The following is a 41617-nucleotide window of genomic DNA, read 5'->3' on the forward strand; positions in this document are numbered from 1 at the left end:
GATACGCGAACCGTATGTCCGGTGGTGTGAGAGGGATAAAGTAGGGTAGAATGATTTCCTACTTTACCCTACTCGATTAGGCTACTACCTTTTGGCTAAAAAGTGTTTACTCGTTTGCTACCAGCTTGCCCTTGGTGCTGTGCCAGCGGTAATCAGTATTTTTTACTCCACCCAAGGCAAATGACTGAGGCTGAACAGTTAAAAAATTTTGTTGTCGATTAACCACTTGTTTGCCCAAGTCTGTCAATTGTAACTGTTCATTTTCTTGCCAAAGCGCCCCCATTCGTTGCATAGAATCATAGTATTGCAAATCGCCAAAACCCAAGTGAGGAGTACTTTCGCGAAGCATGCGTCCTACCCACCGATGTTTGTTTGGCAAAGAGTGGGGTTGGATCATTTCCAGCATTTGTCGTTCTATAAGGTTAAGCCCGCTTTGCTGGTCAGGGAAAAGTTGCTGAAAGTAACCAAAAGCAGTTTTTAGGTAAGGAAAACCTGCCGGAGTGTGGTGTTGAATCAAGTCAACCAAGGCAAGCAGGTCTTGTCCGCAATAAGCCGCCCATACCTTATCGGCAAATGCAATATTTGCTTCACTCAGTTTTTTTCTTTGGGCAAACAAAGGTGCAAAATGTTCAGGTGCAAGCTGCCCCAATCCCCTGAAATCTTCTACAGCAGGGTGGGCATCAATGCATACCAAATAAATGCGATCTAACCCAAGTTGTTGTTGATAAAGCCAACTCAAAACAGCCATCAAGTTTACTTGGCAAAACCAGTCAAACTCAAACCAAAGAGTAATTTCCTGATAATCAGAAGCCGCTTTTAGTTGATTGAGTTCTTGTATTACCAGCTTCTGATAACTATCTGTAGGTATGGGCTCACGCAAGGGTAAATGATTATACTGTTGTGTGAAGAACTCTTGGCGAATAGTATAAAACTCAGGAGTGGCTACCTCATAAGTGGTAGGACCACAGGCAAGCGCTTCGTTCCAGACAAGGCGGTTACCTGGCAAAGTAAAGTGATGGGCAGTACCCTCACCATTGAGTATATGTAGTATTTTCATGGATTGTATGGTTTATATAAAAAGCTTTAAACATACTCTAATTTACATCACATAGTGTTTGGGACAAAACATAACCTGTTTCTTTTGTGGCTTGAGGTATTTTTCTTTTCTTGAATAAGGGAAACCTTCACAAAGCTACTGGCAATGAGACTACTTGAAAGAGTCGTAGCATAGTTAACACAACCAATGTTTTAACATCGTGTATAGGATGCAATACTTAAGAATATTTAAATAAAACAGGCAACTTTACTAATGAGCATAAGAACTAAAACAATCTGCCTAATCGTCGGGCTAACGTGTATGCAGTTTTCAGTATTGGCGCAAAACAGGCTTAAGGTGATTATACCCACCGCCGCACAAGAAACAGATTATATATGGCGAACCATTCGTGATATAACCTTCTTTGAGCAGCATAAGTACCAACTAAGCCTGCCTAAAGGTAGTTTAATAGAAGCATTGAAGAAGAAAGCCAGGGCTCAACAGTTGTCTGATGAAGATTATGTTGCCTTAAAAAAGTTTGTAACAGATAAAGTGTACCAAAAAGCTGATTATCAAAAAGGGTATCAATTGATTAAACAAAATGAAGCCTTGCTTAATCGTTTGATCAAACAGCTAAGTAAAAATGCCCCCAAACGCTGGAAGTTTAAAATGTTTGATACCTACCAAGTCACGCTTACGCTTTATGGTTCAGGGGGAAGCTATGACCCTGATCAAGGATCTATTATTATTTTTGCTACTCGTGATGGAAAATTCAAACAATACAAAAATCCGGCAAACACCATTATTCACGAAATTATCCATATAGGGATAGAGCATTCCATTATCCGAAAGCATAAAGTCTCTCATGGGTTAAAAGAGCGCATTGTAGATACTTTTGTACTGCTCAATTTTAAGAAATACCTGCCTGAATACTATGTTCAGAATATGGGTGATAAGCGTTTAGATACTTACCTGAGGCATAAAAAAGATTTAGATAATTTAGAATATATTGTGAAAAAAGTGCAGCAAAAAAAGTGAAGCAGTCTTTAATATCAGCCGGGACTGACACGTTTTAGATGCATTCGTGTATGTTACATAGTTTTGTTTGTTGAGGTCGTGGTTAAGCAACCATACATACAATAATTTAACATCATAGGGGGATATATGCCAAGAAAAAAGCTGTATTTTTGCCCTAAAGTTAAATAACCCAAAACAAACTAAAATTATGTGCAAACAAATGAAGCTATATGTATTTGTAATCTCTATGACATTGTTATGGGGATGCCAGCAACAACCTGCCAATGAAATAAACCCTCAAAACAATCAAAAGCTCATAGAAGTATCGCCGATAGCACATTTAAGTTTTGCTAAAGAACCTACCCAGGCTGAACTGAATAAGGCGCTTGCGAAAATTGATGAGGCATATTTGAATAAAAGGGCGTTAAGAGCTCTTCCGGTAGGGGGGGGCACGCCTACGTTGGGAGAAAAAAAGGTAATCTTAAAGTCAAAAACTGGCGGACGCAAACACGCCAAAACAGATGATCGGGTAGAGTGTACAGCCTATTACAATAGCTATACGGTACGTTTTAATATGAACAACCTTGATAAGGACGACCGCGAAATGAATGCTATAGATTACTTTGTGTATGTGTTTCCGGTAGCTGACGGCATACAATGGGACAACTTAAGCCAGTTAGAAATAAGGAATTTTGGTACAGATGGTTGGTATTGCAAATATGTGCAAATTAGAGAGCAAAACTGGAAATACTTCCGTCAAGAGGCTCCTGAAGCAGGTTTTGTAAACGAAAGAACCGAAACATTTATCTATGAAGGTTGGGTACAAACCGATGGTGGACCAGACAGGATTAGCCGTGCTTCTAACAACCCCGAACTTTTACAGTTACGCCCCATTACTGAATAAGCAAAACAGGCAGTTAATGGGCTGCTTGGGTTTTGGTTACAAATGCCAAAATACAAGTCTTTTGCATGTGTTGGTATTTGTAACCTGGTTTTGTCCTTGGTTCAACCAGGAGGAGTATTGGGTATTTTTAAGGTAAAAGCAGAGCCTTGATTTACCGATGATTTTACGTCTATGCTACCATTAAGTTTTTGTAATATTTCTTTGACAATATATAAGCCTAACCCTGCTCCATTAGAGTGAGCACTGGCACGATAAAACATCTTAAAAATATTGTTGAGATGGTCTTGATCTATGCCTTTGCCATTGTCTTGGATAGTAATAATGGCTTGTTGAGGTTGTTGGTCTACTTTAATCAAAATTAAAGGGTTGGCTTGGTGAGGGTTATGGTAACTAATGGCGTTTGACAATAAATTGTTCAACAAGATCAAACAACGACTACGGTCAGAATAAAAAATATGCCTGCCATTGATGGCCAGTTTTTTTTCTATTTTGGAGGCAGCTGGCAAATATTGTAGTTTTTCCAATACCGTTTGTATCAACTCATTAAAATCAATTTGCTCCACATTGGTTTCCATGCGGGCATTCATTGAATAATCAATGATTTCTTCAATAAAATAATCAAGTTTGAGCACACTATTACGCATTTTGTTGAGGTACTCTTGTATGTTCTGTGGAGGTTCATATTCGGCAAGTTGCAACAAACCTAGCAGCGATTTAAGTGGTGCCCGTAAGTCATGCGAGGCACTATAAACGAAACGGTCTAACTCTGCATTGGTTTTTTTGAGTTCTTCATTGATGGCCATTAAACGGTTTTGAGTTCGTTTTTGCACGTCAATATCTACAATTGCTCCATCATAAAATACTTCCCCCTCGCTGTTGCGTGACAAAATACAACTCACCAACCCCCAAAACATTGTTCCATCTTTTTTCTTGAATAAAGCCTCTTCATTTTTGAAAAAACCATTGGACGCTAACTTTTCATTCAATGTATCAATTGTACTTTGTTCGACAAAAAGTGCGCTAATTGGCAAACTGATTACTTCTTTAGCTTGTTTGTACGCAAAAAGCTCAGCAAATGCCTGATTGATGTAAACTACTCCTTTGTGTGGGGTGCTTCGGAAAATAGCCTCATTAATATGCTCATTGATAGAGCGTAAAATTTGTTCATTTTTTCGGGCAAGTGCTTCAGCTGCTTTGTATCGTTCGGCTTCAAGCTTTATTTGTTGATTTGCTTCTGTTAACTCTTTCGAGTTTCGTTGCATCTCATGTTTAATAGCCGTGCGCTCTTTTTCAAAGTTATCATAAGAATCACTAATGGAGGCAAAAAGCTTTTCCAGACCCTTAGGCATTGCTTTGCCTTTCAAAAAGTCTTTAAGTTGCTTTTCCAAAAGCGGGTTATATTGCTTATTCATATGAAGAGATTCTTAGTAGATAGTATGCCTCCCTATGTTTTTGTGTGAGTGCATACAAATATTAAACAGGCAAAATTGATAACTTATTGTTTATAAACGTCATACAGTCATCAACGAGCTTCACTCTTTTTCGTTAATTACCAATAAAGTGTTTCCGTGTGGATACTGACTCTGGCACCAATCTATTTTGGTAGTTACTTCTGTTGGTGTTTTTTCAGGATACTTTACATCAACAAATCCGCAGCTTTTATAAAACGCAGTTAAATGTTTGAAAGCCAAACAATATATGGTGTGTGATGGAGAACGTTGTTCCAATAGAAAATCGACTATTTTGCGGGCAACCCCTTGCTTTCGGTGACTATCTGCCACATACATTCCCCCAAGTTCTTGTATGCCATCCGATATATTAACCAATCTGCCGATGCCTATTTTTTCATCAGACTGTTGTGCAATGGCTATAAATTCGTTGTTGAAATCAGAGTTTACAAAACCCAGTTCGTCATATCGGGCATTAGCCCAAGGTATATCAGTAATAGTGGCTTTTCGAATGATCATGGTGTCTCTAAAGTGTAGTAATATATTAGTTTATCTTTTTATCTCAGGTCATATACCTTTTGGTAAACTTAGGAATGGTGTAAAAATAAATTTCTATAGTAACGCTAAAATATTTTGTTGCTAGACGCGGCAAAAAATTGGCTAATAGCAGCGCTATTCGGCTATTTTTTAACAAAGTATAGCCTCAAAAGATGAGATTAAGAATGTAAATTTATTTTGGTACCATTCCTTAGCTATGTATACTTAGAACTTGTTTAAGGTTTAGCTTCGCTGAGCTTGCCCTAAAGGGCTGCGGTTCTCCAAATGATTCAAAATACATGCTTCGTTGTGTAAATGCTCATTTAGCGCTGCTAAACTCCGCCTTACACGCCTCGCCTGAAAATCAAAAATTAAATTTTTGCTCTCAAAGCATAAACATTAAACAAGTTCTTAAACAAAAATAAATGAATGAAGCATCATAGACAAAATTAATATTTATTTTTCCTGAACTAAACCCTATTTAGTTTCTTCTTTAGGAAAATACAATTTAGGATATTCAAAATACACCAATGAAGCTTCTTTAGCTGTGATTTGTTTCCATTGTGTAGCCACAAAATTAAACTGCACTATCCCTGTAGTAGGCACATTGTCTATGGGGCCAGGCGCAAAGTAGTTGGTTAAATCTGTCAACCCTGGATTGTGCCCCACCAATACCAGTGAAGTTACTTTATCAGACTGCTGTCGGATCAGACGGAGCAGCGTTTGGGCATGTGCTTCATAAATGCGCTGATCAAATTCAACGGCAGTTTCAGGTAGCACTTCTACAAATGCAGCCACTGTCAAGCGGGTTCTTACCGATGGGCTTGATAGTATAAGATGAGGCATTGCCCCTTTTTCTTTAAATTTTTGTGCCATAAAAGGTGCATCTCTTTTCCCTCTTTTGTTGAGAGGACGTTCAAAGTCTGAAAGTGACAAATCTTTCCAGCTTGACTTGGCATGCCTTAGCAATGTCAGTGTTTTCATACGGTCATATCTTTATTAAGTACAATTCTTTTAATATTCCTTAAGTGAAGTTTTTTCGTAAATATAACTATTCTTTCAACAGAATGTATTTTTGCAACTTTCTTTATGATTTCATAACCTTTGAAAAAAAACATCGTACATGTAAATGTGAATTGCATAATTCAAAGTTATTAAAGTGTAACTAAAAGTAAATCAGTGAAATACAAATATATTTTTTATTAATATTTTGTTTTTATACTGTCAAAAAATTAACAAAAAGGTGTTTAGAAATAAAAGCCTTTCATTAAAAATAATAAAGGTGTATTTTGAATTATATAAAGTTGTTAATGCAGGTGTTTTATATTAAATCCATTCTCATAGTCGATTCCCGGCTTTCTTTATAAAACCTCATTTATACAAAGAATTTTTATTGAGTGCTAAATTTTATAGTCTAATTTTTAAAACCATCCAATGGGAGATATCGGGTGGTTTTTTTTATGCGTTGACTTGTGTAACTTTGAACAAAAAGTCAATCTACTTTTTTAACGCATGGACGATTTACTCTTTACCCAACCCGACTGGCAACTTTTTACTAACATCAATACTTTACCCCAACAGGCGGGAGTGTCTAAACACCTGTTACCTCGCCTCATCGCCAAAGAACTCACCGATAATGCCTTGGATGTAGATACACAAGTACGCGTGTTTCATCCCGAAGAAGACAAGCCAGGCACCTTTGTAGTAAAAAATTTGGGTAAAGGTTTTGACGCCTCAGATGAAGAAATTGCGGAGTTTTTTTCTGTCAAACGGCCCCTTACAAGTTCCAAGCGCTTTCGTTTGCCAAGCCGGGGAGCCTTGGGTAATGGGTTGCGAGTGGTTACTGCCACTGTATTTTGTTTGGAGGGTACGCTTACAGTTGCTACTAATGGGCGGGTGTTACAATTGATTCCACAAGACGATGGTACTACATTGCCCAAAAAGATAGGTGAGTTTGCCGATGAGGGTACCGAAATACAAGTAAGCATTCCACACGATTATTTTTATTACGATACTCTAGAATGGGCAGAACTTGCCCTAGCTATCAATCAAGGTGCTCACTATACAGGCAAAACCTGCCCACATTGGTACGACTCCGATAGTTTTTATAATTTATGCCTCTCTACCCCCGCACAGGTTACCATTAGTCAATTTATTCCTTACTTTGAGGGTATTGCCAAAAGCAAGGCAAAAGCAATGATCAATCGATTAGATGATTTAATTATTGCCAAACTAAGTCGCGACGAAAGCGAGCAATTGCTGGGGATATTGTGTGACAACAGTAAGTATATACCAGCAAAAAAGCTGGGAGAAGTAGGAGCAATAGAAGGTTTTATAGGCTATGTAAAAAAAACGAGTGAATTTACCCTAAAAACCACCCGCGGCAAACACCATGCTCAAATTCCGGTGGTGATAGAAGCCTATGCCCGCTTGAACGAAAACAGTGATAAAACGCAGTTTTTTGTCAATCGTACCCCTATTATTGGAGATGTAGACGTTATCTTCAATTCCCGTCGGCTTACTGTATACGGTTGTGGGCTTAATAGCAACATAGACAATCATCGTTTAAAGGCTTCCCCTGAAATATGGCTCAACATCATCACCCCTTATATGCCTATAGTGTCTAATGGCAAAGAACCCGACCTTTCAGTATTAGAAGAAGCCATCGTGCAAACCATCGAAAAGACTGTCCACCAGCTCAGACGCAAACTAGTAGCTCACGATAAAGAAGACACACCAGCCAGTCAAAAAGCCAAGCCACCTTCTCAAAAGAAAGTTGTATTACAAAACCTAACGACTGCCATCGACAAAGCGTCGGGGCAAGGGCAATACCGTTACTCTTTGCGTCAGCTCTACTATGTGTTACGCCCTTTTGTGATGGAAGCTACTGGGCGTGAGCTAAAGTATCAAAATTTTAACACCATTATAACCGACTATGAGTTCGATACGGGAAAAGATTTGCCTGGCGTTTATCGCGATGAGCGAGGTACTTTGCTACATCCACATACCCACGAAGAAATAAGGTTGGGTACTAAAAGTGTGGAGCGTTATCATCGTCCAGTGTTTAATTTCAACAAAATACTATATTCAGAGAAAGAAGGTTTTTTTGAGATTTTAAAAGATGCTGGTTTTTGTGAAAAACACGATTGTGCCTTGCTTACCTCCAAGGGGTTTGCCAGCCGTGCGGCAAGAGATGTGATAGATTTGCTTGCCGAAACCGAAGAAGAATTATTATTTTTCTGCATCCACGATGCCGACATTTCGGGTACACTGATTTATCAGGCATTGCAGGGAGCTACCAAAGCCCGACCCAAACGTAAGGTAAAAATAATTAACCTGGGGCTAGAGCCTTGGCAAGGGTTGGCAATGCAGCTGGAGGTTGAAATGCTAGAGCGATCGTCGAAAAAAACACCTGCCCAATATGTATTAGACTTTGATACCAAAACCGATGTGCCCAAACCATATAAGTTTGAAGGACAAATGATGACCCGTTGGGAAGACTGGCTCAAAGAGTACCGTATTGAACTCAATGCTATGGATACGCCTACTTTTATTCATTGGCTGGATACTGAAGTATCTAAGTATGACAATGGTAAAGTAGTACCTGACGAACCTTATTTGCAGGCAACTGCCGACCAAGATTTACAGGTAACGCTCAGAAGCCGCATTCGTGATGAATTGCTTCAGCAGCTCGACATTGAGCAAATGGTTGCCGAAAGACTGGAAAAAATTTACCCTAAACTTAAAGAAAAAATCAGCCAGACCGACTTGGAAACCCAGGTGCGTCAAAGCCTTGAAAATGCCCCAAAAAATAGTTGGGCGAAGAGTTTTAGTGAGATTATAAGGGGGTTGTTGGAGAAAGGTTAACCTTTTTTTACTGTTTTTTCTCAAAAAAACATTTTCTATCAACTACAGTGTTCCTTGGTCATAAGATAAGCAGAATGAGATCAATAGCATTTGTCATAAGGGCAATCATTCAGCGTTTATCCTTAGTCTTGCTTTATTTATATATAAGCTCACAATTTATTTGTATATTTGCCACAATATTTACCTGAAATATTTCTTTTTAAACCAAACAAAAGATAACTAGCAGGTGTAATAAGAACGAACCCAAAAAATCACTAAAGTACAAGGGTTTGTTTTTCTCAAATTAGCATTACCATTTAAACCAAGAATATTTATGGAATTAATAAACATTTTTGCTTTTTTCAACCTGGGAGGCCCAGAACTAATTTTTATTATGTTGGCGATCCTTTTACTTTTTGGTGCAAAAAAAATCCCTGAATTGGCAAGAGGTTTAGGCAAAGGCATTCGCGAGTTTAAAGATGCCACCAAAGAAGTAAGAGACAATTTGGAAGAAAGTGTAAACATCGAAGAAGAAAAGAAAGCTTCGGCACGCAACAATACAAAAACTCCTGTAAAGTAAGCCTTTATCAAAATTGAAAGAATATAGTTCTTTGAAAGCCATCCAGCAGGAATTGCAGGGTGGCTCTCTTACATGCTCCCAACTGGTTGAACACTATTTAGAAAACATTGACAAAAAAGTAGATTTAAATGCTTTTTTGGAAACCTACAGCAACGAAGCACGGCAACAAGCCCAGGTTGTAGATCAGAAAATTGCCGAAAACCGAGCGGGCAAACTCGCTGGAATGGTAATAGGGATCAAAGATGTGCTTTGTTATCAAAATCACCCTTTACAATGCTCTAGTAAGATTCTCGATGGATTTGAGTCTCAATTTACCGCCACTGCCGTGCAACGTTTGCTCAACGAGGATGTCATTATCATCGGCAGGCAAAATTGTGATGAATTTGCGATGGGATCATCTAACGAAAACTCTGCTTTTGGCGTAGTGCGTAATGCAACTAACCCTGCGCATGTGCCTGGAGGCTCTTCGGGAGGCTCGGCAGTGGCAGTACAAGCCGACATGTGTTTGGTATCTTTGGGTTCTGACACGGGAGGCTCGGTGCGCCAACCTGCGGCTTTTTGTGGGGTAGTAGGGCTTAAACCCAGTTATGGGCGTATTTCACGCTATGGGCTGGCTGCTTATGCCTCTTCGTTTGATTGTATTGGTATTTTTGGAAAAAACATAGCAGATGTGGCATTGGTGCTGGAGGTAATGGCAGGAGCAGATGAGTTTGATACTACTGTGTCAAAAAAATCGGTACCTGAATATTCCAAAGCTTTGTCGTTTGACCGAAAGGCAAAAGTGGCTTATCTCAAAGAAACACTTGAGAGTGAGGGCTTGCACCCAGAGGTAAAACAGGCAACCCAAGCCACGTTAGATTTTCTAAAAACCGAAGGACATACTGTAGAATCGGTTGATTTCCCATTATTAGATTACATTCTGCCTACTTATTATATACTAACAACTGCAGAAGCCAGCTCTAACTTATCACGTTACGATGGGGTTCGGTATGGTTTTCGAAGTACCAGTGCTGAAGATTTACAGCAAATGTATACACAAACTCGCACCGAAGGTTTTGGGGCAGAAGTAAAAAGACGTATCCTATTGGGTACTTATGTGTTAAGTGCCAGTTATTATGATGCTTATTACACACAGGCACAAAAGGTGAGGCGACTTATCAAAGATGCTACAGATAAGTTGTTTGAGCAATATGATTTTATTGTATTGCCTACTACACCCAATACAGCTTTTGAAATAGGCGCACATAACGACAACCTGGTAGAAATGTACTTGGAAGACCTGTTTACTGTACAGGCAAATGTAGTAGGAGTTCCTGCTATATCTATACCCAACGGCAGGGCAACCAACGGTTTGCCTATTGGTTTGCAGGTGATGGCGGCTACATATCAAGAAGATGACTTGTTGTCTTTTTCTCAGTATTTGTTAGAAAGTTAGCAATTTATATTTATGTTTACAGGCGTAAACTACAGAAAACGTGTGTATACCAAGACACAAAAATCTTCAAACGATATTTAAACTCAATTTCACAAAAACTATGTGTTTACGAAAAAAAACCACAAGGTTTCTTCTCAGCTTATGTTTTACGGGCTTATTGGTTTTTAATGCTTCGGCAAAAACAGACACCACTAAAGTCACTAAAGAAGCCGAAAAAGTAAAGGTTGTGGACACTGTTCCTCATTTCCCGCCTAACTATGTACCCCAGTTGCATGTAGATGTGATCAAAGACCGTTTGGTTTGCTTGAATACATCTATTAAGCTTACTTATAGCAAAGAAATTATGCGTTGGGTAAAGTTCTACCTCATTAAGAACCGTGTTACTACCCAAAAACTGCTCGAAAAAAGCACCTTTTATTTCCCTATTTTCGAAGAAGCTCTCAAGCGTCACAACATGCCAGTAGAGCTCAAGTATTTACCTATTGTAGAGTCTGCACTTAGACCTAGAGCAGTGTCGTGGGCTGCAGCTGCCGGACTGTGGCAGTTTATCCCTAGTACCGGGCGCGAGTATGGCTTGAAACAAGATTGGTATATAGACGAACGTTACGATATTTATAAGGCTACCGACGCAGCTTGTCGCTACCTTAAGTTTTTGTACAACTACCACGGCGATTGGCAGTTGGCCTTGGCAGCTTATAACTGTGGACCAGGCAGAGTAGATTGGGCAGTAAAAAAAGCCGGGGGTAAAAACAACTTCTGGAAAATTTATCGGTATTTGCCCCGCGAAACCCGTGGATATGTACCTGCTTTTATTGGGGTAACCTATGTGATGAATTACGCTGACAAGCACAACATTTACGCAAAACGCCCAGTGCCTCCTATTCCCTCAGACACTATTATGGTAAGTAATTTTGTAAACATTCAGCAGTTTGCCAAACAAATAGATGTGCCTTTGGGAGTAATGCAAATTTTGAACGCCCACTTGAAAAAGAATGCGATTCCTAATTATAAAAGAAATTACCCCTTGCGTTACCCTGCCTATAAGCGCGAAATGGTAGAAAGATTCAGAGGTAGAATTGTATCATCATCACGGGGTTATTCTCGCCGTGGGCTAGGGTACACCGCCGGACGCAACCAATATGGAGGTAGCAAAAGATACCATCGAGTAAGAAGAGGAGAGTCTTTGGCGTTGATTGCCCTACGTTATGGTACTACAGTAGCCTATTTGAGAGTTTGGAACCGTTTACGCTCTAATATGGTGTATCCAAATCAAAAACTGGTAATTTACAGCAAGCCCCCTCGTCGTCGGAGCTCTAAACTGGGACAAAACTTTATAGCAGCTGTGCACGAAATGACAGCAAAAGAAAGTAAAAAGAAAAAAGCAGTAGTAAAAAAGAAAACAGTTAAAACCACTGTAGCTAAAACTGCTGTAAATAAGCCAGGAAGTGCCAAAACTCCGGTATTTGCGACAACTGCCGATATAGAAAAAACGACTAAAGTGAAACGGTCAAAATCAGTGGCTGTAAACACCGATCATAGCACTACTAAGCAAATAGAAAAGAAAGTAGCGAAGAAAGCGGTAAAAACAGCACCGCTAACTGCTGCGACTACTTTTTATGCCAATAAGATAAAATTTAAACAAGGTGAATACCAACAATTGGTAGCCCAAACGCCTAAAGACGTACGCAATGCTGCACGCGCCAAAGAACGCAAAACCAGTATTGGTAAAACATTGCCTCGTCGAACAGCCAAAAGCAAAAAAAGAAAAATGTTGCAAAATATTCGCTTTCACCGAGTAGTACGTGGTGATACGCTTTGGACGATTGCTCGTCGCAATGGTTTGACTATTTATCAGTTAAAGAAGTTAAATAACCTGAACAACCGAAGTGTATTGGTGCCAGGTCAAAAACTGAAAGTAAGTTCAAGATAAGTTAACGCAAAGAAATTGAGTTTACCCCCCCTGTAAGGCTTACTTGCAGGGGGGTTGTTGTTTTTAATTTTCTATAAAGTCAAATATTAGCTTTAGTGTATCAGCGTAATCATTGCCTATCCATAGCATATGCCCCCAGTCGTTGTCAAGCAAATGTAGTTTTGAACCTTCTATTAATTGGTGGGCGTGTTGAGCGTGGGCAGGTGCCACACTTAAGTCATTTTTGCTATGTATAATAAGGGTAGGGGAGGTGATTTGTTTTAATAAAGCACTGTCTATGTTTTGCTCAATATCGTTCAGAAACCCTTGCCCAGAGCCGTAGTGTTTGAATACGTTTCCGAGTTCTTGCCTTTCTTTCGGATTAATTTTAACTCCCTTTTTAGCCGAAAACTGTTTGAAAAAGCTTTTGGTCATCAAGCCAGGCATCAGTGCAAAGAAAAAACGCACCATGCGCCAAGTGAGTCGCTGGCGTTTGGGGTGGAACATGAGACGAGCTGTTTTGTATATTTTGCTGCCTTTTGCCAGCCATTTGGTACTTACGGCTGAGGCCAGTACTAGCTTTTGTACCTTCTTGGGGTGTTCGGCAGCCAGTGCAAGTGCTGTCCAACCTCCCGCCGAAACACCATACACAATGACTTGAGAAATGTCAAGGGCATCGAGTAAGGCAACAAACAAGCGAGCGGCTTGTTTTGGTGACTCATTACCCTCAAGGGGAGTTTTTCCATAGCCAGGGCGCGAAGGGGTGATTAATTGATAGTAATGGAGGTCAAACCCCTTGTGAGCTATTTGGTCGAGGCTGTTGGCGTGCCCCCCATGTAGAAACAACACAGGAGTTCCTGCACCAATGGTGCTGTACTCTACCAGACCTTGGCTGGTTTGTATGGTGGTGTTTGTAAGTGTGTGTAATGTCATAAAAATAGTGATTCATAATGTTAGTAAAGATAAATAAACAGGTCAGGTTTTTATCAGCCAAGGCACTTGTTCTTTAGGCTTTTTTTAACAAAAACGGGGTTATTAGAGAATAAATCGTTTCTTTTTTTAGTTATAACTAAAAATTTAGTTAATTTTAAATTGTCATCACAAATTCGGCTTTTTTTGGTACTTAAAAGAAACTTATTGCTAAATAATCTTTTACTTTGTTATCATTCCTCCACTGTGATGAACTGTTTTGTATTAAAATTACCTTAAGTTGCGAATTATAAAACAGAAAATCCTACAAGCCAAGTGTTTATGTTTTTTAGGAATTCAAAAATAGGAACTTGCCGCTTGTTGCTTGTAACCCGCAACTTGTATTAAAATTAAAAACATAAAAAGCATAACCTTGAGAAAAATGACTAAATTATATGCTTACGCATTAGCAACAATATTGATTGGACTGAGTGCTTGCATTGGCGGCGACCAAACCTCTAAGGATAACAGTCAGTTTGTAGTAGATAGCAAAGGTGGTGTAGGAGAGATTGTAGTAGTGATGGACCCCAAGAAATGGGATGAGCCTTTGGGCAAGGCATTACGCAATGTGTTTGCCAGGTATATTCCAGCATTGCCCCAACCCGAAAGCTGGTTTAAGCTGATGAAAATTCCCCCATCAAAGTTTAAGAGCTTTATGAAACGGCACCATAATATAGTGATACTTGCTTCACTTGACAACACTAGTTTGGAGGGGCGGTATCTGAAGGGGTATTTTACCCAAAAGTCAATTGATCTGATTAAAAAAGACCCTAAAAAATTTATGATGCGTCGCAAAGATGTGTTTGCCAAAGGGCAACGGGTAATGTACTTGTTTGGCAACAATGATACACAGTTGATTGAGAACATGACCAAAAATAAAGATCAACTATTGAATTATTTTCATGATATGGAACAAAAAAGGTTAACCAAAGACCTGTACAACATTGCTGAACAATATAAGTTGAGCAATTATGTAAAAGATATTATGAAGGTAAAAGTACGTATTCCAGCCGGTTTTAAACTGGCAAAAAAAGCTGAAAACTTTGTATGGTTGCGTAAGCCAGGCGATGCAGCCCTCAGAAAGGCAGACATTAATCTGCTGATGGCGTCACGCCCTTATACTTCTACTAAAGTGTTTGATGAGCAAAAAATTATTGCCTGGCGCGATAGCTTGGGTAAAAAGTACACCAATGATCCCACACTTACAGAATCTTACGTGGTAACAGAAACCCGTTTTGAGCCAGCATTGATTACTAAGCGTATTATAAAAGATAAAAAGTTTGCTGTAGAATACCGAGGTTTTTGGAAACTGAAAAATGGTACAAGAGGAGGAGCTTTTATTAGCTATGCCTTTGTAGATGAAGCACAAAAAAAAGTTTTTTATCTTGAGGGTTTTATCTATGCTCCTGGTATGAAAAAGAAAGAGGCTATTTTTCAAACTGAGGCAATCCTCAGAACTTTTGAAAGGATAAAGTAATTAAAGTACAATAATTAGTCCCACCTACCCTAAAAATGAGAACTACAGAAACTGATTGTTTGTAGTTCTCATTTTATATCTGTAACATTCGAATAAATTTATACACTGAACGAACTTGTTTACGGTTTATGCTTTGAGAGCAAAAATTTAATTTTTGATTTCAGGCGAGGCGTGTAAGACGGAGTTTAGCAGGGCTAACAGGGCTAAATGAGTATTTACATAGCGAAGCATGTAATCAAAAAGCTAGTTTTGAATCATTTGGAGAACCGCAGCCCTTTAGGGCAAGCTCAGCGAAGCTAAACCTTAAACAAGTTCAACATATACTATTTCTCAACCAACCAAAATAGTATCAGAAAATCAAGAGGGGATAAGCCACATTTATATATAGAGCAGGAGTGTTTGTTCAAATAAACGCACAGCCTGGTCTGTCATCTTCCCCATAACCTTAACAACAACTTTTAAACCTATTCTTTAAGATAATGGCAATCAAAATTCGAAAAGAAGACGCCCTTAACTATCACTCACAAGGGCAACCCGGTAAAATAGAAGTAATTCCTACCAAAGCATTAGGTTCTCAACGTGACCTGGCTCTAGCTTATTCGCCTGGTGTGGCTGAACCTTGTCTGGAGATTGCCGACGACCCCGAAAATGTTTATAAATATACTGCCAAAGGCAACCTGGTAGGGGTAATTTCTAATGGAACTGCTGTACTTGGCTTGGGCAACATTGGGGCGGCTGCCTCTAAACCTGTCATGGAAGGGAAAGGAGTACTATTTAAAAAGTTTGCTGGAATAGATGTATTTGATATTGAAATAGACAGCACTGATCCTCAAGAATTTATTCGCATTGTAAAGTCGCTTGAACCCACTTTTGGGGGGATCAACCTAGAGGACATCAAAGCACCTGAATCTTTTGAAATAGAAGAAACCCTGCGTCGTGAAATGAATATTCCTGTGATGCACGACGACCAACATGGTACAGCCATTATATCAAGCGCAGCATTGCTTAATGCTTTGTCAATAGTAGGTAAAAAAATAGAAGACATTTACCTGGTAGTCAATGGTGCAGGAGCTTCGGCTATAGCCTGTAGCAAATTGTATGTGAGCCTGGGGGTGCGCAAAGAAAATATTGTAATGCTTGACAGCAAAGGGGTGATTCGCAAAGACCGTGAAAACCTGAATCCGATTAAGGCACAGTTTGCCACTGCAAGAGATGTACACGAGTTGGATGATGCCATTGAGGGGGCGGACATGTTCTTGGGTTTGTCGGCAGGAAATATTATGACTCCCGAAATGCTCAATAAAATGACTACTAACCCCATTGTTTTTGCCTTGGCAAACCCTACCCCTGAAATAGACTATGATCTTGCCATTAGCACCCGCTCAGACATTATTATGGCCACTGGTCGTTCTGACCACCCTAACCAGGTAAACAATGTATTAGGGTTTCCTTATATATTTAGAGGGGCGTTGGATGTAAGGGCTACCGAGATCAACGAAGAAATGAAACTGGCTGCAGTGCACGCTATTGCCGATCTTGCCAAAGAAGCCGTGCCCGATGTAGTAAGCCGGGCGTATGGCGACTCAGTGTTGAGTTTTGGCAAAGAGTATTTGATCCCTAAACCACTGGATTTGCGTTTGATTACGACCATTTCGCCCGCAGTAGCTAAAGCAGCCATGGATTCAGGAGTAGCCAAATACCCCATTACTGATTGGGAAGGCTATAAGGTAGAGTTACAAAAACGTCTGGGGATTGATCAGAAACTGATGTCGCGTATGATTCAAACAGCGCAACGTAAACCAAAACGGGTGATTTTTGGGGAGGCTGACAATCAAAAGGTATTAAAAGCTGCCCAAATTGTAAGAGATGAAGGAATTGCAACCCCTATATTTTTAGGAAATATAGATAAGATCAAGCGTATTATTGAAGAAAACCACCTCGATCTAAATGATTGTAAAATCCTTGACCCTTTGAATGAGCCTGAGCTTTGTCAAGAATACGGGAAACGTTTGTACGAAAAGCGCAAACGCAAAGGGGTAACTTTGTATGATAGCAAAAAGATGATGCGTGACCGCAACTATTTTGGTACCATGATGCTGGAATTGGGCGAAGCTGATGCTTTTATCTCTGGGTTGACCAAAAACTACCCCCAAGTGATTCGCCCGGCACTAGAGGTAATAGGTACCAAAGATGAGGTAAAAAAAGTAGCGAGCATGTATGCAATGATTGCCAAGAATCGCACCTTGTTTTTTGCCGATACTTCGGTCAATGTAGACCCAGGGGTAGACGATTTGGTAGACATTATTGGACTGACCAGAGAAGCTGTAAAATCGTTTGGCTTTGAGCCAAGTATGGCGGCGTTGTCTTACTCAAACTTTGGTTCTATTGGTGGTGAATTGCCCAATAAGATGATTAAAGCTACTGAACGGGCAAAAGAATTGTTTCCAGACTTGATCATAGATGGAGAACTACAGGCAAACATTGCTTTAAACCAAGCACTGCTGAAAGAAAACTATCCATTCAGCGATTTGTGCGATAACCCTCCCAATACCTTGATTTTTCCTAACCTTGCTTCAAGCAACATTGCCTATAAGTTGTTGCACGAGTTGGGTTTTGCTGAGGCCATTGGTCCGGTATTGCTAGGAATGCGCAAACCCGTACATATTTTACAGTTGGGTAGCTCGGTACGTGACATTGTAAACATGGTAGCCATTGCCGTGGTAGATGCTCAAAATAACGAAGCATAAAGTACTGTTGGCAATCATTTGTTGATATTGACAGCCCTTTGAGATAAGTTCTTGGAGGGTTTTTTTATGAATAGTAATAGTTTATGTAAGTCAATACTCCGCAGTGATTTTAGTCAAAGTTGATTACTGATTACCTTCAGTGAGCTCCCGTTGGTCGGTTATCAAATGGTTATAAGTTTAAAAACTATTTAATTACGTGTTTAGACGTAAAACTGAAACCCTTTGAAAAATAAAGCAAGTACGCAAATTTAATATACGCCATTGGTTTACAATGATTAATAGGGTAAACATTTACTCGAATCCGCTATGGACTACGGACTAAATGCTGTGGACTATTGGTAAGTAAAACGGGAAAATAAAGTAGTTCACCCACCCAAGATACCTTGCGATGGATTAGCTGTACAGAGTTTGAGCTTCATTCTGTGGTTAGGTTGTTTTTGGAGTTTTATTAAGCTACAGCGTAGAAATTTTTAAAAGAACTTGGTAGCACTAAAAAAAATAGTTACTACCAAGCTCCCAACGATACCTAAGGAATGGTGTAAAAATAAATTTCTATAGTAACGCTAAAATATTTTGTTGCTAGACGAGGCAAAAAATCGGCTAATAGCAACGCTATTCGGCTATTTTTTAACAAAGTATAGCCTCAAAAGATGAGGTTAAGAATGTAAATTTATTTTGGTACCATTCCTAAGATACTTCCTCAACTTCCAACATTTGTAATCCAGCTTCAGCTACTGCATGGTCGTTTTCTACCGTGCTGCCACTTACACCAATAGCGCCGATTACTTCACCTTCGGAATTTTTTATGGGTATTCCTCCTGGAAAGCTGATCAAGCCCCCATTTGAGTGCTCAATGTTGTACAAGGGACCTCCTGGCTGGGCAAGCTCGCCAATATTGCCAGTATTCATATCAAAAAAACGGGCAGTTTTGGCCTTCTTAATCGAAATATCCAAGGAGCCTAACCAGGCACCGTCCATACGGGCAAAAGCCAACAAGTTGGCGCCAGCATCTACAATAGCAATATTCATTTTAGTGTCTAAAACTGCAGCTTGAATTTTAGCACCAGCAATGATTCTTTCTGCTTGAGTTAATGTTAACATCTGATTTTTTGTTTTGTGATTATTGATTGTAATTATCAAGTCAAAGTTAACTAATGAAAGTAGTTATTTGTTAATCAGTGACTCATGCTTATTGTAATTAAGAATTTTTGAAACCGTACACTAATTTTTAGCTATTAATATTTGCTTAGAAGTTAACTTTACCAGTTTTAAAAGTGCTTGAATAACAAGGCCTTTCTTTCCGCCTTAGTTTGTTAGCGTGAAGAAATTTAAGCAATGAAGCCGTTAAAAAATGATCACTGAGCGAGGCACGAGCGAATGTTTGAGCATTTTAGGCGCAATGGATTAAATTTTAGCGATCAAACTACAGCGGTGGCTTTTTTTGGTTCGTTTTTTTAGCTAAAGAAAAAAATGAACGGATGCCTGAGGTACACGAAATTCGGCTTTACCCTACAACTTAGCAGATCAACGTCCATTTTTATGTTGTAAAACCAGCAAAAAAGACAAGAAACGCCTAGTATAAAAAAGTGTACGGTTTCAAATTAAGAATTTTATGATTACTTATCAAACAAATATATAGTGTTTTATGTTTTATGTGGCATTAGACTATCTTCATACCACGAAAATTTACTTTCAATAATTTGTTGTTTTTTCTGTGCTATATAGTTCAGGTAAGCTTGTGCTACTGGAGTTAAATTTTTACTGCGGAGCCAGATCAAATTCCATATAGACTCAATAGGGAAACCCTTGACCGGGATAATCTGTAAGTCTTGGTTTTGGAGCTCGTTTTTGATACCAATCAATGGTAAAATTGAGTAACCCAAGCCGGCAATCACGGCTTGTTTAACGGCTTCGTTAGAGGTAAGCTCCATTTTTTTGGTAACGGGTAAGTTTTTTTGTTCAATAAAACGCTCCATAGTGTAGCGGGTGCCAGAACCTTGCTCTCGATAGATTAAAGGGAGTTTTTCGAATATTTTTTGACTATACATTTTTTGCTTGAAGGTTTTTTGGTGATTACCCACCAGGTAAAGTTTATTTTGCATAAGCTCTAATTTTTCAATAGGCAGCTTACGTGGAAGGACTGATACCAATGAAAAATCTACCTCATTGTTCTTGAGGCTTTCTATTACCTTGGCTTTGTTGGTTACATCTAACAATAGCTCTACCCCTTGGTGTTGAGACACAAAGTCGGCAAGAAAATAAGGCATAATATATTTGCCGGTAGACACTACCGATATTTTGAGTTTGCCTACCAGCTTGCCCTTATAGGCAAGAGTTTGTTGGTTGAGCACTTGCACTTCATCAAGTATTTTTTGGGCGGTTACTGCTACCTCTTTGCCAAAGTCAGTGATATAAAGTTGCCTGCCTACTACTTCGCTAAGCGGAATGGGGAACTGGTCTTGAAAGTTTTTTAACTGGATTGATACCGCAGGCTGGGTCAGGTGTAGTTCTTCGGCAGCTTTGGTAATACTCTGAGTTTGAGAAACCTTAAGGAATATTTGCAGTTGATTGAGTGTATAGTTCATAAAATAAATTTATGCATAATATTAATAATATAAATAAAAATTTATGAATATTTTTTCAGATATTTGTAGCATCAACATTCAAAAAACACATAAATCGTAACGTCATGAAAACAATCACAGTAGCCAAAGGAGACGGGATAGGTCCAGAGATTATGGATGCTACCTTAAAAATATTGAAGGCAGCCAATGCACAAATTAACATAGAAGAAATAGAAGTAGGTGAAAAAGTGTACTTATCAGGCAATACTTCGGGCATTTCTAAAGATGCCTGGCAAACCATTCGCAAAAACAAGATTTTTCTAAAAGCCCCCATTACTACACCCCAGGGAGGCGGCTACAAAAGCTTGAATGTGACTATGCGAAAGTCGTTGGGTTTGTATGCCAACATACGCCCTTGCAAGAGTTTACACCCCTTTGTAAGCACCAAGCACAAAGATATGGATGTGGTCATCATTCGTGAAAACGAAGAAGACTTGTATGGTGGTATTGAGCACCAGCAAACCGACGAAGTAGTACAATGCCTGAAACTGATTAGCCGACCAGGTTGTGAGAAAATTATTCGTTACGCGTTTGAATACGCCAGACTGTACGGACGCAAAAAAGTAACTTGTTTTACTAAAGACAACATTATGAAGCAAACTGATGGCTTGTTTCACCGAGTGTTTGACGAAATAGCGGAAGAGTACCCAAATATTGAAAATGAGCATTGGATTATTGACATAGGAGCAGCAAGACTGGCAGATACTCCCGAAATGTTTGATGTGATTGTAATGCCTAATTTATATGGCGATGTAGTGTCAGATGTGGCAGCCCAAATTGCTGGCTCGGTAGGTTTGGCGGGTTCTTCAAACATCGGCGATTCTTGTGCAATGTTTGAAGCCATTCATGGATCGGCACCAATGATTGCCAACCAAAATGTAGCCAACCCTTCAGGATTGCTACAAGGGGCTATCTTGATGTTGAACCATATAGGGCAAACAGAAGTAGCCGAAAAAATACAAAATGCCTGGCTAAAAACGGTAGAAGAAGGTATTCATACTTTTGACGTGTACAAAGAAGGTGTAAGTAAGCAAAAAGTAAGCACCAGCGAGTTTGCCGATGCGGTAATTGCTAACTTAGACCAACACCCAACTGTGTTGGAAAAAGTACACTACGAAAAAGGCATTACTTTTAACTTGCCAAAGTATGAAAGAAAAGCTCCTGCTAAGAAAGAACTTCTGGGAGTAGATATTTTTGTACAATGGAACGGAGAAGAAGCAGACCAATTGGCTCAACTACTTCAGCAACTCAACAATGGAGATGCTCAGCTCACAATGATTACCAACCGAGGAGTAAAAGTATGGCCAGAAGGTTTTGAAGAAACTTTTTGTACTGACCATTGGCGATGCCGATACCAAACTGCTGAGGGTAATGTGATTGATAACGAGTCGGTTATAAAAATACTAAGCAAGGCTTGGGAGCATCAAATAGATGTGATTAAAACTGAGAACTTGTACTTGTTTGATGGACAAAGAAGTTTTTCTTTGGGACAAGGTCAATAAATTATAGATTAAGGGAGTAACCATCAAATGTGTATACTATTTCTTGTTTGCTCCCTAAAATCACTTTACACCTAACAAAGTGTACTGATGGCAGCACAAGGGTCAGGGATCGCCCTTGCTTGCTGCCTGTCAGTTTTTAATTGAGTAGTTGCTCCCCTATACTGCTCCAATCACCTCACAGTTGCACCAATCAATAAATACTACCTCAAATACATCTACTACCTGCTTTATCTCATTGATGGTATGCTCAGAAAAGTCAGCTATAGACAGTTCCACTACCTTATCGCCTTTCAGTCTGCCATAGTAAGTAGTTTTGCTCGTTTTTAGGGCAAAAGATGCAGGTACAAAACCTTCGTACCCTTTGAGCGCAAAGCTGCCTAACTCGGTAGCATCGAGCAACTCTTTAAGTTTATTCAGGTCAATATCCAAATCAGGAGTATTGATAGTAGTGCGTAAGTGACACTTGGTAAAAGCAGTCAATGATTTGTCTACTGTTTTGGTGTGTTGCGTTTTTACTTCTTTGATCTTATCAATTTCCAAATCTATTAATGGAAAAGAGGATTTGTTCAAAAACTCATACTGACGCCAGTTGTCTTCGTGCATCGTAAAGATAAAATCGTTGAATTGTGTCGCTTTTGATATATCAGTAGGAATATGCCCTGAGATAGTAGGCAATGAAAACAAAATATCATCTGTTTTTACCTTTTTGAGCTGGCGCATTTTTAAGGTAAGCTCACCGGTAGCAATAAACTCTTCCGCCATTTTGGGCTCAGCATCTTCAATGCTCCAGTCCGAACCTCCCATATTCAAAGTAGTGGCTACCTCAAAAGATTGGGGGAGTTGCTCAAGTGGAACCTCATAAATGCCCAGAGTAATGCCTGTTGTTATATCTATAAAAGTGACGTTGATAAGTTTACTCATGTCTATATTTCAAATAAAAATATGCTTTTAACAGCTTTCAATATGTGCCACTGACAATAAGTGGCATAAAACGCGGCAATTTACAGTATTCGTTTCAATTATTGCCAACAGCCAAGCCGGAAACAGTAAATTTTGGGTAGGTTTTATCAAACCCCTAAAGTGTGGAGTGCTCCATCCACCTTCTGATATTGCTTGCGGGGAAAGGTGGATAAATGCCAGGTTTATGCACAACGACTGATTACATAAGTAATGTGTATAATGAAAAAGTACCAAGTTTTTTTTAATATCTTATTTAATTGAGTTAATTTAATTGTTGAATCTCTTTCGTTTTACTGTTGAAAGAAAGGTGCTTGTTTTTGTAATCAATAAGTGCAAATAGAGATGCAAACACATCTGATTGTTTTGTTTTACAAAATCACTTATTTTTGCTTTGCTATTTAGCATAGTTTCCAGTTTGGATCTTTTTTATATTAAAAAAGTATAATTTTAATCAGAGCATAGGTGCTTTTTTGTTTTCAATAGTCATACTTGTGCTATTTTAAACATGACCATTTTTAGTAGAATTACTGTATATGAAGAACCTTTGTAGAGTATGGATGATGATCATAGGTTCTTGTGCTTTTCTTCAGGCACAATCCTGCCTTCAAGGTATTAAATTTTCCAACCTCACCTCTCGTCAGGGCTTATCACAAAATTCGGTTACTTGTGTTTTGCAGGATACAAAAGGATTACTTTGGTTTGGCACTACCGATGGTTTGAATAAGTTTGATGGGTATCGTTTTACCAAGTACACTTCCGAACCTGGCAATTCCCAAACACTTATCTCTAATTATGTATCTTGTTTGTATCAAGACCGAGCGAGTCATTTGTGGGTAGGTATGTATGGTGGTGGGGTAAATCGTATGGATCCTGTTACTGGGCAAGTCACGGCAAGCTATCATTATTATAAAAATAAGCCGGGTAGTTTAACAAGTAATAAAGTAAAAGGTCTTTATGAAGATAAAGAAGGGTTGATATGGGTGGCAACTTATGGGGGAGGTGTTGGATTTATAGACCCTGCTACCCAAAAGTTTACCAGGGTTCGCTATCGTAAGGTAGGGATTGATACCGCAACAAATTTTACTTTTTGTATTATAAACGAGCAGGACAAAGGGCTTTGGGTGGGTTCTAATACGGGAATTTTGTATTTAGACTTACACACGAAGCAGTTTACCAGATTTTATCACATAAATCATCCTGGCTTTAGGCAAAGAACGGCAAAAGCAGCCAAGACAGGGGTAAATCAGATTGTGAGAGATAAAAAGCAACCGCATATCTTATGGTTGTGTACCCATAACTCTGGTTTGGTAAAGTTTAATACCCACACTCAACAGGTAGAAGAATGGCTGATGCATGATCCCAACAACCCTCTATCAGTCAATAGCAATTCGGTTTGGAGTTTTTATCAAGACAGTGCAGGCAACTCCTGGGTGGGTTCTCGCAAGGGGTTTCACTGGTTGAACCCTAAAACCCAAAACTTTGCCCGCTTCTTACACGATGCCCAAAACAAGCAAAGTATTGGGGGCAACGATATTCAGCAGATTTTTGAAGATAAGGCGGGTACTATCTGGCTATGTACCTACGATGGAGGCATTAGTTCGTTTAACCCTCATTTGAACAACTTTGACCATTACACTGCTTTGGGTGACAAAAATAGCCGTTGGGTAAAGGCGCTCTGTGAAGATGCACAAGGGAATATTTATGCTGGTTTGGGCAAAGGACCCAATGCTATGGCGATTGTAAATCGTAAAAAGCATCATATCAAACTATTAAAGCACGAACCGACAGATGCTACCACCATTGCCAGTGATATAGTAACCAAATTGTTACCCGATGTAAACGGTAAAGGTATATGGGTAGGTACTATAGGGCAGGGGTTAGACTATTACGACATTGAGTCAGGTAAGTTTATTCATTATGGATATGAACCCTTGGATACAACAGCTTTACGTTCACCTCACATAGGGGCTTTGTATCAAGACAAAGCCCAACCAGATATTTTGTGGGTAGGCACGCTTGGCATGGGGATGTATCGTTTTAAGATTCAAAGCAGAAGGTCTAAAGCGTATATGAAAAAGCTAAGATATAATGGCACCAATTTGTCTCATAATACCATTCTTGATATTGTAAAAGACTACAAAGGCAACCTTTGGCTGGCTACCCGTGAAGGGCTCAATTGTTTTGACCCCAAAAAAGAAATATTTACTAGTTATTTCTATTCTTTCAAAAACCCTAAAAGCTTAAGCAACAACTATGTAAGCTCGCTGTATGTAGATACGCAAGATGTGTTGTGGGTAGGTACTCATCAGGGGCTCAACCGTTTAGACTTACGTACATTTTACAAAGATGGAAAAGCATTTTTTGATCGTTATACTACTCAAAGTGGTTTGCCCAACGAAGTGATTCATCAAATTATAGAAGACAACCAAAAGCGTTTGTGGGTGAGCACCAACCAAGGTTTGAGTTGCCTGAACCCTGAAACCAACCAGTGGAAAAATTATGATGTCAGCAATGGTTTGCAGAGCAATGAGTTTTTGACCAAGAGTGGTATAAAAACCCGTGAAGGAGCCATTTTGATGGGAGGGGTCAACGGTTTTAACCTGTTTTACCCTGATAAAGTAGTGCATAATACTTACAAACCTAAAGTATTGATTACCGATTTTCAAATATTTAATCAGCCCGTACCAGTCACCAAAGAAGGCATATTGACGCGTCCTATTTGGGCAACCGACACTATAGAACTGTCTTACAAAGACAAAGTGATTTCGTTTGAGTTTGCGGCATTGAACTATATTTTGCCCGAAAAAAATACTTACCATATCAAACTCGAAAACTTTGACGCTGACTGGCGTAACCTTGGCACCAAGCGTTTTGAGACTTATACCAACCTGGCGCCAGGTACCTATGTGCTTAAGGTAAAAGCTGCCAACAACGATGGAGTGTTGAGCGATAAAGAAACCCGGTTGGTGGTGAAAGTACGCCCACCTTTTTGGCAAACCACTACTTTTTATGTATTGATGGTAGTATTGCTTATTGCGTTGGTGTTGGGTATTGTCAGGTGGCGTACACACAACCTGAAAAAACAAAAAAAAGTGCTAGAGCACAAGGTGACAGAGCGTACCAAAGAGATAAAAATGCAGGCAGAAGAACTGCAAACCCAAACCGAAGAAATAAAGGCCCAAGCAGAAGAGTTGCGTAAAATTAATGAGCAGTTGCTCGAACTCGACGAGTTTAAACAAGGGGTAACCGGAATGATCGTACATGATCTGAAAAACCCACTCAATACTTTGATGGCTTATGCCAAGTCGCCTGAGATAAAACAGTCGGCAAGGCAGATGCACCACATGGTACTGAATATACTCGATGTGCAAAAGATGGAATCTGCCGAATTGATTCCTCATTGGGATGCGGTGCAACTGTATGAAATGGTAGAAGAGGCTATTGAACAAATACAAGTACTCAGTTTACAAAAAAACCTGTATATCCAACGATTTCACGACATAGACTATCAAGTAAGGGTAGATAGAGACCTTACTACTCGTGTATTGGTAAATTTGCTCACCAATGCCATTAAGCATGCCCCGCTTAACTCAAGCATTATGATAGAAGTCAATCAAGCGACAGACCACCAGGTAAAAATAAGTATTACCGATGAGGGTGAAGGAGTGCCCCCTGAGCTGCAGCAAACCATATTTGATAAGTTCTTTAGCTTGTCCAACCACCACATATCTAACATTAAGTCTACCGGGTTGGGGCTTGCCTTTTGCAAACTTGCCCTGGAAACCCAACAACAAACTATAGGAGTTACTAACCATCCGTCTAAAGGTGCTCAGTTTTGGTTTACCCTCTCGTTGGTAGATAAGGTAGTGCTTACCGACCAATTGTTAACAGAACAAACCCAGCAAAAACTCTTACTATCTGCAGCCGACAAACAGTGTTTGCAACCTTTTGTGAGTGACCTCCAAGCCATTGAAATATGCGAAATAGGGCGATTAAAAAAATTGGCAGATGGTATTCCGCACGAAGGTAGTCCTCAAATACAACAATGGAAAGATTTATTGCTAGAGGCCACTTTTAGTATGAACCAATACTTGTTTGACGAGTTGGTAAGTATGATAGATTGAATAATTGTAGAGCCGATGTTATAATTTATTCAGAGAGTTTATATCTTGCTTTTTATTATAAATATAGCATTTAATAATACAAGCAATGTTTGCATACATTTCAGGAAAACTCGCCCATAAAGAACCCACCTTTGCCGTGATAGATGTGCACGGAGTAGGCTATCAGATCAACATATCGCTCAATACCTATACAGCCTTGCCCATAAGTGGCGATTGCAAACTACATACTTGGTTGCAAGTGCGTGAAGATGCCCAAAACCTGTATGGGTTTACCGAGTTAGCCGAAAAAAAACTGTTTTTATTGCTCATTAGTGTGTCAGGCATTGGTGCCAATACCGCCTTGGTCATGCTCTCGTCTATGTCGGTGAGTGAAATACAAACTGCCATTGCGTCTGAAGATGTAAAGGCAATTAAAAGTATCAAAGGCATAGGGCTCAAAACTGCCCAACGCGTAATACTAGAGCTCAAAGACAAAGTTCAAAAAGAAGTAGGCAGTATAGCCGTTACTCCTGCTACCCAGCAGTCTGCCGTGAAAGACGAAGCAGTTATGGCGCTCATCACTTTGGGCTATGCCAAAAACGTAGCGGAGAAAAATGTGGCAAAAATTTTTAAGACAAAAGGCAATGATGTAAAAGTAGAAGATGTGATTAAAGAGGCGCTTAAGATGTAGAAAGTAGGCAATGCCTGCTCTATAGGCAATACTGACACTTCGTAACTTTAGGCATATACTGAGAGTAAGTAAAGCGGAAAAAATAAGATGTGCCAATAAAACAAAATATTTGTTGAGTGGGCGAGTCAAAAAACCTTTGCATAGCCAAAGCTATGAAACTGTTTTTTGAGGAAGTCCACTCGGCAAAGATACCGTTTTATGGCTCAGATTATTTTTGTAGGTTTACTAAAACTTTATCTTCCGAAAAAATTACCCGAAAAACTCTGCAAATTTCTCCATTTTTATATTGGGCATCCAGTATAAAAGCCGTAGGCTTGCCAAAAGGTCAGGCAATGGTCTGTATATGCAAGAAAAAACTAACTAACAAACATTGGAGTTGGTAGATGTTTGGGGAGAGCAATTGGCTAGGTTCTGAAAAGAACTACCAACTCCCGACTATGGACTATCAACTATAAACTATTTATAACATTTAAAAAAACAAGCGCCTTGTTGTCGTTGAAATATATTATACCCGTTGGATTATCCGCCTGGTTTATTACCTGGTGGGGACAAGGATTACAACATACCTCTCACCAATACAAAGTCAAACACCCTGCTGGAAAGTATGCATCTATACCCGACAGTGTGTGGCAGCAAATGAAAGTTGCCTACCAGAGGTCGCGTAGTGATACTGACAGTACTAAAACTAAAAAGCCTGTACAATACAATAGGTTTAAACCACCCGTATTTGTGCCCAAAGATCGCTACGGTGATCCTATTATTAGCAATGGCCACAAGTCAAGGTTGATTTATGGAGCACCCTCTAACCTAAAAACTACGATTAAGTTGTTGCCCGATAGTGCCGGAAACCGTTTTGTAGTAGACGAAAACCTGGGTAAAACCTCTTACCGCCCACCTACAGTGCTTACTACCGATGAGATAAGCAGAATTCAGGAAGACCGAGAGCGCCAAAAGTACTGGAAAGATGTAGCCTTTGGCGAAAAAAACAGCAGTACGCTGGGCAGTAAAAAAAATCAAGTATTGATTCCTCCCATTAAAACCCCACTTGGGTTGATCAAATTTACCACTACTGGTTTTTTGAATCTTGATTTTGGAGTACGTTCGCAAAGGGTAAGAAACCCAACGTTGCCCATACGCCAACAGCGTAATACTAACTTTAATTTTGACCCTCACCTTAACATTAGCCTGACCGGACAGGTGGGTGACCGTTTGAAAATATCATTGACCCAAGACACCAAGTCCAGTTTTCAGTTTCAAAACAACTTCAAGGTAGAGTACACCCCACAAGAAGAAGATATTATTCAAAAACTTGACTTTGGTAACGTAAGCTTTCCGCTTCAAAGTACCTTGATTCCAGGTGCCCAAAACTTGTTTGGTCTTACTACAACTCTTCGCTTTGGTAAATTGTTTGTGCGAGGGGTATATTCTAACCAAAGAGCTCAGGCAGATCAGATCGTTTTGCAAGGAGGAGCCCAGCGCCGTAACTTTGAAATACGTGCTGATAAATACGAAGAAAACCGCCATTTTTTCCTATCACATTTTTTCAGAAACCAATACGAAACCTGGCTGAGTGGTTTGCCAGTGATTACCTCTGGGCTAAATATTACCAGGGTAGAGGTATACGTAACCAACCGTACCAACAATACCCAAACTTTGCGAAATATTGTAGGTTTAATTGACCTTGGCGAAAACAGCCGGATTAAAAACACCTCAGTAGTAAACCCTGTGGGTACTAACCCGGCAGCTAACAACGGCGCCAATGATTTGTTTGGTAAAGTAAGTTCTATTACTAATGCTGATGCTGCCACCCAACAGTTAGAAACTACCTTAGGTTTTAAGAGCAACGAAGACTTTGTATTGTTGCGTGGTTCACGTAAGCTCAGCGACAACGAATATACTATGCACCCGCAGCTGGGCTATGTGAGCTTGAATGCTCCCCTGAAGAACGATGAAATTCTTGCGGTGTCGTTTGAGTATACTTACAATGGGCAAAGCTACAAGGTAGGGGAACTAAGCGAAGACTATCAGGACAGGGGTGATGATGAGGTGATTTACCTTAAAATGTTGCGTCCTTCGTCTATTCAGGTAGATTTGCCTACCTGGGACTTGATGATGAAAAATATTTATTCTTTAGATGCCACCCAAATAGCCCAGGAAAACTTTCAGTTACGCATTATCTATAAAGATGACCTTACAGGCATAGACAACCCAAGCTTGCAGGAAGGGATTCGTACAAAAGATATTCCTTTGCTACAGGTCATGAATCTTGATAATCTGAACCAGCAAAATGACCCGCAAAAAGATGGAAACTTTGACTATGTCAGCGGCATTACCATTGATCCTGAAAAGGGAAAAATAATTTTTCCGGTGTTGGAGCCTTTCGGTAGTAGTAACCTGGTACGGGGCCCACGTGCCAATGGGTTTAATCCCAATGGTTGGTTTGATCCAGTCACTGAGATAGGCTTGGTAAACAAATATGTGTTTGATGAGTTGTACCGGACTACGCAGGCAGATGCACTACAGGCAGCCAATAAAAACAAGTTTTTCCTGACGGGAGGGTTTGAGGCAAGTTCGTCGAGCGATGTAACTTTGCCCGGTATCAACATTGCCGAAGGGTCGGTAAGGGTAACGGCTGGAAACACGCCTTTGACCGAGGGTACCGACTATACTGTAGACTATGCCAGTGGGCGGGTAACTATTATCAACGAAGCAATTTTGAATTCAGGCAAGGAGATTAAGATTGATTATGAAAAGGCTGATTTGTTTAACTTTCAAACCCGTCGTTTATTTGGAACCCGACTAGACTACCACATCAACAAAGATTTTATCATTGGAGCCACGGTGCTCAACCTAAGAGAGCGCCCGGTGATTACCCGAACCAACATTGGTGAAGAGCCCATTAACAACACTATTTGGGGGTTTGACATTAACTATAAGTCAGATTCACGCTTTTTGACTCGTTTGGTAGATAAAATTCCACTCATTCAGACTAAAGAAAAATCTACTATAGATTTTAACGCAGAGTTTGCCCAGCTTCGTCCGGGAGCTTCGCCTATCAGTGGGCAAAAGTCCTATATAGATGATTTTGAAGGAACCCGTACTGCTTTTAACCTGGTGCGTAGCGCACATACCAGCTGGAAACTGGGTTCTACTCCTCAACTGATTCCACAGGGTACCGCTGCCAACCGTTTGGAATATACTTACCGTCGGGCAAAAATGGCTTGGTACAACATAGATGGTAGTGTGTTTTATAATAGTGTAAACAGTGGCAACAAACCCGACAATATTAGTGAAGAAGACATGGATAACCACTTTGTGCGGGCCATTACTCCACAAGAGATATTCAGAGGACAAGACAATCTGGTAGTAAACACCAACGAAGTGATTTTTGATGTCGCTTACTTTCCGTCAGAGCGCGGACCTTATAACTATAATCCTGACCTGGATGCCAATGGTTTGCTGAAAAACCCTGCCAGTAGCTTTGGTGCCATTACCCACGCCATTAAAACCGATATTGACTTTGACAATGCCAACGTAGAGTACCTGGAGTTTTGGATGATGAGCCCTTATATTGATGGAGCCAAGGGTGTGGTACGCGACGGAAGGGTAAATCAAAACTTTACCGGATCGGGTGAATTATACATTAACTTAGGGAGTGTGTCGGAAGATGTTATGAAAGATGGCAGACACGCTTTTGAAAATGGCTTGGCAGTAGAGGGTACCAGCAGTGCCAACTCTGACGAAACAGCCTGGGGGTTTGTAACCAAGCAACAGTTTTTGACCAATGCCTTTGACAATGCTGCCCGTGGACAGCAAGACATTGGGTTGGATGGTCTGAAGAGTGTAGGAGGAAACCAAGAGCAGGAATTTTTCCAATCATATATTAACACAATGAGAGGTATTGTAACCAACCCTGATGCGTTTCAAGTCTTAGACAATGACCCCTCAGCAGATGATTTTAGACACTACCTAAGCCCCGACTACAATGGAGTAGATGCTAAAGTGCTTGAGCGTTATAAAAATTTCAACGGTTTAGAAAATAACTCTTCTACTGCCACCATTGCTGGTAATATTAGTACCTCGTCTACCAATGATCCTGATAATGAGGATTTGAACGAGGATAATACCATTTCTGACCTTGAGGCATATTATCAATACAAAATTTCTATTCGTAAGGAAGACTTGGTAGTGGGTAAAAACTACATTGTAGACAAAGTAGAGGGGAATGGAGAGAAGTCAACCGGGTCTAGCTGGTACTTATTTCGTATTCCTATCCGTGAGTTCGACAGCAAGGTGGGCAATATTCAAGGCTTTAAATCTATTCGCTTTTTGCGAATGTTTATGACTAAGTTTCAAAACCCGGTCGTGTTGCGTTTTGCCCGTTATCAGTTGGTGGCCAATCAATGGAGACGTTACCTTGAAGATTTGTCAGACAAAACTCTGGGGCAACCTATAGAGCCTTATGATGCTAATTTTACAGTAGCCACTATCAACATAGAAGAAAACAGCCAGGCAAGTGCCAATGTTACCCCTTATGTATTGCCTCCAGGAGTTATTCGTGATCAGGACAGGACTACTCAAAACAATCGTTTGTTTAATGAGCAATCGTTGTTGATGAGTGTAGAAGGGTTGAAGAACAAAGATGCCAGGGCAGTGTTTAAAAATGTAAATATGGATTTTATCAACTACAAAAGAGTCCGTATGTTTATTCACGCCGAAGCCCCCGAAGGTACTACTACCCGATCTGGTCAGGTGACCGCATTTATTCGTTTGGGTACTGACTTTACCGAAAACTATTACGAGATTGAGGTGCCTCTAAAACTGACTCCTTTGGGTACTGATGCTTCATTGGTCGATACTATTTGGCCTGCTTTGAACAATATAGATGTACCTTTTGAGGAATTGTACAGAACCAAGCTAGAGCGCAATCAAAACCTGTCTAATGTGACCATTCCTTATCCCAGGCAATACGATAAATACACTATCTCGGTAGTGGGTAATCCGGATATGAGCGCCATACAAACTGTCATGATGGGGGTACGTAATCCTGACCAGGGAGTGACTGATGACAAACAAGCCAAAAGTGTGACTGTCTGGATGAACGAACTACGGGTAGCAGAGTTTGACCAAACGGCGGGTTGGGCAGCATTGGCGAGGCTTCAGATGAAACTCGCCGATTTTGCTCAAATCACCGCATCGGGCAAATATTCTACTTTTGGTTTTGGTAACATCAATCAAAAAATATCGGAGAGAGCACGAGAGCGTACTTTTGAGTATGACATTTCGGCAAATGTAGCACTTGACAAATTTATTCCTGAAAAAGTAGGGCTTAAAATCCCTATGTTTGTGAGCTATGAACGGAGCAATATCTCGCCCCAGTTTAATCCGCTGGATCCTGATGTGCCCCTGTCGGCATATTTGCAGAGTTTGCCCAGCGACGATGCCCGAAAAGATTATCGAAAACTGGTAGAAGACAATACCGAACGCAAGAGTATTAACTTTACGAATGTACGCAAGGTAAAAACGAACCCAAAAGCCAAAAACAATTTTTGGGACATAGAAAACCTATCGGCAACCTGGGCAGTAAGTGAAGAAACCCGTAGTAATATCAATATTCAATCGTATTTGATTCAAAATCAAAAATGGTCGTTGGCATATAATTTCCAAAACAAAGCGAAGCCTTGGGAACCTTTCAAAAAAGTGAGGGCTTTTAAATCTCCCTGGCTTGCCTTGATCCGTGATTTTAACCTCAACTTTTTACCTACAAGCATTACCATAAGGGGAGACCTGGACAGAAGCTTTAGGCGTACCCAATTGCGCAACTCAGACCTGACTATTCAAGGCATTGACCCTACTTTTGAAAAACTGTTTACTTTCAATCGTTTGTACAATGTGAGTTGGAACTTGAGTCGTAATTTGTTGTTGAACTACAATGCTACCGCCAATGCATTGATTGATGAGCCCTTTGGCGATTTAGATACTGATGAGAAACGCGACTCGGTGTTGAACAATATTCAGCGTTTGGGGCGGATGAAAAACTTTACCCAAACCATTAGTGCCAACTATAAATTACCTTTAGACAAAATTCCGCTGACTGCCTGGATTACTGCCACGGCAAACTATAGTGCAGGGTATAACTGGACAGCGGGCTCGTTGCGGGTGGTAGACTCTTTGGGTAATACTATCCGAAACACCAGACAAAGAGGGTTAAATACCAACTTTAATTTTAGAAACCTTTACCGAAAAGTAAAGTTACTGAAAAGGGTAGATGGACCCGCAAGACGTACCAAAAAGCCTAAAAACTACGCCAGTTTGCCGCCAGCCCAAAAGAAAAGAGTAGACAGTATTGCCCGTGCTGAGTCACGCTTGAATGTGCTCAGGGCATTTATGCGTCCTTTGTTATCTTTGCGTACGGTGAGCGTAAAGTATACCTTGCAGGAAGAAACCCAAGTAGCGGGTTTTATGCCTAACCCTAGCTTTTTTGGGCTCGACAGTAGCTTTGCGGCTCCAGGTTGGGACTTTATCTTAGGTGGGCAAAGCTCAGAGATTAAAGCTACCTCAGTAGAAAATAATTGGCTTGCCACTGGTAATTCGCTGAATACCCCGTTTTCGCAACGTTTGCAGGAAAACCTCAGTATCAGGGCATTAATAGAGCCTTTCAACGGGTTAAAGATTCAGCTGGAAGCCCGTAAAACCCGTTCGGCAGGCTACCAGGAACTATTCCGAAATGTAGGCGATCCTGATAACCCCGTGTTTGAAAGTCAAACCCCTGTATTGCAAGGAAGCTATCGTATTTCATACCTTTCGTTTCATACTGCTTTTAGCGCTGATAATGGTGACAATGAATCGGCTATTTTTCAGTCTTTTACCAATCACAGGGCTATTATTCAGGATCGTTTGCGGCGTTTGAACAGCAGTGGGGGAGGAGAGTACACCCAAAACTCGCAAGATGTATTGATTCCAGCATTTTTATCAGCCTATTCGGGCACATCACCCAACGATATTAATTTGTCAGCTTTTCCGGCAATTCCGTTGCCCAACTGGCAAGTGACTTATTCGGGGCTTTCTAAAATAGAACCTTTTAAATCATTGTTGTCAAGTTTTACCTTGCGTCATAGCTATAGCTCTTCTTATAATGTAAACTCTTATACCAGTTCGTTGAATTACGGCAGTCAGTTTTTAGATATTCGAAACAGTGTATCTGACTATATTATACCAACCGAGGTGAACGAAAATGGAGAGTATGTACCTGTATTTGTGATTCAATCGGTGACCTTACAAGAAAAGTTTGCTCCGGTAATAGGTGTAAATGTTCGTACTAATGGCAACTTAAGCGTGCGGGTAGACTACAACCGTAACCGATCGCTTACCTTGAACATGAACAACCGTCAGGTAACCGAAATCAACAACAAAGATTTTGTGGTAGGGATTGGTTATAATAAGAAAGGGTTACGCTTGCCGTTCAAGTCGGGAGGGGAGTTTATTGTACTTAAAAATGACCTGAACCTAAGACTTGATTTTACCATTCGCGATACCAAAACAGTACAGCGTAAACTAGACGATGTTCAAACCATTACGGGAGGAAACATCAACTTTCAGTTAAAGCCAGTGATTAGCTATATGGTCAACTCAAAGCTAAACTTTCAGTTTTACTTCGAACGCAATATCAACACTCCACGAATTTCGAGTTCGTTCCCACGCAGTACTACCAATGTGGGTTTTCAGTTGAGGTATAACCTGGCGCAGTAGCGTTTATAAGCTGTAAGTGGCCAGCAATATAAAGCTACAAGCCATGAGCGACAAGCTGCAAGTGGTTAGCAACTATATAGCCATTATAAAGCAAAAAGCCTGTTTCTATCTAACACTAGAAACAGGCTTTTTTACTTGTGGCTCACTGCTCAAAGCACCAATATGCATCGGTACCTAAGGACTTGCTCCTGTTGAGGTTTCTAACTATTAAATTCATAACCCACTGAAAGTTAATGCACTATGAATTGTTAGCTACCTGTGAACCGAATCTGTAGCTTGCTGTGATGAGCTCAACAAAGTTAAACAGGGAGCGACTTGAAGCTTATCGCTCAAAGCTTGCTACTAAATTAGTTATCCATCACTTTCAACACCAGTTTGCCCAGTTTTTCACCACTAAACAAACGCAAAAAAGTTTCTCTAAAGTTCTCGATGCCCTCGTGTACATCTTCTCGACTTTTGAGCTTACCTTGTGACATCCAGGTGCCCATTTCCATGGCAGCCTTTTGATAATCTTTGGCATAATCCAAAATAATGAACCCTTGCATAGTGCCTCGGTTTACCAATAACGACAAATAGTTTTTAGGTCCTGCAATGCCCTCGGTACTGTTGTATTGTGAGATAGCTCCACACAATGGAACGCGTCCATGCATACGCAAATTGGCAAGTGCTGCATCCAAAATATCCCCCCCTACATTATCAAAGTACACATCTACTCCTTTAGGACATTCGCGTTTGATGGCAGCATGAATATCCTCATTCTTGTAGTCGATAGCACCATCAAAGCCAAGCTCATCTTTTAAATAAGCGCATTTTTCGGCACCTCCTGCAATGCCTACTACTTTACAGCCCTTGATTTTGGCAATCTGTCCGGCAATGCTACCTACCGCACCAGCTGCACCCGAAATTAGCACTGTTTCGCCTTCCTTGATTTTACCCACTTCGAGAATACCAAAGTAAGCAGTCATACCGGGCATACCTAAAGTACCAATGTAAGTAGGCAACGACACCAAATTAGGGTCTACCTTAAACCAGCCCTTAGCATCAGTAGCCGCATATTGCTGTACACCACCCCAACCTGAAAGATAGTCGCCCACCTGAAAATCAGGGTGTTTAGATTCCACTACTTCGCCTACCGATCCGGCACGCATTACCTCGCCAATGCCCACAGGAGGCAAATAAGACTTGGCGTCGTTCATCCAACCACGCATAGCCGGGTCAAGCGAAATATAGTGTTGTTTTACTACTACTTCGCCCTCTTTTGCGGAAGGGATATCAGCTTTTACTGTTTCCCAGGTAGACTCATCTGGCAAACCCACCGGGCGTTGTTTTAGAATTACTTGTTTGTTCATTGTTTTGGGTGTTTTAGTTATTGTTTGTGATTTATGAATAATTGATAGTCAGTAGCTTATACAACCTTAATCTAAAGCCTTGAAGCTGGTTTGCAAGCCATCAGCGTGATATAAAATAAATAGCTACCTGTAGCACAGGGTACGCTTGCGGCTTGTCGCTAAAAGCTTGCGTCTCTACAGCTTCGCACACAAATAAGAAGCTTCATTGATGGCTTTTTTAGCATCCAGTTCGGCGGCTACATTTGCCCCACCAATCAAATGAACACTCAATCCTTTTGCCTTAAGTTCTTCGTACATATCGCGTAGAGGCTCTTGTCCGGCACATACCACCACATGGTCTACCGCAAGTACCTCAGGATTGCCATCGCGCACAATGTGGAACCCGGCATCATCTACCTTTTGGTATTCTACATTCCCCATCATCTTTACCTCCTTCATTTTCAGGCTGCTACGGTGAATCCACCCAGTGGTTTTTCCTAGGTTTTTGCCGTGCTTGCCAGTAGAGCGTTTGAGCAAATAAATTTCACGGGGCGACGGGGCAGGTTCGGCAGTAGTAAGCGCACCACCTTTGCTATACTCCATGTCTACTCCCCACTCTTTCATGTAGTCGGCAGTATTGAGGCTTGGTGATTGGTGTGCTGGCTGGTGCGCCAAAAATTCCGCCATATCAAAGCCAATCCCTCCAGCCCCAATAATAGCTACCTTGTTGCCTACAGGCTTGTTTTTATACAACACATCTACATAACTCAATACCTTGGTGTGGTGGGCACCTTCAAAAGTAACTTTGCGTGGTGTAACCCCAGTAGCAATGATGATTTCGTCATAATTACCTGCTACCAACTCAGCGAGCGTTATCCGGTGGTTAAGGTGTACATTTACCCCATATTTTTTGAGCATTACATCATAATAACGAATAGTTTCGCCGTACTCTTCTTTGCCCGGAATCACCTTGGCCATATTAAACTGTCCACCAATTTCGCCTTCAGCCTCAAACAAATCTACCGTATGCCCACGTTCGCCCAATACTGTAGCGCTGGCAAGCCCTGCTGGTCCGGCTCCTACCACTGCCACCTTTTTCTTTTGCTCGGCAGGGGTATAGTTGAGTTCGGTTTCATGGCAAGCCCTTGGATTTACCAAACAAGAAGTAAGTTTGCCCTGAAAAGTGTGGTCAAGACAAGCTTGGTTACAGGCAATACAAGTATTGATTTCGTCAGACTTATTGTCCATAGCCTTTTGTACAAAAAACGCATCAGCGAGAAACGGACGCGCCATAGACACCATATCAGCGCAACCCTCTTGCAGCACTTGTTCGGCTATTTCGGGGGTATTTATACGGTTGGTAGCAATCAAAGGAATGTTTACTTCGCCCATCATACGCTTGGTTACCCAGGCAAAACCACCACGTGGCACTACAGTACCAATGGTAGGAATACGTGCTTCGTGCCAGCCAATGCCCGTATTGATAATGGTAGCGCCTGCTTTTTCTATTTCTTTGGCAAGGGTCACCACTTCGTCCCAGGTACTGCCATCATCTACCAGGTCAAGCATAGACAAACGATAGATAATGATAAAATCAGGACCAACTTTTTCGCGTACCCTTCTTACAATTTCAGTCGGAAACTTGATCCGGTTTTCATAAGCACCTCCCCATTCATCTTCGCGCTTGTTGGTTTTTTTTGCAATAAACTGGTTAATCAAATAACCCTCTGAGCCCATCACCTCTACCCCATCGTAGCCTGCCTCTTGTGCCAGGGCTGCACAATTGACAAAAGCCGAAATTTGTTTTTCTATCCCAGCTGCGTCCAGTTCTTTGGGAGGAAAAGGAGCAATAGGCGCTTTAAGAGGCGAAGGTGCCACTGCCATTGGGTGGTAAGCGTAGCGTCCGGTGTGCAAAATTTGCATACATATTTTACCTCCCTCTTTGTGTACAGCTTCGGTAATGAGTTGGTGCTTTGCCACCTCCTTAGGTTCGTCAAGCTTGGCGGCTCCTGGAGCTACCGAACCCTCAGCATTAGGAGCAATCCCACCCGTCACAATCAACCCTACCTGCCCTCTGGCACGTTCGGCATAATAAGCTGCTGCGCGTTCAAATCCATTAGGTGCTTCTTCGAGCATGGTGTGCATCGAGCCCATCAATACCCGGTTTTTTAAGGTAGTAAAACCCAAGTCAAGTGGTGAAAGTAATTTGTCGTACATAATTTTTTTATACTTTTTAAATCATTGGTTTTGTAGTGATATGTAGTAGCAAGCTGTGAACTATAAGCTACAAGTATTTCTTAAGCCACCCAACCATTACAGGTGAGGACGTTGATTTTACTGAACGATCAGTATGTAAAAACTTATACAACTAGTCAAAAGGCTTAAACTAGTCGACATAGTTAAAAGTTTAAGAATTATTTTGTCATATTTGCAAATATGACACTTTTCCATGCCACCCACCAAGGCATTAACTGCCAAGGTGCCGCATTGTACGTTCAAAAGCTTTTATCAGAAAATCCTTGTTTTTGTGTACCTGCATCAAAATCAACGAACCCTCAATATCGGCAATGATCTGATGCGCCAGCTGTTGCGCCTTATTGGGTTGATATTCGTTCTCTAAAATGTACACAAAAGCCCGTTCCCAATCTATAAAAAAGACTTTTGTAAACTCAGCAAAAGCTTCTTCTATATGGGTGATTTCCAGCGCAGTATTGGCAAAAATACAACCTTGACAGTCTTTAGAAAACACCCGGTTTGACGCTTCAATCATTTGCTGCATACGGTCATAAGCAGGCATTTGGTCTTGGTAAGCAATAGAGAATACCTTGGCTTTGAAGTAACTATAAGAAGCTTTGAGCACCTCTTGCATAATTGCTTCTTTGTTTTTGAAATGATGATAAAATACCCCCTTAGTCAACCCATTAGCCTTGGCAAGCTGATCGAGCGTGGTGCGGTAATACCCCTGCTTGCGGAAAACCTGGGTACAAATAGCAATAATTTCTTCTTTGGTGGTTTTTTTTATGGGCATTTACTGAACGTTTAGTATGTAAAAGTATATGGAAAGGCTGAGAATTTCAAATATTTTATAGAAGAAAAAAATAACGGGGCGAAATATTGTGTGGGCAAAGGAAGGAGGTGAGCGAAGCAGTAGGCAAACTACTTTCGCCCTCTTACATGATAGCGTACAATGTCTTCTACCTGCCCATGTTCGCTCAATACCCTTCGCATACGTTTTTCTGACACCGCTCTTTTTTGGGGGTGGTAATAATCATACTTTACGTCCTTAAGTTTGAGCTTGTGCGCAGTAGACAAACCCGGGTATACATTGTTCATAAACCACTCGAAAGCTTCAGCTATATTCTTAAAATCTTGAGTCATTGGGTGTTTGTTTTTTGCTTGTCAATATAAAGCTTTTTAACCTTAAGTAATGAAAGGTCATGAGCTATAAGCCACAAGTAGGGTTACTTGTTTTGGTGGGCTAGAATTGTTTTTAAAAATTGGGTAAGTGCTTTGTATCGAAAATCTGGTTTTTATACTCTACCCTATTATTTTTTCGCCTCGGTTTGTGTCTTCCCAACCGAGTTTACGAGTCTTTAGATACCGATGTATATCGGTGCTCAGCAAAGCTAAATCGCCTCGTTGTAGCGCCTGTAAATAGTGTTTTTCAGAGTTCCGATCAGCTCGTGGAGACACCATAGCCGTCAGGTTAAGAGGAGCATAGTAAAAAAATCACTTAAAAATACCGTCACCGCCTCAGCGAGAGTCCCCACGCGCTTATCGAATCGCCAAAATTTAAATACTGAAAGATGTTTCATGAGGTAAAAAAATAGTAGCCTAACGGCTATGGTGGAGGCACGAGCTGAGGCGATGTGTATTCTTGGTTTTCGAACAGTGCTAGCGAAGCGTTGGCGTCAAGTGCTACTGCCTCCAAGTAAGTGTATATACTTTGGGCAAAATGTTGATCATAGATTGAGGAATGGCAACACTTTGTACCTCTGAGTTTAAATATCTTGCATCTGTAGAATAAACCCTCTGATGATTATTTCAGAGGGCTTTTTTATAACTATTTATTTTGCTGCAAATATTGCCAAACCTCTACATCGTTGCTGAGGTGGTGTATATGGGTTGACATCAGCCGTAGTTGGGCTGCCAGTTTTTTTTGGGGTGCCAAATCTTCGGCAGGTTGGGCGTTTGCTTCTAATAACTCTTGAGCATCAAAAGCCAATGCCTCGAGCCGAGCCATTAGATTTTGATGGAATAAATCTAAAATAATGTCTTGAAGGTCAAGCACAGGGCAAGTTTGTTGCCCATTCAAATTTTGAGTAACTTGCATATTGTTAAGTAACTTGTATTTAACAAAAGCCCTTGAGGAGGTCGGTCAAAACTTACCTCTTGGGCTTTACTTTCACCGTGAAAGTATAGACAAATATAGTGAAATCGCCCGCCTTTTGCAAAGAAAAAACAGTTTAATTTATTGAAAATCAGCGCCTTATATGGTGAATCCACTAGTCGCATACTCGTAATTACAGGGCTTTCTTATAAAAAATGAGAAACCTCTCTGAAGTTTGCAAAGTACGAAGTTTCGATCGGGCATGAAGACACTGCCCTCCGAGGGCAAGCTCGGAGCAGGCGAGGCGGAGAGGTTATTTTTTTGGCTTGAACTGTCCTCGAAAACCTGCTAGTGCATTGGGGGTTAAATAAGTTGCCTATTAATTTGGATGAATTTTGTTTTCTGACGAGTCGTAAAAATGGCGG

The 41617-nt window shown here is 40.6% G+C and carries 25 protein-coding genes; 12 read left to right on the top strand and 13 right to left on the bottom strand.

Features of this window, described 5'->3' with window-relative positions:
* Positions 1-106: 106 nt before the first annotated feature.
* Complete coding sequence (locus Q0954_RS16980) at positions 107-1057, bottom strand: hypothetical protein (protein WP_299458691.1); 951 nt, start codon at positions 1055-1057, stop codon at positions 107-109.
* A gap of 300 nt (positions 1058-1357) precedes the next feature.
* Here Q0954_RS16980 and Q0954_RS16985 point away from each other — a divergent pair, with 300 nt between their 5' ends.
* Positions 1358-2074: a hypothetical protein gene (locus Q0954_RS16985; protein WP_299458692.1), complete on the top strand. Its 717-nt coding sequence runs from the start codon at positions 1358-1360 to the stop codon at positions 2072-2074.
* A 199-nt stretch (positions 2075-2273) separates the two neighbouring features.
* On the top strand, positions 2274-2957 hold the full coding sequence (locus Q0954_RS16990; RefSeq protein ID WP_299458693.1) for a hypothetical protein: 684 nt from the start codon (positions 2274-2276) through the stop codon (positions 2955-2957).
* Between the two features lie 101 nt (positions 2958-3058).
* Here Q0954_RS16990 and Q0954_RS16995 read toward each other — a convergent pair whose 3' ends face one another.
* From Q0954_RS16995 to Q0954_RS17005, 3 genes are all read right to left on the bottom strand, one after another.
* Positions 3059-4369 (bottom strand): ATP-binding protein, encoded by a 1311-nt coding sequence (locus Q0954_RS16995; protein WP_299458694.1) that lies wholly within the window; start codon positions 4367-4369, stop codon positions 3059-3061.
* Positions 4370-4489: 120 nt separating this feature from the next.
* Complete coding sequence (locus tag Q0954_RS17000) at positions 4490-4924, bottom strand: GNAT family N-acetyltransferase (RefSeq protein ID WP_299458695.1); 435 nt, start codon at positions 4922-4924, stop codon at positions 4490-4492.
* 495 nt (positions 4925-5419) lie between these two features.
* Positions 5420-5926, bottom strand: a complete 507-nt coding sequence (locus Q0954_RS17005; RefSeq protein ID WP_299458696.1) for a histidine phosphatase family protein — start codon at positions 5924-5926, stop codon at positions 5420-5422.
* Positions 5927-6454: 528 nt separating this feature from the next.
* Between Q0954_RS17005 and Q0954_RS17010 the strand changes: the two genes are divergently transcribed.
* From Q0954_RS17010 to Q0954_RS17025, 4 genes are all read left to right on the top strand, one after another.
* Complete coding sequence (locus tag Q0954_RS17010; RefSeq protein ID WP_299458697.1) at positions 6455-8809, top strand: hypothetical protein; 2355 nt, start codon at positions 6455-6457, stop codon at positions 8807-8809.
* 313 nt (positions 8810-9122) lie between these two features.
* The gene (locus tag Q0954_RS17015) at positions 9123-9368 is read left to right on the top strand and encodes a twin-arginine translocase TatA/TatE family subunit (RefSeq protein ID WP_299458698.1); all 246 of its coding nucleotides are present in this window, start codon (positions 9123-9125) and stop codon (positions 9366-9368) included.
* A 13-nt stretch (positions 9369-9381) separates the two neighbouring features.
* Complete coding sequence (gene gatA, locus Q0954_RS17020) at positions 9382-10803, top strand: Asp-tRNA(Asn)/Glu-tRNA(Gln) amidotransferase subunit GatA (RefSeq protein ID WP_299458699.1); 1422 nt, start codon at positions 9382-9384, stop codon at positions 10801-10803.
* Between the two features lie 100 nt (positions 10804-10903).
* Positions 10904-12733 (top strand): LysM peptidoglycan-binding domain-containing protein, encoded by a 1830-nt coding sequence (locus Q0954_RS17025; RefSeq protein ID WP_299458700.1) that lies wholly within the window; start codon positions 10904-10906, stop codon positions 12731-12733.
* 63 nt (positions 12734-12796) lie between these two features.
* Here the strand turns inward: Q0954_RS17025 and Q0954_RS17030 are convergent, their stop codons facing one another.
* Positions 12797-13645: an alpha/beta hydrolase gene (locus Q0954_RS17030; protein WP_299458701.1), complete on the bottom strand. Its 849-nt coding sequence runs from the start codon at positions 13643-13645 to the stop codon at positions 12797-12799.
* 418 nt (positions 13646-14063) lie between these two features.
* Here Q0954_RS17030 and Q0954_RS17035 point away from each other — a divergent pair, with 418 nt between their 5' ends.
* Both Q0954_RS17035 and Q0954_RS17040 read left to right on the top strand, forming a co-directional pair.
* Positions 14064-15158 carry a DUF4837 family protein gene (locus Q0954_RS17035; RefSeq protein WP_299458702.1) on the top strand — a complete coding sequence of 365 codons (1095 nt, stop codon included), beginning with the start codon at positions 14064-14066 and terminating at the stop codon, positions 15156-15158.
* 479 nt (positions 15159-15637) lie between these two features.
* Positions 15638-17905, top strand: a complete 2268-nt coding sequence (locus Q0954_RS17040; protein WP_299458703.1) for an NADP-dependent malic enzyme — start codon at positions 15638-15640, stop codon at positions 17903-17905.
* A 687-nt stretch (positions 17906-18592) separates the two neighbouring features.
* Here the strand turns inward: Q0954_RS17040 and Q0954_RS17045 are convergent.
* Together Q0954_RS17045 and Q0954_RS17050 are read right to left on the bottom strand one after the other, a co-directional pair.
* On the bottom strand, positions 18593-19006 hold the full coding sequence (locus Q0954_RS17045) for a heme-binding protein (RefSeq protein WP_299458704.1): 414 nt from the start codon (positions 19004-19006) through the stop codon (positions 18593-18595).
* Between the two features lie 542 nt (positions 19007-19548).
* On the bottom strand, positions 19549-20490 hold the full coding sequence (locus Q0954_RS17050; RefSeq protein ID WP_299458705.1) for a LysR family transcriptional regulator: 942 nt from the start codon (positions 20488-20490) through the stop codon (positions 19549-19551).
* 104 nt (positions 20491-20594) lie between these two features.
* Between Q0954_RS17050 and Q0954_RS17055 the strand changes: the two genes are divergently transcribed.
* Entirely contained in the window at positions 20595-22031 is a 1437-nt protein-coding gene (locus Q0954_RS17055; RefSeq protein ID WP_299458706.1) for an NADP-dependent isocitrate dehydrogenase, read from the top strand.
* A 156-nt stretch (positions 22032-22187) separates the two neighbouring features.
* Here Q0954_RS17055 and Q0954_RS17060 read toward each other — a convergent pair whose 3' ends face one another.
* Complete coding sequence (locus Q0954_RS17060) at positions 22188-22952, bottom strand: hypothetical protein (RefSeq protein WP_299458707.1); 765 nt, start codon at positions 22950-22952, stop codon at positions 22188-22190.
* A gap of 572 nt (positions 22953-23524) precedes the next feature.
* Between Q0954_RS17060 and Q0954_RS17065 the strand changes: the two genes are divergently transcribed.
* The 3 genes from Q0954_RS17065 (at position 23525) to sprA (ending at position 35534) form a co-directional block, all read left to right on the top strand.
* Positions 23525-27115 carry a two-component regulator propeller domain-containing protein gene (locus Q0954_RS17065; RefSeq protein WP_299458708.1) on the top strand — a complete coding sequence of 1197 codons (3591 nt, stop codon included), beginning with the start codon at positions 23525-23527 and terminating at the stop codon, positions 27113-27115.
* Between the two features lie 85 nt (positions 27116-27200).
* Positions 27201-27785, top strand: a complete 585-nt coding sequence (gene ruvA, locus Q0954_RS17070) for a Holliday junction branch migration protein RuvA (protein ID WP_002693871.1) — start codon at positions 27201-27203, stop codon at positions 27783-27785.
* A gap of 489 nt (positions 27786-28274) precedes the next feature.
* Positions 28275-35534 carry a cell surface protein SprA gene (gene sprA, locus Q0954_RS17075; RefSeq protein WP_299458709.1) on the top strand — a complete coding sequence of 2420 codons (7260 nt, stop codon included), beginning with the start codon at positions 28275-28277 and terminating at the stop codon, positions 35532-35534.
* A gap of 347 nt (positions 35535-35881) precedes the next feature.
* Here the strand turns inward: sprA and Q0954_RS17080 are convergent, their stop codons facing one another.
* From Q0954_RS17080 to Q0954_RS17100, 5 genes are all read right to left on the bottom strand, one after another.
* A complete protein-coding gene (locus Q0954_RS17080) occupies positions 35882-36883 on the bottom strand; it encodes an NADP-dependent oxidoreductase (RefSeq protein ID WP_299458710.1) in 1002 nt (333 codons plus the stop codon).
* Positions 36884-37057: 174 nt separating this feature from the next.
* On the bottom strand, positions 37058-39079 hold the full coding sequence (locus Q0954_RS17085) for an NADPH-dependent 2,4-dienoyl-CoA reductase (protein ID WP_299458711.1): 2022 nt from the start codon (positions 39077-39079) through the stop codon (positions 37058-37060).
* Positions 39080-39329: 250 nt separating this feature from the next.
* A complete protein-coding gene (locus Q0954_RS17090) occupies positions 39330-39890 on the bottom strand; it encodes a TetR/AcrR family transcriptional regulator (protein ID WP_299458712.1) in 561 nt (186 codons plus the stop codon).
* A 128-nt stretch (positions 39891-40018) separates the two neighbouring features.
* On the bottom strand, positions 40019-40240 hold the full coding sequence (locus Q0954_RS17095; RefSeq protein WP_299458713.1) for a hypothetical protein: 222 nt from the start codon (positions 40238-40240) through the stop codon (positions 40019-40021).
* A gap of 685 nt (positions 40241-40925) precedes the next feature.
* Positions 40926-41195: a hypothetical protein gene (locus Q0954_RS17100; protein WP_299458714.1), complete on the bottom strand. Its 270-nt coding sequence runs from the start codon at positions 41193-41195 to the stop codon at positions 40926-40928.
* Between the last annotated feature and the right edge of the window lie 422 nt (positions 41196-41617).

This window comes from uncultured Microscilla sp., assembly GCF_947493425.1.
Taxonomy (GTDB): domain Bacteria; phylum Bacteroidota; class Bacteroidia; order Cytophagales; family Microscillaceae; genus Microscilla.

Coding starts and splice junctions, on each gene's coding strand:
- Q0954_RS16980 (WP_299458691.1), bottom strand. CDS start 1,057: ATGAAAATACTACATATACTCAATGGTGAGGGTACTGCCCATCACTTT.
- Q0954_RS16985 (WP_299458692.1), top strand. CDS start 1,358: ATGCAGTTTTCAGTATTGGCGCAAAACAGGCTTAAGGTGATTATACCC.
- Q0954_RS16990 (WP_299458693.1), top strand. CDS start 2,274: ATGAAGCTATATGTATTTGTAATCTCTATGACATTGTTATGGGGATGC.
- Q0954_RS16995 (WP_299458694.1), bottom strand. CDS start 4,369: ATGAATAAGCAATATAACCCGCTTTTGGAAAAGCAACTTAAAGACTTT.
- Q0954_RS17000 (WP_299458695.1), bottom strand. CDS start 4,924: ATGATCATTCGAAAAGCCACTATTACTGATATACCTTGGGCTAATGCC.
- Q0954_RS17005 (WP_299458696.1), bottom strand. CDS start 5,926: ATGAAAACACTGACATTGCTAAGGCATGCCAAGTCAAGCTGGAAAGAT.
- Q0954_RS17010 (WP_299458697.1), top strand. CDS start 6,455: ATGGACGATTTACTCTTTACCCAACCCGACTGGCAACTTTTTACTAAC.
- Q0954_RS17015 (WP_299458698.1), top strand. CDS start 9,123: ATGGAATTAATAAACATTTTTGCTTTTTTCAACCTGGGAGGCCCAGAA.
- Q0954_RS17025 (WP_299458700.1), top strand. CDS start 10,904: ATGTGTTTACGAAAAAAAACCACAAGGTTTCTTCTCAGCTTATGTTTT.
- Q0954_RS17030 (WP_299458701.1), bottom strand. CDS start 13,645: ATGACATTACACACACTTACAAACACCACCATACAAACCAGCCAAGGT.
- Q0954_RS17035 (WP_299458702.1), top strand. CDS start 14,064: ATGACTAAATTATATGCTTACGCATTAGCAACAATATTGATTGGACTG.
- Q0954_RS17040 (WP_299458703.1), top strand. CDS start 15,638: ATGGCAATCAAAATTCGAAAAGAAGACGCCCTTAACTATCACTCACAA.
- Q0954_RS17045 (WP_299458704.1), bottom strand. CDS start 19,006: ATGTTAACATTAACTCAAGCAGAAAGAATCATTGCTGGTGCTAAAATT.
- Q0954_RS17050 (WP_299458705.1), bottom strand. CDS start 20,490: ATGAACTATACACTCAATCAACTGCAAATATTCCTTAAGGTTTCTCAA.
- Q0954_RS17055 (WP_299458706.1), top strand. CDS start 20,595: ATGAAAACAATCACAGTAGCCAAAGGAGACGGGATAGGTCCAGAGATT.
- Q0954_RS17060 (WP_299458707.1), bottom strand. CDS start 22,952: ATGAGTAAACTTATCAACGTCACTTTTATAGATATAACAACAGGCATT.
- Q0954_RS17065 (WP_299458708.1), top strand. CDS start 23,525: ATGAAGAACCTTTGTAGAGTATGGATGATGATCATAGGTTCTTGTGCT.
- ruvA (WP_002693871.1), top strand. CDS start 27,201: ATGTTTGCATACATTTCAGGAAAACTCGCCCATAAAGAACCCACCTTT.
- Q0954_RS17080 (WP_299458710.1), bottom strand. CDS start 36,883: ATGAACAAACAAGTAATTCTAAAACAACGCCCGGTGGGTTTGCCAGAT.
- Q0954_RS17085 (WP_299458711.1), bottom strand. CDS start 39,079: ATGTACGACAAATTACTTTCACCACTTGACTTGGGTTTTACTACCTTA.
- Q0954_RS17090 (WP_299458712.1), bottom strand. CDS start 39,890: ATGCCCATAAAAAAAACCACCAAAGAAGAAATTATTGCTATTTGTACC.
- Q0954_RS17095 (WP_299458713.1), bottom strand. CDS start 40,240: ATGACTCAAGATTTTAAGAATATAGCTGAAGCTTTCGAGTGGTTTATG.
- Q0954_RS17100 (WP_299458714.1), bottom strand. CDS start 41,195: ATGCAAGTTACTCAAAATTTGAATGGGCAACAAACTTGCCCTGTGCTT.